The organism is Flavobacterium sp. HJSW_4 (genome assembly GCF_042436695.1).
Lineage (GTDB): Bacteria > Bacteroidota > Bacteroidia > Flavobacteriales > Flavobacteriaceae > Flavobacterium.
In genome coordinates this window covers 1-57,671 of sequence record NZ_JBHNPP010000005.1, presented here as the reverse complement: position 1 = coordinate 57,671, position 57,671 = coordinate 1, and the positions used below count along the sequence as shown (strand labels likewise).

Here is a 57,671-nt window from a genome sequence, read left to right as displayed (position 1 = left end):
GCCATTAATGAAAAACATAATTTAGGAATTTTCGAAGCCGGAATTTCGACGGTTAACGAAATGGTTAAATTGGAGAAAATCATCAAACCAAATATTGGGGTTTTAACGAGCATCGGTTCTGCGCATGACGAAGGTTTTTTAAATTTAGTGCAGAAAATTGATGAAAAACTGCTTTTGTTCAAAGAGTGTCCAATCATTATTTATCAAAAAAATGAAGTGGTAGATTCTTGTTTATCTCAATTTGCTGCAGAGTACATGCTTCATCCGAGAAAACTGTTTTCTTGGAGTTTTCAAGACAAAACTGCTGATGTTTTTATTGAAAAAAGAGAACATAAAAACGATCATACTTTTATTCAATATCATTACAAAAAAGAGGTTTTCAATTTAGAAATTCCGTTTAATGATTCGGCTTCTGTCGAAAATGCGATTTCTTGCTTATTGGTTTTATTAAACTTTAATTACGATCAAGAAACAATTCAGAACAGAATCGAGATGCTTTATCCTGTTCGAATGCGTTTGGAAGTAAAAAACGGAATCAACAATTGCAGTATTATTGATGATAGTTATAGCTCCGATTTTCAGTCGCTTAAAATTGCTTTAGATTTCTTGGAAAGTCAGAAGAAAAAAGGCGCTTCAAAAACAGTCATTTTATCAGATATTTTCCAAAGCGGATTTACGAATGAAGAATTGTATTCTAAAGTTGCACAGTTAATTTCAGACAATAAAATCAACCGTGTAATTGGTATTGGGCCAACAATTTCTTCTTTTCAAGATAAATTCCCAAACAATAAAATGTTTGAAAATACAGCCGATTTCATTGCCGAAATCGACAACTTGAATTTCAATAACGAAACCATTCTAATAAAAGGGGCAAGAACTTTTCAGTTTGAAGAAATTGTTTCGCTTCTGGAGGAAAAAACGCATGAGACAATTCTAGAAATTAATCTTGATGCCATCAGCCATAACTTCAATTATTATAAGTCAAAATTGGCGGCAAACGTCAAAATGATGGTAATGGTAAAAGCATTTGGCTACGGAAACGGCGGATTAGAAATAGCTAAATTATTAGAACATCATAAAGTAGATTATTTGGGTGTGGCTTTCGCCGATGAAGGAATCGCACTGAAAAACGGTGGAATAAAGCTTCCAATTATGGTTTTAAATCCTGAATCGACGAGTTTTCCATCGATCATTCAATATCAGTTAGAACCTGAAATTTATAGTTTGAAAGGATTAAATGCCTTTTTGAAAATTGCTCGCGAAAAGAACTTAAAAGATTATCCAATTCATATTAAAATGGATACAGGAATGCATCGTTTAGGTTTTGAAAATAATACAATAGATGAATTAATTGCAACTTTAAAAGGAAATTCAACCGTTCGTGTTCAAAGTATTTTGTCACATTTGGCAACCAGCGATGATCCGAAACATTTTGATTTTGTGAGACAGCAGATTGCATTGTTTGAAAAACTGTCTTCAAAATTAATGGCAACATTAAATATTAATCCAATCCGACATATTTTAAATACTTCTGGAATAAGCAATTTTCCAGATGCGCAATACAGCATGGTGCGTTTAGGTATTGGTTTATATGGAGTTTCAAATGATCCTGCAGAACAAAAATATTTGGAGAATGTAGGAACGTTAAAATCGATTATTTCGCAAGTTCGAACCATTCCAGCTGGCGACAGCGTAGGTTACGGACGTCGTTTTATGGCTGATAATGAAACTAAAATTGCAACCATTCCAATTGGCTACGCAGACGGAATTGCGAGATTATGGGGAAATGAAGTGGGTTATGTAGTGATCAAAAATCAGAAAGCCAAAATCGTCGGAAGTGTCTGCATGGATATGCTAATGGTCAATGTAAGCCATATCGATTGCAAAGAAGGTGATTCTGTAATTATTTTCGGCGAAAGCCCGACTGTTATTGAGATGGCTGAGGCTTTAAAAACAATTCCGTATGAGATTATGACGAGTATTTCGCAACGAGTAAAGCGTGTATTTTTCCGATAGCATTAAGAACTTTCAATAAAATTACGTATTTTCGATATTCATTTATTCAACTAAACAGATCAAATATGGGATTTTTTTCAGAATTTAAGGAATTTGCAATGAAAGGCAACGTAGTCGATTTGGCTGTCGGTGTAATCATTGGAGCTGCTTTTGGTAAAATTGTAAGCTCGTTAATCGAAGATGTAATTACGCCGCTGTTATTGAAACCTGCTTTAGATGCTGCACATATGTCAACTATTGAGCAATTGACTGCCTTTGGAGGAGTAAAATATGGTGTGTTTATTTCGGCAGTGATCAACTTTGTAATTGTTGCTTTTGTTTTGTTCTTAATCATTAAAGGAATAAACCATGCAAAAAAGAAAGATGTTCCAGCGCCAGCAGCCCCGGCAGGACCAACTCAAGAGGAATTGCTTACACAAATTAGAGATTTATTAAAAAATAAATAAAAATATAATACCGCTACACTAAGTCTAACTTAACCGCCTTCTAAAGAGGCGGTTTTTTTACAATAATTAATTTAATAAAGTATGGGACATAATACAAGTGCTTTAATTGGGCGAATGCCTATTAATATTGAAAAAATAAAATTTTATGGACTTGCGGTTGCATTTGAAGATGATTTTGCAATTATCTTTTTAGATGAAGATCATCTTTTTCAATGGCATTTAAAATTAAATTTAGATTATGTTTCTGATAATGAGAATTTGCGTTTCGGTGATGAATTAGTTCGTTTTTTTGCGAGAGAAATCGAACTGGAAGATTATATAATTGCATATTTGAGTTATGAATTTTACGGAGAATTTTATAAAAGTGCTGTAAAAATTAATGAAGGGGAAATTAATTTAATGCTAAAAGAAATAGGTGTTGATGCTTTTAATAGTAAAAATGAATTTCATAAGTTAAATCTTGACGATTATCGAATGTCAGAATGTTATTATTGGGATGAGAAGCTAAATTGGGTAAAATTTAAAGATAATATTATTGCTGGATTTATAAGTAAGGTAATTGATTTATAAAGATATAGGCTTTAAAGGTAGTTGGGTTAAGGTGGGTTTTTCAAACAATTGAACTTAACAATTTTACAAAATGTTTATTTTATAACATTTTGTTATTTTTTGTGAATCGCCTTGCCAAGACTTTTATTATACTTATTTTTGCGTTACAAAATTGATTAATTGATTATTTAAAAATATAAAAATGAGAATTGCAGTTGTAGGTGCTACCGGAATGGTTGGCGAAGTAATGCTTAAAGTTTTAGCGGAAAGAAATTTTCCTGTTACAGAATTAATTCCTGTTGCATCTGAAAGATCAGTAGGAAAAGAAATCGAGTACAAAGGAACCAAATATAAAGTAGTAGGTTTGCAAACAGCTGTTGATATGAAAGCAGATATCGCTGTTTTTTCTGCTGGAGGAGATACTTCATTAGAATGGGCGCCAAAATTTGCTGCTGCTGGAACAACTGTAATCGATAACTCTTCTGCATGGAGAATGGATCCTACTAAAAAATTAGTAGTTCCAGAAATCAATGCTGATGTTTTAACTAAAGAAGATAAAATTATCGCAAACCCAAACTGTTCTACAATTCAAATGGTTTTGGCTTTGTCTCCTTTGCACAAAAAATACAACATTAAAAGAATTATTGTTTCTACTTACCAATCTATTACAGGAACTGGTGTAAAAGCGGTTAAACAATTAGAAAACGAGTACGCTGGAGTTCAGGGTGATATGGCTTATAAATATCCTATTCACAGAAATGCAATTCCTCATTGTGATAGTTTCGAAGAAAACGGATACACTAAAGAAGAAATGAAATTAGTTCGCGAAACTCAAAAAATCTTAGGTGATAACACAATTAGAGTTACCGCTACTGCAGTTCGTGTGCCAGTTGTAGGTGGACACAGTGAAGCAGTAAACGTTGAGTTTACAAATGATTTTGAAGTAAATGAAGTTCGCGAAATCTTACACAACACTGATGGAGTTGTGGTTCAAGATAATCTAGATACATTTACTTACCCAATGCCATTATATGCAGAAGGTAAAAATGATGTTTTTGTTGGAAGAATTCGTCGTGACGAAAGCCAACCAAATACATTAAACATGTGGATTGTTGCTGATAACTTAAGAAAAGGAGCTGCAACAAACACAATCCAAATCGCTGAATACTTAATTAAAGCAGGTTTGGTATAATCGTAGAGATTAAATAAAATTGTTATAAAGAGAAAAAGCCGTAATTGCATTTTTGTAATTACGGCTTTTTTGTACAAAAAACTTTTCAGCTTGGCTGTTAAATAAGTAAATTAGCAGTTAAAACTTATGCTTTATGAATTTCGATAACTACAAAATAATTCCGAACTATAATACCAATAAAACAGATCTATTTACGGCCGATGAAGAAGATATTCTGGCTTGCGAAAAGACGTTGAACGTAGTATTTGATGAAGATTATAAAGAATATGTTCAAGAATACGGGAGCGGAATTCTAGGAGGAACTTACGTGCGAGTTTATCTTCCTGAAACCATTATTTTAACTTTACAGGAATGGAAAAACCGTATAACCGAATATTGGTTTTGGGATGAAGGAAAAGAAGTTTTGGCCAAAGATGAGGTTTTGAATTCTATCAGAATTGGAGATACTTTTGATGGTGACGAAATTATTCTTTTCAACAGTCAATATTACATTTTGCCAAGATACAGCGAAATGATTTATAAAGCAGGAAATTCACTTGAAGAAACTATTACATGGCTTTGTTCGGCTGGAATTTTGACAGAGGCATTTTCTGAAAGAGAATTTGAGCCTTTTGATCCAAGCGAGCTTCCAGCATAAATTTCAAATAAAAAATTCCAAATTCCAATAGCACAAAATGCATTTCGGAATTTGGAATTTTAATATTTTGGATTATTTAGTATTCTGGTGCCAATTCTAACTCCAATCCTTCTAGATCTTCAGTAATTGGTATCTGACAGCCTAAACGACTATTAGACTTAACATAAAATGCTTCAGAAAGCATGGCTTCTTCATCGTCACCCATTTCTGGTAATGCAACATCATTTAGAACATAACACTGGCAAGATGCGCACATGGCCATTCCTCCGCAGGTTCCTTCAACAGGAAGTTCGTATGCTTTGCATAACTCCATTATATTCATTGCCATATCAGTCGGAGCTTGTAATTCGTGTATAACTCCTTCTCGATCTTTAATTTTAATTAATACATCCATTTTAATTATTGGAATTTTTGGCAGGATTTTATAACGTGAAAAAATCCTAATTTATATTAGCTAGTAGGTTTAGTACTAAATGCGTATTCTTTTCTATTGTTGTCCTTTAAGCGCATTTTTACACCAAGAACGTTGTCATTTTTTTCAAGAATTGTAACCACTGCAATTACAGAATAGTAGTCTCTGTCAGACTGGAAAACTAATGTTCCTTCGTAAGTCGTGTTTAAAACTCCTTGTTTGTCAGTTGAAGCAGAAATTTTTCTCGGATGAGAAAATTCAGCAGAACTGTAAGTTGTTTTTATTGTAAATTTTGCTTTTCCTTCTACAAAGTCGTACAAGAAATCGTAGTTTCCAATTCGTAATGTTCCTGGTTCATCATTCGGATTCATTGAAAAAACAATCTTTCCTGAATATTGAAAGTCAGACCATTCTTCAGCTTCACTTACCCAAGCCTGATCAACCACAACATTCTTACTTTGGGCATAATCTACAGAAACAAAAAACAATAATAAAAAAAGAGCGTAATAGTTTTTCATAGTTTAAGATTTAAGGGTTTTGTGACAAATTTAAGTTAAAAATGTAACAATTCCTTAACTGAAACTCTTAAATCTTTGCGTTGTTTTTTATGAATGTGGCAAAAAACGTCTTTTTTTTAGTGATATTTTATCATTTTGTTAATCAAACGATAAATCACTTATTATTCTTGTTAAACTTTCAGAGGCTAATTTTGAAAAAAAGGCGCTGTATTGTTACATTACGTTTACCACAGTTTCAATTTGTGGTGCATACTTTTTTATGGTTGTTTCTACACCGGCTTTCAACGTCATTTGATTAACGCTACAGCTAATGCAAGCTCCTTCCAAACGAACTTTTACATGTTTATCATCTTCGATAGAAATCAATGAAATATCTCCACCGTCAGATTTTAAGAATGGTCTTATCTCATCTAAGGCCAATAAAACATTACTTGTTAATTCTTCTGTTGTCATAATATTTGAATGTGTCAATGATGAAAATGTGCCAATTAGAAAATTTCAAAATTGTCTAATTGGCAAATTATCTCAATTATCTAATTATTTTTTTACTGCAGAACAACCTGCCATTGTCGTAATTTTAATTGCTTCTGTTGCAGGTAAGCTTTCGTTTCTGTTTACCGTTTCTTGTACCACATTTCTAGTAATTTCTTCAAAAACTTTCTCTATTGGAGAAGCAGTCTGCAATGCAGCTGGACGACCGTAGTCTCCTGCCTCACGAATAGATTGTACAATTGGAACTTCTCCTAAAAACGGTACGTCTAAATCTTTAGCAAGGTTTTTAGCACCTTCTTGTCCAAAGATATAGTATTTATTTTCTGGTAATTCTTCTGGTGTAAAGTAGGCCATGTTTTCAATAATTCCTAAAACAGGAACATTGATGTTGTCTTGCATAAACATTGCTACTCCTTTTTTAGCATCTGCAAGTGCCACCGCTTGTGGAGTACTTACTACCACCGCTCCAGTAATAGGAAGCGATTGCATGATAGAAAGGTGAATATCTCCAGTTCCAGGAGGCAAGTCAAGAAGCATGAAATCTAATTCTCCCCAATCTGCATCAAAGATCATTTGGTTTAATGCTTTTGCTGCCATTGGACCTCTCCAGATTACAGCTTGGCTTGGCGCTGTAAAAAATCCGATTGAAAGCATTTTGATTTCATAGCTTTCAATAGGTTTCATTTTTGATTTTCCGTCAACTGTTACAGAAATTGGTTTTTCGTTTTCAACATCAAACATAATTGGCATAGATGGTCCGTAGATATCAGCATCTAAAACTCCAACTTTGAAGCCCATTTTTGCAAGTGTAACAGCCAAGTTTGCAGTTACAGTAGATTTTCCTACTCCTCCTTTACCAGAAGCAACTGCAATAATATTTTTGATTCCAGGAATAGAACGGCCTTTAATTTCCGGTTTCTCTGGAGCTTCTACTTTAATATTTACTTTTACTTTCGCGTCTGGCGATATTAAATCGTGAATTGTTTTTCTAATATCATCTTCAGCTCTTTTTTTGATGTGCATAGCAGGCGTATGCAATACAAGGTCTACAACAGCTTCATCTCCAAATGTAATAACATTGGTTACAGCGCCGCTTTCAACCATATTTTTTCCTTCTCCAGCAATAGTGATTGTCTCTAAGGCTTTTAGAATTTCTTTTCTATCTAGTTTCATTGTAATGGGCTATTTTTTATTCTGCGAAAACAGTCTTATAAGATTATATTTATTTAAACTGATTTCAGGGTGCAAAGATAACGGATTAAGTTCGGAAATTAAGCGTTTTTGGATTGTAATTATTGATATTGAGATTATTCAAAATTATTCAATATAACTTTTCATTAAAAATAGTAATTAAGATTTTAATCCCTTTGCTGAAGTTTTTTTGATTTAAAGGAATGATTTTTATGTAATTTTTCTTTCAATTAAATAAAAATTCTCACAAAACTTCATTATATTTGATAGCCCAAATCGATGATTGCCAGATATAAAAAAAATAGGTGAAAACTAAAGTTTTTTGAAGTAGTTATTGGGTTTTCTGTGTTTTTTTTAAAGTTATTTCTACAATTTTAAACTTTAAAAATATGCGAAATTTTACTTTTTTATCAATTCTTATTGCGACCAGTTTTTTTGCATTTTCATTTAAGTCTTTTCCAGACAAAAACAGAAGTATAGACAAAGCTATTGTTTCATACGAAGAAGTGACGGTCAATACGACTGCTATAAATGCTTTTTTTAAAAAATATCCTAAGCTTAAAAAGTATCAGAAAGATGTTGAAGATATTTATAAAGCAAAACAATACAAATCTATTTGGTATGATGATAAGAGCATAACCGAATTGGGTGCGTTATTGTACCAAAAGGTCAATGTTCTTAAAGATCAGGGAATCGAAGATAAGATGCCTTATAAAGATGTTATTGATGAAGCATTTAACGAAAGTGATAACATTGATCCGCCTCATATAGATACCGAATTGCTTCTTACAAGCATGTATGTTTTTTATGCCAGCAATGTATACTCTGGAGTAGATCCTGCTACGCTGAAAAAAATTGGCTGGTTTCTTCCTGCAAAATCCATTTCTTACGCTCGAATTTTAGACTCGCTTATTGTTGATTCTGATCGATTGAATGAAGACGATTATCTGTTGTTTAAACAATACTACAAACTTCAAGATGCTTTAAAGAAATACAGAAAAATAGAAAAAGATGGTCTTTGGCAGAAAATCACCATCGATAGTGCTACTTATAAAGACATGAGACCAGATGATACTGCAATTGCGATAAAACAAATTAGAAATCGGTTGTTTGTGGTCGGAGATTTAAATAGAGACACTGGAAGCGATATTTATGATGAAGAGTTGATGCTTGGAATTATGAAGTATAAAAAAAGGTATAATCTTAAATTGAATTATGTCATAACGCGAGATCATATCAATCAGATGAATGAGCCTATTGGTAAAAGAATCAGAACGATTATGCTGAATATGGAGCGCTGCCGATGGATTCCGACTAAATTAGCGCGCGCGCAAGAATTTGTAATGGTTAATATTCCGTCGTTTAGATTGTTTTATGTCAAAAATGATAAAATAGATCTAGTATCGGATATATTTGTTGGAAACAGAATGAATGAAACCGTGATTTTTAGCGGTAATATGGATCGAATTGTTTTTAGTCCGTATTGGAATGTTCCAAATAGTATTGTGCAAAACGAATTGAAATCACAAATTGCAAGCAATAAAAATTATCTCGCAGAGCATAATATGGAATGGAATGGAGGCAAAGTAAGGCAAAAACCAGGTCCAAAAAACTCTTTAGGATTAGTCAAATTCATGTTCCCAAATCCGAATGATATTTACATGCACGATACGCCAGCAAAAACGTTGTTTGATTTTGAAAATCGTACTTTCAGCCATGGTTGTATTAACGTAAAAGAAGCAAGACAATTGGCATTGCATATTTTAAAAGATGATCCCGATTGGCCTGTAGATAAAATTGATAAAGCGATGAGCGGCGAAAAAGAAACGACTTGCATGCTTAAAAATAAAATTCCTGTTTATATAGGTTATTTTACTTGCTGGGTTCAGGAAGACGGAGAAATTCATTTTTATCCAGATGTTTATGGACGTGATGAAAGCTTAGACAAACTCCTTTATTCTTCTGATGCTTTAACTATGAAAGACTAAAATAAAAGCCCGACGGATTTTACTGAAATCTGTTGGGCTTCTTTAAAAAAAATGGTCTACAAGCTTATTCGTATTTTAGATACTTTAATACATCTATTTTAGTTACCTGAAACGCCTTTGTTAAAACAATTATTAATGTTAAAAGCAAAAGAGAAACTAGGGCAATTACAAAAGGAACGGATGATATTCCAATTCTAAAAGCGAAATCTTCAAGCCATTTCTGTAATAATATATATGCAGGAACAATTCCGATTGCAAATCCTATAAAACAGTAAACAATGTATTGTTTCGACAATTCTTTTAAGAGTATATCTGTTTCAGCTCCTAAAGTTTTTCGAATGGCTATTTCTTTCAATCTTCTCTCCATCGAAAATGATGCCAAAGCGAACAATCCGAAGATGGCAATTACGATTACTACCAAATTTAGAATGAAAAATAAGTCTTTTTGTTTGATTTGTTCTTGATAAGTTTTGGCAAATCCTTTATTAACGAATTCATAATCAAAGGGGTAGTCTGGATTTACGTTTTTTGTCCAATAGGTTTTTAATTTTTCTAATGTTTCGGTTAAATTATTTGGAGAAACCTTTACAAAAATGTTGTTGAAATTATTCCATTTTAAGGTTTTGATGTTTACAAAAACCATTGGCGGAACTTTATTTTGAAGTCCTGTAATATGAAAATCTTTCACAACGCCCACAATTTTGAACTTCAAATTATTTCCATCTCCAATACTCCAACCTGAAGTTATAATTGTATTTATCGGTTTTTTCAAATTCAGTGTTTTGGCTAACGTTTCATTGATTAGCATGTTGCTTACAGTGTCTGATGCAAATTGAGGGGATAGATAACGACCTTCAACGATTTTTATTTTCATCATTTCAAGAAAACCAAAATCGATCTCAGCATTTCTTGGCTGCACGAAAATTCCATTATGTGTAAATCCAGAACTTGAGTTCGTACTGCCGCCAAAACTTCCGGCAAATGTGCTAACATCTACAACTCCAGATATTTTTTTGATTTCTAGTTTGTCAACGCCATATTGCTGTACTCTTTTTTGTCTGTCTGGTTTGTTGTACGGAATTGAAATGACTTGATCACCGCTAAATCCAAGGTCTTTGTTCATCATATAATCGACCTGAGAATTAACAATCAAAGCACCAATAATAAAAAACGCTGCGATTCCGAATTGAAAAATAAGCATCGAATTTCGAATCCAAATACCACTTTTGCTTCTAGAGAAATTACCTTTAAGAACTTTTAACGTCTCAAAATTTGAGATATAAATGGCAGGGAAAATACCCGCAAGAACGATTACTAATCCAAATATAAAAATGAGCTGCAGGTAAAATTCACTGCCATTCATAATCAAATTTTTCTTTAAAAAGGTATTGTAATAAGGTAATGAAAGCTCAACAATTGCCAAAGCAAACAAAATAGCCAGCGTAACAATAATAGCCGTTTCAAAAATAAACTGCGTTATAATTTGATTTTTTGAAGCTCCTACAATTTTGCGAACCCCAACTTCTTTTGCACGTTTGATTGCCGATGCAGTCGCTAAATTGATGTAATTGACCAATGATAAAATGAGAATTAAAACAGATAAACCACCCATGATGTAAAGCAATTTCAAATTTCCTACACCCTCTGGAAAATTTTGTCCGGCTGAACTTTTCGTTCCGTGCAAACGAGACATTTGCAATTGGTCTAAAATAACGATGATTTCGCCATTTTCCTTTATATATTGTTCTGGAGTCTGGCCATTTTCTTTAGCATCTTTTAAAGTTCGGTTAACGTAATTGACGTTTTGCATTTTCTTTAAAACCGCCACCGCATCAGCCTTTTTTTTGATTTTAACAAGCAAACCATAATTAAAGTTTCCCCAACTGTTTATGTCGCCTTGACGTTTTACACCGCTAAAAACATAATTTGGTTCAATTGATGAAGGTTTGATAATACGATAAACCGATTTTACAGTATAAGCAACAGTATTGTAGATTATTGATCTTCCAATTGGATCTTCATCTTTAAAGATTAATTTAGCTTGCTCTTCAGAAATGGCAACGCTATTTTTTTCTTTTAGAATGTTTGTTTTTGCTCCTTGTACAATTTCAAAAGGAAAAAAATCGAAGAAATTTTCATCGCTTACAGTAATCTTTTTTGCCATAAGTTTTTGACTTTGATATTTGATAATATCTTCATCGTACCAAGTATTGAAGAAACATACTTTTTCAATTTCCGGAATTGACGCTTTGCAGGTTTCACCAAACGGAATGGAGTTAGAGCCCCAAGTATCACCAGTTGCTCCAATTTTATTCAACACCATATAAGCATTTTCCTTATTTGGATTCCATTGATCGTAAGAATGCTCGTTGTTCCAATATAAAATGGCAAAAATCACGCTAGCAATTCCAATACTTAAACCTAAAACATTTAAAAACGAAAACAATTTGCTTTGTTTTAAATGATAAATAAATATTTTAAACCAGTTAAAAATCATTTTGATGTATATTTTTTATAGTTGATATGGCTGTTTTTGTAATGCTTTTGGTTTTAAAGCATAGTAAATATTCTGCAGACAAATTCTACCAGAACCACGAGTGCAGTAACAATAATTTTAATCATGATTTTATTATTTAGCGTCCATAAAAACATCAACATTACGTTGATTTAACTTCTCAGAAAATATAACTCCGTCTTTCATATGAATGGTTCTTTGCGAAAAAGAAGCATCATAATCAGAGTGGGTAACCATCAAAATAGTAGCGCCTTTAGCGTGTAAATCGGTTAAAAGTTCCATTACTTCATTACCGTTTTTACTATCTAAGTTTCCTGTTGGCTCATCGGCCAAAATAATTTTTGGGTCGTTTACCAAAGCTCTTGCAACGGCAACTCTCTGCTGTTGTCCTCCAGAAAGCTGTTGCGGAAAATGTTTTAAACGATGAGAAATGTTTAATTTTTCAGCAATTGCTTCAATCTTTTGTTTTCTTTCAGAAGCCTTTACGTTGTTGTAAAGCAAAGGCAATTCGATATTATCGTAAACAGAAAGTTCGTCGATCAAGTTGAAGTTTTGGAAAATAAAGCCAATATTTTCTTTTCTCACTTTTGCTCTTCCTTTTTCTTTCAGGCCGATCATTTCTTGGTCTAACAGTTTGTAGCTTCCGTTGCTTGCACTGTCCAAAAGTCCGATAATATTCAATAAAGTCGATTTTCCGCATCCTGAAGGCCCCATGATAGTTAAAAAATCTCCTTTTTTTATTTCTAAATTGATACCGCTCAAAGCAGCAGTTTCTATTTCTTCTGTTCTAAAAACTTTGGTTAAATTCTGAATTGTGATCATAATTTTTAAGGTTTTGAAATGTTGTTAAATTCGTTTTTTGATTGATGATTGAAACGATGATTTTTTATAATTGTAAAACTGTAAACTGTGACTGCGACTGAAAACTATTCTTTCTCAAGCGCAAGCTCTTCAATATCTTTATAGTCGGTATAAGAAGAAGTTACTACAGATTCGCCTTCTTTTAAACCTTCTAAAACTTCATAATAAGAAGGATTTTCGCGTCCTAATTTGATATTTTTTCTTGCGGCTTTGTTTCCATTCACAACAAAAATCCATTTTCCTGCCGCTTCCTGATTAAAAGCGCCTCTCGGAATTACTAGTGTTTTGTTCTTTTCAGATAAAATCAATTTTACGCCAAAGCTAAGTCCGTCTTGAAGAGCAATTTTTTCTTTAGATGCAAAAGCCAATTCTACAGTAAAACGTCCGCCTTTAACTTCCGGAATTACTTTGGTAACGATAACTTCAAGATTTTTTCCTTTAAATTCTACTTGACCTTTTAAGCCTTCTCTAACTTTTTCTAAGTAAAATTCATCCACATCAGCAGTCAGTTTGTAACCTTTATTAGCGTCGATTTTTCCGATGCTTGCTCCAGCCTGAAAAGTTTTTCCTAAAACAGGTTCAAAAGAAGTCAATCGTCCTGTTTCTGGCGCTGTAATTAAAAAGTTCTTTTTGTTATTTCTAAGAATATCCAAACTCTTTTCCATCGTCTGAATTGAACGATTTATTTGCGAAATCTGAACTTGATTCGATTGTTTTTCTTTTTGAATACTCTGCTGGATGGTTCTTTTTCGTTCTTCCTGAAAACGAAGGCTTTCTTTAAAAGTATTCCAGTCATTTTTAGAAATTACATCTTTTTCATAAAGCTTAGCATTCATGTCGTACAATCTTTTGGCATCGTTATAATCGTGTTCAATCAAAACTAAATCTTTGTTGAGGTTTAATTCTTGATTTCTGATATTTAATTTTCCTGTATTTAAGTTGTTGATTTGCTCAATAATAGCAGTTTCTTGAGTCAGATAATTCAATTCTGTATTCGGATTGTACAAACGAGCCAGAGATTGCCCTTTGGTCACCATTGCTCCGTTTTCTACAAAAATCTCTTTTACAGAACCGCCTTCAGTAACGTTTACAAGCATTACATTCAAAGGTTCAACTTTTGCTTGAAAAACCACGAAATCTTCAAAAAAAGCTTTTTCAGCTTTTTGAATGGTCAATTCATCTGCTTTTACGTTTAAAGTTCTTTTGGTATTGAAAGCAAAAACCGAGATCGTAAGCAAAACTAAAAAAACAGCAATTGCTATTGCGAGATATCTAAATTTTTTATTTTTACGAGGAATTACCGTGTCCATTTTTTTAATATTTTACTGATAGTCAATAGGTAAATATTGTGCCATAAAATTTATTATTTGTAAACTATTGATTTTAAAGAGGCTTTGAAAAACACCTCAAAAAAGAAGTGTTCGATAATGAACAGTTGACCGTTCGGAAGCGGACAGAAAAAAGACCACATGAGAAAAAAGCTAGCCCAAATATTAGTTGTTGACGATCAGGAAGAAATTCTCTTTTCTGCCAAAATGATTCTTAAAAAGCATTTTGAGACAATTTTCACGACTAATAGCCCAAAAAAAATCATTTCGATCTTAAACGAAAATGACATAAATGTGGTTTTGCTGGATATGAATTACCGAATTGGTTTTGAAGATGGGCGAGAAGGAATTCATTGGCTAAAAGAAATTAAAGAACTTTCTCCAAACACAATTGTGATTTTAATGACCGCTTTCGGTAAAATTGAAACTGCTGTAGAAGGTATTAAAATCGGAGCTTTTGATTATGTTTTAAAACCGTGGAATAATGAAAAACTGCTAGAAGCCATTGATAAAGCGGTTACTGAAAGCAGAAAAAACACTAAAAAGGCAACTGAAAAAGTAGAAAAATCCGAAAAGAAATACTTCGTCGGAACTTCAGTCAAAATAAAACAAGCTTATTCTATTGCCGAAAAAGTGGCTCGAACAGACGCTAATGTTTTGATTTTAGGTGAAAACGGAACAGGGAAATATGTTTTTGCAGAATATATTCATCAGCATTCTGAAAGAAAAAATCAGCCTTTTGTGCATGTAGATTTAGGTTCTCTGAGCGATAATCTTTTTGAAAGTGAGCTTTTTGGTTATGCCAAAGGCGCTTTTACAGATGCTAAAATTGATACTCCTGGCCGTTTTGAAAATGCTTCAAACGGAACTATTTTTTTAGACGAAATAGGAAATATTCCGTTGCATCTTCAAGCGAAATTGCTTCATGTTTTGCAGACCAAAACCGTAACGCGTTTAGGAGAAAGTAAACCAAGACCGCTCAATGTGCGTGTTATTGCAGCAACAAATAGTGATATTAAAACTGAAGTAAAGAACAAAACTTTCAGAGAAGATTTGCTTTATCGAATCAATACAATGGAAATAAATCTTCCGTCTTTACGAGAAAGGAAAGATGATATTGTGCCAATGGCAAATTTTATTTTAGAACAAATTGCCGAAAAATACAATCATAGTCCCGAAGCTTCGGGATGGCGTTTTGAAGAGAATGCAGCCTCTTATTTAGAAAGATATCCATGGAAAGGAAATGTCCGTGAAATGGAAAACAAGATCGAACGTGCTTTAATCTTGGCGGAAAACAATACAATTTCTGTTATGGATTTGGACATTTTGGATTTTGAAGAAATTCAGGAAAACGACGAAAATCCGTTATCTGAAATGGAAAAAGGTGCAATCGAAAAAGCACTTTTTAAACATAACGGAAATATCAGTAAAACTGCCGAAGAATTGGGTTTGTCTCGCGCTGCTTTATACAGAAGAATTGAAAAATACGATTTGAAAAACCACTGAAAATGAAGAACTGGAAGTTTTATAACGCGTTGTTTATAAGAGTTGTGTTTATAATGGCGCTTTTCCTTTGCAGTGCTTTTTTGTTGTACAACGGATTCAAATTCAATGCAATTCTAGTTGGTGTTTTTGTTTTGATTTTTCTGTTCGAAATGTATTTTTTTGTCAAAACCCAATTGTTGTTTTATGACAAAACGATAAATTCCATTTTGCATGACGATTTTTCTACTCACTTTCCAGAAGAATATAAAAGAAACAATTTCAGTAGTTTGTATCTTTTGTATGATGCTTTAAAAGCTCAAAAACAGGAACAAATATCCAAAGAATTGATCTATCGTTCGATTTTGAACAGCATCGATACAGCAGCTTTAATTTTAGAAAAAGAAAATGAGGATTGGTCTATTTTTATAATGAATGATTGTTTTTCGAAATTATTTAAAGTTCCAAAAGTAAGTCATTGGAAATACCTTAAAAACTATCTTCCTGCGCTTTGCAATGAAATTGAGAATGTAGATTTTGGCGAATTGAAAACGGCAATTTCAATTAAAATTGAGGATCAGGATTTGCAGACTTTTATGTTGCAGACTTCTCGCACTCAAACGTATAACAAAGAATATTTTATTATTCTGTTGGATAGTATTCAGCGTGTTATCGAGAAAAAAGAAAAAGAAGCTTGGATTAATTTAATGAAGATTATTTCACATGAATTAATGAATTCTCTAACGCCAATTCGTGCGCTTTCGCAGAATTTACTCCATATTGTAGATCAGGAAGAATTGGAAGAAGATGATTTTGAAGATATTAAAAGTAGTATTTCGACCATCATTAACAGAAGTGATCATTTGCAGTTTTTTGTAGAGAATTATAGAAAACTGGCTATGCTTCCAACGCCAAACAAACAAATGACACCGATAAATGCTTTGTTTGAAGATTGCTTGCGAATTATGAGTCCGATTTTGAAAGAAGAAGGAATTGAATTAATCAATGAAATTCATAGTTCCCGTTCAATTCTGATTGATAAAAATCAGATGGAACAGGTAATTATCAATTTGATAACCAACAGTATTCATGCTTTAAAAGAAAAAGAAGAAAAGAAACTGATAATCTCCAGTTATACCGAAAACAATCGCTTTTTTATCGTGATTTCAGACAATGGAAAAGGAGTTGACGCAGAAATTAGAGATAAAGTTTTCCTTCCATTTTTCACCACAAGAAAAGACGGAGCGGGAATTGGATTAACGCTTTCTAAAAACATTATCGAAGCGCACGGAGGCTATTTAAGCTATCAAACCGATGAAGATCAAACTAGTTTTGTGATTTGTTTGATTTGATAAAATGAACCATATAAGTGATATAAGTTCTTTTAAACATTGTGTTTGTATCTCTCGCAAAGACGCGAAGTCGCAAAGTTTATTTTAAATTTTCTTTGTGACTTCGCGTTTTTGCGAGATTAAATGAGAAAGTAAAACTTTAAATTAACTTATATCACTTATATGGTGAAAAATCTAAACTTCAACTTCAGGTTTCCAGAAATGCTTTTCAAAATCCACAATCTGATTATTGACTACTTTAATGCCTTCATTTTCTAAAAGCTGTTGCATTAAATTAGTTCCGTCAAAATGATGCTTTCCTGTCAAAAGGCCTTTTTGGTTTACGACTCTGTGCGCTGGAACATCATCCATATTATGGCACGCGTTCATTGCCCAGCCGACCATTCTTGCCGAACGAGCTGTTCCTAAGGCTTTCGCGATAGCGCCATAAGAAGTTACTTTTCCAAACGGAATTTGTCTGGCGATTACATAAACTCTTTCGAAAAAATTCTCTTCAGCCATTTTAAAATATTTTACCATTAAGATATGAAGTTAATAAAGATAAAAACTTAATTTTTCTTAATCTCTTAATGGTTGGTTTTATTTATCCGAAGTAATAATTCAAGATATTAAAAAGTGTCGCAAGAGCAACTAATCCTGTAACAGTTCCGATAATGGTATTCATGTTACGCATGAAGTAATCGGTTTTCTTTTCTATTCTTCCGAAAAAGGCGATATAGCTGTATAAAATTCCAAAAGCGCCAATAACAGAACCTAATACAAAGGTTAAAATAATCGGATTTTCGAATACAAAAAGATGGTAGGAAGCAAGTGTTACACTTACTACAACATAATAAGGAATAGGGAAGAAGTTCAATCCAGAAAGCAACATTCCGAGAAAGAAACGACTTTTTTTACTGCTCTTTTTTATTTTCGTTTTTTTCTTTGCTTTTGGTTCTTTCGCAAAAAACAAAAAATAAATAGTTAAGATCGAAAAAATGATAAAACCAGCCTCACGCAATAATATTACAACATCTGGACGATTGTCTATGACTCGAGCAAATAATACTGCGATATAAGCTTGAAAAAAGATAATTAAAACTGCACCAATTACAAATGACAGCGCATTCTTTCTCCCTTCTTTCATTTTTATTTTGGCAGCTGTCATATTGAGCAATCCAGGCGGAATAGTTCCAATGGCAGCGGCAATAAAACCTGAAATTAGGGGAACGAGATAGGTCATTTAGTTATTAAATCAGTTAGATAAAGGTTTCAAAATTAAAGTTAGTCTTTAATTTTGAAACGAATATACGTAATTGCCTTATTAATTTCTAAATATTGTTTTTCGTAGAAAGTCTGAATAGCAGTTACAACCTCAGGGCTTCCTTCGTTTTTATATACATTGTGATTCGCATACAAAACTTCGTGACCTTCTCCGTGAAGTAATCCAAGAGTATAACCGTGCATAAATTCGCTATCGGTTTTAAGATTTACAACACCGTCTTTTTTCAAGATTTTTTTGTACAATTTCAAGAATTCAGAATTCGTCATTCTGTGTTTCGTTCTCTTATATTTGATCTGCGGATCTGGGAAAGTAATCCAGATTTCGTCTACTTCGCCTTCAGCAAAAATATGGTTGATCAATTCGATTTGTGTACGAACGAAAGCAACATTATGAAGACCGTCTTCTACAGCAGTTTTTGCACCTCTCCAGAAACGCGCTCCTTTAATATCGATTCCGATAAAATTTTTGTTTGGGTATTTTTCTGCTAATCCAACAGAGTATTCTCCCTTTCCGCATCCTAATTCTAAAACTAATGGATTATCATTTTTAAAGAAATCAGAGTTCCATTTTCCTTTTAAAGGCATTAAATCGCCTACAACTTCTTCTCTTGTTGGTTGAAAAACGTTTTGGAATGTTTCGTTTTCTCTGAATCTTTTTAGTTTATTTTTACTTCCCACTTTACAAAAATTTTCCGCAAAATTAAGGAATATAAACGAATGAAAGTAACGGAATTGTGTTTAAAAAGTTTTCCGCCACGAATTCACGAATTTTATTTTAAAAATAATTAGTGAATTCGTGGCGGAAAAAAATATTATTTAACCGTAATGAGGTTCTGTTATTGGTTGTGCTTTTGGATCAAGAGATTCATCGTGTTGTGATAAATCCAATCCGATGTGTTCTGATTCTTCTGAAACTCTCAAAGGAATAATGAAATTCGTTACTTTGAATAAGAAATAGGCTCCGAAGAAAGTAAAGACTGAAACTAAAACCAACGCCATCATGTGATGTCCGAAAACATTCCATCCGCCGTGAAGTAAACTTGCATTTTCGCCGTGAGCGAAAACAGCTGTTAGAATCATTCCCATAATTCCTCCGACACCGTGACAAGCAAAAACGTCAAGCGTATCGTCAAATCTTTTAGAATATTTGCAATTTACAGCAGTGTTAGAAACCAAAGCCGTGATGAATCCGAAGAACATACTTTCTGGGACAGAAACAAATCCGGCAGCAGGCGTAATGGCCACAAGACCAACAACAGCGCCAATACAAGCTCCAAGAGCAGAAACTTTCCTTCCGTTCATTCTATCAAAGAAAATCCAAGTAAGCATTGCTGCAGCAGATGAAGTTGTAGTTGTAGCAAAAGCCATAGCAGCAGTTCCGTTGGCAGCAAGCGCAGATCCAGCGTTGAATCCGAACCAACCAAACCAAAGCATTCCAGTTCCTAATAAAACAAAAGGAATATTGGTTGGAATATGCTGACTGTTTTTTCTTTTCCCTAAAACAATAACTCCTGCCAAAGCTGCAAAACCAGAACTCATGTGAACGACAGTTCCTCCAGCGAAATCTTTAACCCCGAAATAACTTCCTAAAACTCCTGTCGGATACCAAACGGCGTGACATAAAGGAGCATATATAAAAATGGTAAATAAACTAATGAAAACTAAATAAGAAATAAAACGAACACGTTCTGCAAACGAACCTGTAATAATCGCTGGACAGATAATCGCAAATTTCATTTGAAACAAAGCAAAAAGCATAAACGGAATCGTGTTTGCCAATTGTTTATGAGGTAAAACGCCAACATAATCCATAAAAGCAAAAGTTGTCGGATTTCCGAAAAAGCTATAAAAATGGTCTCCAGAACCAAAACCAACTGGTTCTCCAAAAGCCAAACTAAATGCAACAACAACCCATAAAAGCGTTACCACTCCTAAACAGATAAAACTTTGAAGCATGGTAGAAATAACGTTTTTCTTTCCTACCATTCCACCATAAAAGAAAGACAATCCTGGCGTCATGATTAAAACCAGACAGCTCGAAGTAAGCATCCAGGCAACATCGGCAGGAACTATATGGTCTGTAGTTCCAAATTCTGATAAAACATAATTATTTTCTGTAACAGTTGGCCAAAATGCACCTATTGTACATACGACGCTAATGATAATAAAGGAAATAATCCAGCGTTTTTCTATTTTCATTTTTAAAATACTTTGTTTAACCCTATTTTTTTTGGGGTCAAAGTTAGAAAAAAATAAAGATTCTTGTTTTAAAGGCTGATAAAATAGAGGTATGGGTTTTATTTTGATTGATTTTGTAAAATACGGCACGTTTTTTTGACAGTATCTTATTCTAAAGTTACAAAAAAGCACTGTTTTTGACGAATTAATTAAAAATAATTCAGCAGTGCCTTTTGTAAAGTGCTCAAAAAGTTATGTTTATAATAACAAAAGCTGAAAATGTTTTATTTTTTCTGAAGTTTTGAAATCAATGCGTCTTCAATTGGTGTTTTTATCTTGGTTACAGCATCAACTTCGTCATTTGGAACTGTCATTGATAGAACATAATGCTGAATTTTCCATTCGTTACCTACTTTAACTAAAACTCCAGATCCGCGGCAAATTTTCATTTGTGTATCTAATAATTCATCAAACCAAGCAATTTTTCCGCTTTTGTCAAAAAAGATATGACGTTCTAAGGCTTTAAAGTTCCAAGTTGTTCCTTTGTCAAAAAATGGTTTTGCCCAAACTGCGAATTCTTTTTTAGTCCAATTTTCTGTAGCATCAGTTCCGATGTAAATCGCATCAGAATTTAATACACTAAAATAAGCGTCAAATTTTACCTCAGCAGCAGCTTTATGCCAAGCATCTAAGGTTTGATTGATTTTGTTTTTGTCTGCTTGAGCATTCGCAAAAGAAGCAACGAATAAAAGAAGTAAAAGTGTTTTTTTCATGAGTATTATTATTTGACTTTAAAGGTATAATTTTTTTTGAACCATATAAGTTATTTAAGGAAATGGAAGTTTTCAAATAATTAAAGATTTTGCGTTTAATTATCATTAACATTACTCATGTCATTTAATCTCTCAAAAAACCACTATATTTGATTCTCAATAAAAATACCCCAGTCATGAAGGCAAAATTACTTATAAGTTCATTCGCTGTAACTTCTCTAATGTTCGTTTCCTGTAAAAAGGAATTAGAACCGCAAGCAAGTACAGCAACTTCCGAATTAGTAAGGTTAGGACTTGCAAAAGATACAACTACAACTAAAGCCGCTGCGCCAGTGGTGCAAAATTCTACGGCAAACCCAAATACAGTTTTAAGTGATACAAAAGGAATTAATCCTGCGCACGGACAACCGGGTCACCGTTGTGATATTGCGGTTGGTGCGCCTTTAAATTCGGCACCTCAACAGCAAGGTCAAGTTACGGCACAAGCAGGACAAACTGTAAAAATGAGCCAGCCTCAAGTGGTAACTACGACAACAACCCAACAACCAGTTAAAGTGGCTAAAGGAATGAACCCGCCACACGGACAGCCAGGTCATAGATGCGATATTCCAGTTGGAGCACCATTAAATTCGCCTGCTGCAAAAACAACTGCTGCAGCTACAAATACAGCACAAACCGGAACGGTTACACAAAACTTTACGGTAACTCCTCCGCCATCAAATGCGGTTCCAGCATTGTTAAGTACTGAAAGTAACGAAACTACAGTTGCAGATGGAATGAACCCGCCACACGGAAAACCAGGTCACCGTTGCGATATTGCAGTTGGAGCACCTTTACCGAAATAGTTTATTGAACCATATAAGTGATATAAGGAATTTAAGATTTCACTTAATGCTATTCCTAAAAAAAGCGAAGCCGCAAAGTACATACTTTGCGGCTTCTTTTTTTCGTGATACAAGTTTTTCGGTAAACTTAAAATGAACTTATATTACTTATATGGTTTAAAAAATAGATTAATGTTCTTTTATTTTCTCGAAAGTGGTAGTCAACGATTTTTTGACTTTGGCTAATGCTCCGCTGAAAGCTTTTTCAAGAGTTTCGGCGTGTTCTGTTACGGTTATGGGTTGTAATTTTACGGGACGGACTTCAATTACACATTTCTTGTCATGCAAGCTGAATTTTTCGCCGTTTTCATCTCCAAAATGAATTTCTACACGGGTAATTTTATCTTCAAAACGATTTAAAGTTTTTTCTATTTCTCCAGAAAAATAACTTTCTAATCTTGCGCTTCCTTCAATGTTTTTGTCTGTATTGATTTGTACTTTCATAACGGATAAAATTTAATGATTCATTCTCAAACTTATTTATTTTAAAGGTAAAAGACAAGTGAGTTAAGGAAATATTATGAAATTTTAAAAGAATTATTTTTTCAATTTTGTAATTTCGATTTAGAGAAAATATACTTAGAGTATTCAATTTTATAAATAAAGAAAAAACTTACAATTTGTTTTTGTTTTTCATATATTTGGAGTTCCTAAAAATTCAAGATTATGAACACACAAAAATTCTTGCCCATGTGGTATGCTGACGTTATTGGAAACAACCGTAGCGCGTTCTTGAAGGTGCAGGACAGCTAAGCCACATGGGTTTTTTATTCCTAAAATTCAAGATTATGAGTACAAACACTTTTTCCAAAGAAACCGAATTGAGGTTAACTGAATTCTTCAACAATTCAATTGATTCCAAAAGTATGGCGAAAACCATTAGACAAGTAAATTATACGCTTGCGCTAAATGTCCTAAAAAATGAAACCACACAACCAGAAAACATCAATCTTGAAGATAGTTTCTATTGGCTGAATAAATTAGCAGAGATTTTGGATCCTTATTTGGAGGTTGAATAATGTAGAAATGAAAAAGCCACTTTGAGGAGTGGCTTTTTTTAATTTTACACTAGTTTGTCTCCTCCGTCGAAATGACAAAAAATGAGAATCTATTCAAAAAAAGAAATTACGATTTCTCCTTCTTCCCCCACTTAACCTTCATCTTCCCCTCATTATCATAAGCGATCAAATGCAGGACAATACCACGTTCGCGAACGGCTTTTCGTTCTTCTTTTGTGGCGAGTTTGGCGTCGTTTTTAGAATTTCTTAGCGGAACGGTGAGGGCGAGATTGGTGCCTCGGCCGAAAGAATAAATGCCTTCTGCATCCATGTTAAGAACGCTTGAACTTATTGTTAGTTTGTGGACATCGATTTGTTCGCCTCGAAGATTAAGCGAACCCGATAAATCACTGAAAGTAATATTCTCTACATCACGAAGTGGAAAAGCAAATTTACCGACTTTCATAATAGGTTCGAAGTTTAATAACGCGCCTTGGTTGACATTAAAATCTAATTTTCCTTTCATCGAATTCATAATCAAATCGCCTTTGCTGCTCATTAAACCTGTAACATTGGCATTGCTGGTTAATCGGCCTCTGATGTTTTTCGGACTAAAAGATTTGATTCCGAAGTTGTTGAAAGATCTTAAAAAGCTTGCAATATCAACTTTGTTTACCTGTGCATTTGAGGTAAAAACATAATGATTTCCGCTCGGCTGAACAGAACCGCTAAAATTGATGCTTCCGCCAGATGTTTGTACCGTTCCGTTTTTGAGCAGAATTTTAGAATTCAGCATTTCCAGTGTTGCTCTTGTCTGGGTTGCAGTAAGAGAGCCGTATGTAATTTTGTCGGCTTTTAGATTAATGATCGCCGTACATTTTTCGGTTACAGATTTTAGCTGATTCGTAAAATTGACATTCTGCTTTGCTGCTTTTTTTGTTACTGTTTTTTGCTGTGAAGAATTTTTTAAAACGCCTAAAAACTGTTTCACATCAATATTCGGACAATAAATATTCCAGTTTACGACCATTTTTTCAGGGGCGTTGTAATATAGATTTAGGAAATTATCAATTTTTCCGTCAATGCGGATAATGTTGTTTTTGTGTTTGTAAGCAATCTTTTTGATGTAAAGCGCTTCTTGGGTAAATGACAATTGTACGGCTGTATTTTCGGCGTGAATGCTTTTCGGAAGGTAATCAAATGTAGCATTGTCAATATCAACATTACCTGTAAAACGTGGTTTGTTGATGTATAAATCGACAATATCAAACTGAAATTTCAGATTGGCTTTGGCATGGCCGCTTTCAAAATGCAGCATTTTTTCATTCATCATTCCGTTCAATTTCGAAATATCAAAATCAGAATTTACAACTCCCGTTACAATTGGTTTTTCTAGATCATTAATAACAGCTTGTGCGATATTTAAAGGAATGTTTTCATATTCGGCTTTAAAATTGGTCAAAATAATAGCAGAATTCGGATCGCTGAATCCTTTTTCTGGCTTGAAATTATTCGTAAAAATTCCTTTGAAACTGCAATTGGTAAACAAACCATCCGGAATACTTAATTCGTTATTTCTGACATCTGCCTGAACCACAATTTTAGGATCGCCTTCTACATTCAAATCGCCTTTGATATCGCAGTTTACCTTAATTGGTTTTTTGATACCAAATTTATTCAACTTCGAACTGATATTTCCAGACAATAAATTAGACGCATTTTGCCATAAAATATCAGTCCCGATATTGATTCCGAAAAGCGAATTGTTTTTTCCGATATTAAAGAAAGCGACAATATCAAAAGCATCAGAACCAATTTTGAGGCCTTTGGTATTAATGTCAATTTTTTGTTTGGCTTCAGAATATGAAATATCAAATTTACCTTCCAGCATTTTTTCTTTAGCAAAACTTCCGTGAACCGTATTAAAAGCAAGGCTGTTAATTTTCGTTTTCAAAAACAGATTCGTCTGCCAATTGTCATCGTCATAATCGACTTTAGACTCTAAACTTGCCACATCAAAATCAAATAATTTATGTCCTAAATGATTGTCAATAATCACATGAACTTCGCTTAAGCTTACCTGATCGATTGTTGTTTCAGGTTTCTCTTTATCAGTTTTAGGTTTTTTCTTTTTAGGTTTGAAAATGTTGGAATTAGAATAACCATCTGCGGCTTTGTAAATGTAAATATCAGCGTCGTTAATTAAGATTTTATGAATATTGATTTCGTGATGCAATAAACTCCAGATGTTTAAGCGCGCTTCAATCTCTTTGGCTCTCAGTAAAGTATGTTTGTGGCTTTCCCATTTATTGTCTTTTATTTCCACATCATTTAAAGCCAATGTAAAATAGGGGAAGCCCGTTAAGAACTTATAATGAAAGTCGGTAATATGGAATTTACCATTTATATTTTCGTTGATTTTGGTATTGACTTTGGCAATAATTTCTGTTTTATGTCGATTGAAATAAATAGACAAACCTCCACAGGCAAGTAAAAGAATGGCAACTAGGCCAAGAACAAAATATCCGAAACGTTTGGCATATTTTTTAAAAGATTCAGATCGCAGAAAGGATTTTGTTTTATGTAAAGTTTCTTTCATGTTAAACATGTTTTTGGACTTACTAAGATACTAAAAAAATGCTAAAACTTTTATTGGTTTGATTTTCAGATAAATAAATTGTAAATTTAACCCTATACAGTTTATAATTATTGACAATACATTTATAATGAAAACTAATTTAGTAATGGTGTTTGATTTATTTTAAATTTTTAAATTTGTACTGTAGTTTGAAAGTTAAATATTCAGACATAATTTTAATCTTAATATATTATGGCATTAGCAATAACAGATGCTACTTTTGATGAAGTAGTTTTAAAATCAGATAAACCAGTAATGGTAGATTTTTGGGCAGCATGGTGTGGTCCTTGTAGAATGGTTGGTCCAATCATTGACCAATTAAGCGAAGAGTATGCTGGTAAAGTAGTTGTTGGTAAAGTAGATGTAGATGCTAACCAAGAATTTGCTGCAAAATATGGTGTGCGTAACATACCAACCGTTTTGGTGTTTCAAAATGGTGAAGTAGTAGGAAAACAAGTAGGAGTAGCTCCGAAACAAGCCTACGCAGATAGTTTAGACGCTTTATTGTAATCTTAGATTACGATTTATATAAAAAAGGTCCAGCGAAAGTTGGACCTTTTTTATTTTATTTTTTTTTCGCCACGAATTCACGAATTAGTGTTAATTAAGTTACTTAGAAAAGCAGATAAAACTACTCCCTTAATTTCACAAATTTAATTCGTGAATTCGTGGCGAAAAATCTTTTTTATTTTATTCTAATTATGAATTAGTGGCTGTGCGTTTCACTGTTTTCATAACCTAAAATCGTAATCATATAAGGAGTACTAGAAACCTTAGTCTTTTTGATTGCCGATGTAGAAAGGTTTACTTGCAATAATTCTCCAGTTGATGGCGAAGTGATGTAAGCAAAACGATCTGTAACTGCCATTTGAGGTTTTAATGTTGCATCTGTAGCTGTTTCTGAAGTTGCTTTAACTTCTTTTGCCACTTGTAAACTGCTGATATCATAAAGTTTGAAATCTCCTGAATGCAATAAAACAGCCAATTTTTTATGATCATAACTTACTTTACATTGCATAATTGTTGTGTTTGCGATAATTGGTTTTACAGTATTGGCAACAACATCAATTAAATAAGCGCCTTTTGCAGCCGTAAATCCAATGAATTTTCCAGCAGAAGCCGTTTCTAAAATACTTCCAAACCAAGCCGTTCCAAAATCTGATGGATGATCAATTAGTTTTTGATTTCCGTTGCTTTCAACTACTAAAATTCCGCTAGAAGAACCAAAAACTGCGTAAACTCCGTCTGAAGCATTTCCGTGAATTCCTTTGGTTTGAATTTTAGCATCAAAAAGTGTTTTTCCAGTATTGTCAATGATTTTCACTTTTTCAGGAAGCGTTCCTGTAACCGAATTGTCTTTTTCTGTAATAGCGTAAGTTCCATTAGTAAAAGTCGCCATTGCACCGTGATGCGCCAATAAACCTGCGTTAATCGTTTTGAAAGTTGCACCCGCTTTGTGTACATCTGCTTCTTTACCTACAGAAAGCGTTCCGTCTCCATCGTTAAAAGTTAGAATTTCTCCAATTTTACTTTTAAAATGAGTTGGTTTTAATGCGCTTGTCGCTAAAACTCCAAATTTAGGAACATCATCCACATCAATATGGTCGCCGTGTAATTCTAGTCCGCTGTCAAAAGTTTCTACGAAATTATTGTCTCTGTGAACAATTCCTGCATAACGTCCAGATTCTGTTGTGTACAAAGATGATTTAGCAAATTTTGCCGTAAAAGAACTGATTTTATCTTCATGCGGATCAAAAAGCGTTAACTCTGCTGTTTTTTCGTCAGAAAGTAAAACTCTAACAAAAGTATGTTCTTCTGAAGCGTCATGGTCATGATCGTGGTCGTCGTGATTATCGTCGTCGTTGCTGCACGAAACCGCAAAAAGCGATAAAACAGACAAAAAAAGTAGTTTGTAAAACTTGTTTTTCATTGTAATAAAGGATTTAAAATTTGTAAATAATTGATTTTTGAATGGTCGGACTTATCGCGAAATCGAAAATGGAATTTTCATAGAAACAATAATATTTCTTCCCGCTTCCGGAAGTTCGATAAGTCGGTAAAAGCTGGTGTGATTTAAATATTTTGTATTGAATAAGTTTTGTATCTGAACATTAATGCTGATCGTCTCTTTTCCTGTTTTTATTTTTGTACCTAAAGCGATATTAAAAACATGACTTTCGGCTGTTTTTTTCTCTGGCGGAACAATATGGTTTTGCTCTGCTGTAAGGCGATAATCAACAGAGAAGTAAGCATCTTTCAAAAAGCCTGTTTGAGGCTCGTAATTCAATCCAAACAAAATAGAAGGAGGCGGAGAAAACGGAAGCGTATATCCCTTTTTGCTTCCAGATTTTTGTTCTGAATAAAGATATTCTGCCGCGATTTCTGCACTTAAAGATTTTAGGAAATAATAACGCGTTTGCAATTCGGCACCATAACGGAATACTTTACTTTGCTCGTATTCAAAAACCTGATTTCCTGCTCCATAATAAATATCATGGGCTGAGGTTGGATTTAAATAAATGAAATTCGGAAAATAATTCACAAACGGTGTTAGTTGAAAAGACCAGTTTTGCTGTTGCCATTCCATTCCCAAATCCAATTGATACGAACGTTCTGCATCCAGATTTGGATTTCCTTTTTCGAATCTGAAATAATGATAATTGACACCGTTTGAAGCCAATTCTTTCGCAATCGGCATTCTAAAACTAGACCCCAAATTAGCTTTCAAAGTCAGATTTCCTGGATTGTAATTTACCCCAGTCGACCAAGTAAAACTGTTGAATGTTTTGGTCAAATCTTCAGAACGCTGTAAATATTCCAATTGCGTCTGATTGTTTTCTGAAACAGGACTTTCAAACCAATCGTAATACGATTTCATTTTGATCGTACCATAATCGTAACGAACTGCGCCGTGTAGAAACCATTTTTCGTTCAGTTCAATTTTATCATAAACAAACAAACCCGCATTCAATTGCGTAAAAGCTGGAATCAAAAAACTCCATCCGCCAATGGCATTTTCTTGCGCAACGACATTAGTTCCAATTGTAATTTGATGACGATTAATAGAAAATTCATCTTTCGCAGAAAACGACCAAACATCTTTATCATATTGACGTTCCAAATCTTGTGGAGCGTACATGTCATCTGGATAAATTGGGGGCATATAACCGTGATTGACGTAATGACTCCATTCTCTTCTGAAGTTTTTTTGAAAGCCAATCTGTGTTTCAAAAGCATGATTTCCTAAATTAAAAGAAGTCGTATTGCTCAATTTCAAATGATTGACTTGCTGATACGGCATCAAAATATCCCGACTTGATTTGTCGTGCAATTCGATATCGACATTTCTTGGTTCGAGTCCGTGCGCATTCGCGAAAAAACCGCTTTTCGTGTGAACGTTACTGAAATAAAAAACCGACTTCAATTTTTCTCCAGAATAACCCGTACTCAAATGAAAATCGAGTTCGCGTCCAGCTGTATTTCGCAAATGATTTTTATACAACGGAACAGCGTAACTGTATACATGAACCATATCTGTTGGAACACGATAATCGCCGTAATCCATTGTGGTTACACGAGAATCGAAAACCCAGTTTTCATATCGACCATATACATTAAAAGAACTTCCAAATAGCGCATTATTACTTTTTCCTGTAAGGTCAACGCTTCCGCCAAAAGTATTTCTAGACGGAAGAGGAAGCGGTTTAATATTCACCGCACCGCCCACAGCATCAGATCCGTAAATAAATGAAGAAGGACCTTTTATGATTTCTACTCGGTTTACTGCATATTGATCGATTTCCAAACCATGATCCGCGCCCCATTGCTGGCCTTCGTGTTTCAAACCGTTTTCAACGACAATCACTTGATTAAAACTCAAACCTCGAATAAGCGGTTTTGAACCTCCAGAACCAATCGAAATGGTTTTAACACCAGGCAATTTCTGTAAAGACTGCATCAAACTACCGCCAAGATTACGTTGAATAAAACTGCTGTTTACAGTTTCAACATTCAGCGATTCTTCTTTTTTGCGTTTTTCAACAGCATTTCCGTTGACAATAACTTCGTTGAGTTCTTTAATTTCAGGCTTTTTTTCTGAAGGCTTATTTTGAGAAACAGCTTCAGATGAAATCAATAAACTAGCGAGTAAAAAACAATATTTCCAATAAAGGAATTGGGCATTCTTCATTAAATCCTGATTATAAAATTTTAATACTTAAACCTTTCAGCGTTTGCCAGCCTTCTTTGTCCGTTAATCTGATCATAAAATGATAATCGCCAGGATCAACATCGGCAGGAATTGTAATTTGCGCCGTTGCTTCATAACTTTTCACACCATTTGGAATAGTATAATTGTTGATAAAAAGCATTGGGTTTACAGGTTTTTTCACCGCTTCGGTCTCGCAAGTCGTCACTTCTGTACTGTGTGTATGATGATCGAAATTGTGATGAATATCTAAGCTGTAAGAACCCAATTCGACATTGTCATTAAAAGTCGCTTTGAAAGTGAAGATTTGTCCACGTTGGATCGTACTGCATTGAATTGGGAAAGCTTCTTTTGCTGAAATGTCAATTACAGGATATTCCGTATCGATTTCTGTCTTATCGCTAGAACAAGAAGAAATAAAAGTCAAAGCAAAAACGCCTAATAAAAATGGTATCTTTTTCATTTTTTTTGATTTGAATTAAAGTGCAAATGGAAGATCAATAGATTGAGAAAAATTGATATTATAAGTCGTGTTTTTATACAAAACCAAAAAAGTATAATCGCCAGAAGCCCAAGATTTGTTGGCAATTAAATCTTGCTGAACAGGAGAATTGTTGTCTTTTGCAGCACCAATTATAAGATTTGGTTTTTCTCTTGTAAACTTTACGCCATCCCACGGAACATTAGAAAATTGTCCTGCATCGGCCACGTTTTTATGTTCTAAAACATCATAAACGATCACTTTGCTAAAATCAATTTGATCAACGCTTTCCGGATTGTGTTTAGCATTTTTATTAATCAAAAGCAAATACATAATTCCGTCGCCTTTTATGCCTTCAAGCGTTACTTGCGAACTGAAAATATCGTTGTTTTTGTACTTAGCGGCCGGATCAGAAAATTTGCCTTTTCGATACATAAAACCATCATTAATAAAAACCGTGAAAATTGAAGCCACAGGATTTACAGGAATATTTTCTAGTTTGTAAATCGTGATGGTTTTGGTTACTTCCAGTTTTGTTCCGTTTTGATCGTTGATGATAATAATGAAATCATATTTACCTTCAACAGCGTCTTCTGGAATGTCAAAATGCTTGTGAACCGTTGCGTTTTTGGCATCTGCATATTGCGTCCAAGTAATTTCGTGAGACCAAACTTTAGAATAGGTTTCAGTGCTTTTTTGTACAATTTTCACTTGTACATCTTTGATTTTGTCAGCAGCAGTTACCTCCGCGTTAAAATGGAAATCTTCGCCAATAGTTGCAGTTTCGTTGTTTCCAAGACCCAATTCGATTTTGTCAATCGCAGGAATAGCTGGTTCTTTTTCTGAATCGTCGTTACTGCAGCCTGTAAAAGTAATTGCAGCAAAAACCGAAGCCAGAATGAGTTTTGTTGTTTTCATTTTTTCTGATTTGATTTTGATCATTTTATAAAGAGTATTTGGGTTACGAGAATGTTTTTCAGTGTATTAAGTCCCAGAGGGACGAAATATTTATAGAAAATCAATTTGCCATTTAGAAAAGAGCCCCAGCGGGGTGAAACAATCTTCTGAATGATTGAAAAACAGCAGAAACAGAACTAAAAACTCGAATTAAGTTTTAGCACCAATGCTATAATCGATAAAATTTAAAAGGGAATTTTTGTGCAGAAAAGACAGTATTCTAGCAAAGAAATTTTGAAATTTCAATACAAGATATATCGTCAATACAAAATATTAACTACTGAAAATAAATGAGATTGATGTAAAATGTTTTAAGATTTGGAAATCATCAAAAACAAATCAATTGCCGAATTGGCAAGCAATCAGGCGCACAAAAATTAAAGTGTAAAAGCAGGAGGGGCTCGAAGTGAGAATAGAGACCCTTTAAAAAATGCAAAATGCTGTTCGTTGTAAAAATTAAGATGTTTTACAACAGTACTATTTTTATAAAATTGAAAAACCGTAAACTCTAAAGTGCCAACTGCGCTGAATTTAAAATCGCAAATCGAACATTTATGAAACGAATGAAGTTTTGCCTTAAACTGTGGCTTTTCTGAAACCGAAAATTCTAATTTCTCTTTCTGCGAATGCGTATCCAGTATATGCTCATATGAATGGACAGCAGGAAATAGTATTGCGAACAATACGATTAACGGCATCAAGAGATTTATAAATTTAATTTTCTGTTTCATTCGTGAAGATAACTTCTAGATGAGGTTTTTTGCGCTATTTAATGCAATAGTGTTGCAAATATAAAAATCTTATCTTTAAATGCAATGTTGTTGCAGTAATTGTTTGTAAAAAATCAGCTTATTTGCTATTTTAGCGAATCTTATATTCCTCAAAAAATGAAAATTTTCTACCCCTTTATTGCTTTTTTTATGGCAATTACGATTGGATTTTCTCAATCAAAAACAAAAGGAAAACTTGTTTTGGAAGATGGTGTTTCAGAGCAATTGGCTCAATTTAGAAAACATCAAATTTCAGACCTCAAGTATGAACTTCTATTTGAAATTCCGAATAAGAAAAGTGAAGATATTGTTTCTAAGGTTAATCTAGATTTGTCTTTGTCAGATTTGAGCGAGCCGTTATATTTAGATTTTAAAGAGAAAACTCAAAACATAAAAACAATTGAAGCAAATGGGAAAAACATTGCAATCGTTCATGAAAAAGGACATATTGTAATTCCTGTTGAGAATTTGATTTTAGGAAAAAATAAAATCAAAATTTCGTTTATCGCAGGGAATTTATCTTTAAACAGAAATGATGATTTTCTATATACGTTATTGGTTCCAGATCGTGCCAGTACTTTGTTTCCGTGTTTTGATCAGCCAGATTTAAAAGCAACTTACAGACTGACTCTTCAGGTTCCTGTCGAATGGACCGTCCTTACTGCTGCCCGAATTTTTGGAGTATATGAAATTGTGATTGATAATGTTGTTTATATGAGGTATGGCTTTGATGAATCGGATAAAATGAGTACGTATTTGTTTTCTTTCGTAGCCGGGAAATTTAAAACTACTAAACAGGAGTTGGGATTTAGTGAAATGAATTTTTTATATCGCGAGAATGATCAGGGAAAAATACAAAACAGTAACGATACTATTTTTAAGTTGCACAAACAATCTGTAGATTTCTTGAGAGGATATACGAATTATAATTTTCCTTTTCAAAAATTAGATATTGCAGCTATTCCAGCTTTTCAATATGGCGGAATGGAGCATGTCGGTGCAATTCAGTACCGAGAATCGACTTTGTTTTTGGATAATAGCGCAACGGACACCGAAAAATTAAATCGAGCAAAACTCATTGCACATGAAACTTCACACATGTGGTTTGGCGATTTGGTAACGATGAAATGGTTTGATGATGTTTGGATGAAAGAGGTTTTTGCCAACTTCATGGCAGATAAAATCATGAATCCTATCTTTCCAAAAGTCAATCATAATCTGCAGTTTTTTACGGCACATTATCCTAGCGCTTACGCGGAAGATCGTTCTTTGGGTACACATCCTATACGACAACATTTGGCTAATTTGAAAGATGCGGGTTCGCTTTATGGTGCTATGATTTACAACAAAGCGCCAATTATGATGCGTCAGTTGGAAGCTTCAATGGGAAAAGATGCTTTCCAAAAAGGAATTCAAAAATACATTGAAAAATATGCCAATGATAATGCCGATTGGAATAATTTGGTAGAAATCCTAGATGCCGAAACGCCTTTGGATATGAAGAAATGGAGTGAAGTTTGGGTGAATAAATCTGGAAGAGCGATTTTCTCAGATAAAATCGAATACGATGCACAAAACAAAATCAAAAAGTTTGAAATTGCACAGCAAGCGGAAGATAAATCGAATAACGTTTGGCCTCAGATTTTTCAAATTGGTTTAGTTTATGCCAATGAAGTAAAAGTGTTGACGGCAAATATTACAGATAAAAATTTAGTTTTAAAAGAAGCTATCGGACTTGAAAAACCGCTCACGATTATTTACAATTATAATGGTTTTGGATACGGAGTTTTTCCGCTTGACGGGAATAATTTAAATGATATCGGAAGTTTAAAAGATGAGGTGGCGAGAGCTTCGGCTTATAGTAATCTCTATGAAAATACATTAATTGGAAATATTGCACCAGAAAAGGCTTATGAATGCTTTTTAAAAGGAATTCAATCGGAAGAAAATGAATTGGTTTTGAGAATTGTTTCTAATAATCTGAACACGATTTATTGGAGATTTTTCACCGAAAAACAGCAAAATAAAGTACAAAAACAGCTTGTAGGGATTCTGTACGAACGTTTGCAAGCTAATTTGTCTTCGAATATCAAGAAGACATTGTTCGGTTTATTTAGTTCTGTGGCGTATTCAGATTCTGGAAAAGCGAGTTTATATAAGGTTTGGAATAGAGAAATTTCGATTTCTGGTCTAAAACTAAACGAAGACGATTATACCAATATGGCAATGAATCTGGCGATTTTCAAACATCAAAAAGCTGATGAAATTTTAGAGAAAACTAGAAATTCCATTTCAAATCCAGACAAAAAGAAACGTTTTGAGTTCCTTCTTCCGTCTTTATCAAAAGACGAATCAGTTCGAAATGCTTTTATAGAATCTTTAAAAGACGATGCCAATCGTGAGAAAGAATCTTGGGTTTCGACTGGATTGGCCAATGTAAATCATCCGCTTCGTCAGGAAAGTGCTCAAAAATATATTAGATTTTCACTAGATTTGGTAGATGAAATCCAACGTACGGGAGATATTTTCTTTCCTAAAGATTGGCTGGATAATACCGTTGGAAAGTATTCGTCGAAATATGCTTTTGACGAAGTACAGCGATTCTTAAAAGAAAACCCTAATTTTAGTCCGATCTTGAAGCGTAAATTGTTTCAGGCGACAGATTTGCTTTATAAAGCGCAAAATATTAAAAAAGAAACCGAATGAAAATTGAATCGGAAATAGAGAAAGTCTCGAGTTTTCAGCATCTTGAAATGCTGGCAAATCAGGTTGTGGAAGGTTTTATATCTGGAATGCACAAGAGTCCGTTTCATGGATTTTCAGCCGAATTTGCCGAGCATAAAGTCTATAATGCAGGCGAAAGTACCAAACATATCGATTGGAAATTGTTTGCCAAAACGGATCGTTTGTACACGAAACGTTTTGAGGAAGAAACCAATTTACGCTGTCATTTGATTGTAGATAATTCGTCGTCAATGCATTATCCCGAACTGAAATCGAATCAGCCTTTTTATGAAAAGAAGATTGGTTTTGCGGTTTTGGCTTCTGCAGTTTTAATGAATATTCTAAAGAAACAGCGCGATGCCGTTGGTTTAAGCGTTTTCTCGGATAGTTACGAATATTATGCTCCAGAAAAAGGAAGTGATCGCCACCACAGAATGCTTTTGAATAAGTTGGAACAATTATTAGAACAGCCAAAAGCAAAGAAAACGACCGATACAATTACCTATTTGCATCAAATTGCAGAGAAAATGCACCGCCGTTCGATGATTATTTTGTTTACGGATATGTTTCAGACGCAGGATGAGGAGAAATTATTCAACGCTTTACAACATTTAAAACATAATAAACATAAAGTAGTTTTATTTCATGTGGTTGATAATCAAACCGAATTGAAGTTTGATTTTGATAATACCCCAAGAAAGTTTATTGATTTAGAATCGGGAGAAGAGGTTTCGATTTTTGCAGACAATGTAAAAGAGGAATATGAAAAAAGGGTAGAAGCTTACTTTAAAAATCTGGCTTTAACCTGCGCGAAGAACCAAATTAAGTACGTTCCGGTAAATGTTGGCGATAATTTTGAAAAAATATTGACTACATATTTGGTTGAAAAACAAAACTTTGGATAATATTTGAAACTTTTTTTTAATTTTTTTTATAAAAACACTTGCAGAAACGAAATTCTGTTATATCTTTGCAACCGCAATAACGCAGAGGTTTGGTAGTTCAGTTGGTTAGAATACATGCCTGTCACGCATGGGGTCGCGGGTTCGAGTCCCGTCCAGACCGCAATATTGGGAGAAGCCTTTCCTTCATGGAAAGGCTTTTTTGCCCAAAAACGGTATCTAAAATTAGTTGTGTTGTTTTGCTACGACTTTGTAACTCGTAGCTGGTTTAGTAGTTAGACCAATGAAAAGCTTTCCACTTTTGTGGATGGCTTTTTTGATTTAAGACTATTTGGTTTTACAAATTATTTAACCGCTAAGATTTATGTAAAGTCCGCAAAGTTTTTTTTTAAGCTTTGCGGATTTTTTTTTTTTTGATCAATTCCAATTTACATGCAGTTTGTCATTTCGACGAAGGAGACTTGAGTGATAGCGAAGAGGCGAAGCAAATCTCCGCGAGAGGCTCTACAAAGAATGGCGCATTCTGCACTAAAATTGCTTGTGTCTTTTTACTGCAAAGAGCGCAATGAATACGCAAAGTTCACAAAGGTGTTTTTTTGAGAAATGCAAAGTTCGCAAAGCTGATAATTTGATGCAGTGCTGCGGGCTTTTTGCTTTTAAACTTGAGGTTTTTTTGATTGAATAAAAGAAAGTTCCTACTTTTTAGTAAAAACGTGAAATTTTAAAATATTGGATTTTAAGTCATTAAAAATTTTTTGAAATTTTCTTTTCAAAAACGCTTGCAGAAACGAAATTCTGTTGTATTTTTGCACCCACAATAACGCAGGGTTTGGTAGTTCAGTTGGTTAGAATACATGCCTGTCACGCATGGGGTCGCGGGTTCGAGTCCCGTCCAGACCGCCTAAGTTTGTAAAAAGCTTCTCTTTATGAGAAGCTTTTTTTTTGTTTAAACTTTTTGGAGTTTAACCGCAAAGAGCGCTAAGATTTTACGCAAAGTTCATTAAGGTTTTTAAAGTAATCCGTCTAGTTTGTCATTTCGACGAAGGAGAAATCTCCGCAAGAAACTCTACAAAGATTGGCGACATTCTGTACGGAGCTACTCGTGGAGATTTCTCCTTCGTCGAAATGACAAACTGTGTGGATGATTGGAATTTGGAATTTTAAATATTGGAATTTATTTCTTTCCTATCTTTATATTATGGAACAATCAACATTCAAATTAGACAAATATTATCTCACGAAAGTAGATGCTGATAAAAAAAGCATTTACTGCCATCATGATATAATGGGCGAATTGTTGGTTCCAACACACAAACACAACAAAGCGCAAATGCTATACGCGGAGGGCGATGTAGTTTTTGTGACAACTGAAACGAAATCTTATTTTCTTCCTGCAAGACATTTTATTTGGATTCCTGCGGGATTGGAACATAGTATCGAACCAAAATCGGAACATGTGATGATGCGAAATCTATATTTTCCGGTTGAAAAAGATGAAGATGATTTCTATAAAAGCGAAGGCATTTATCCAGTAAACAATTTACTGCTTCAAATGATGATGTTTACCAATCAGTGGAATGGAGATTTGAAAAAAGGTTCTCCGAATTTCGTGATTGCAAAAGCTATCAAAGCTATTCTTCCTCAAATATGCACTAATAATCTGCCTTTAGAGTTGCCTCAACCTAAAGATAAACGACTTGGAAAAATTCTTCGACATATTGAAAATAATTTGGGAGAAACGATTCTATTTGCTGATGTAGCGCATGAATTTGGCTTTAGTGAGCGTTCTTTGTATCGCTTGTTTCAAAAAGATCTTAAAATGTCTTTTATTCAATATTATACTATTCGAAGAATCCTCAAAGCGATCGAACTTTTATTAGAAAGAAAACTGTCTGTAAAAGAGGTAGCTCTAGAAGTTGGTTATAATAGTGTTCCGACTTTCAGCAATACTTTTTTTAAGATTTTAGGCCAAAGACCTTCTGATTACCTAAACGGAGAGGAAATTTTGGAAAGAGGAAAGTAAATTTATTTCACGCAGATTTTACAGATTTAAGCTGATTGAAACAGATTTTCTTTATTCTTTGCTAAAAAAAATCTCTCGCAGATTCAGCAGATTTAGGAGATTTCTTTAAATGCGTAAAATAATTATCTCAAAGATTTTTAAATTTAATAATCTGCTCAATCTGCTGAATCTGCGGGAGCAAAAATAAAAATCTGCGTCCTTTGCTAAAATCCCTTTAAATCTGCGTGAAACAAATTTAATTTCAATTATCTGTTTTTCAGTATTTTAATATAACGTTTTTGGAAAATAGAATTTTAACATTTGTCCGAAATGAATACGTTATTGACTTTTTAGAATCATCCGCCAAGGAAAAAATGAAGGAACTTTGCAGCATAAAATATTCAAATATTCATGTTCCTTACAAAAACAAACTCTAAAGAAGATTGTTTTCCCAGAAGCTTATTGATTTTACTAATGGTGTTAGTATTCAATAGTTTACAAGCTCAGGAAGTTCATACGGTTTCTTTACAAGAAGCGATGAAACTGGCGAAGGAAAACAACAAAAAAGTCCTTAAATCTCAACTGGAGATTACGCTCGCTGAGCAAAACATCAAAGAAAGAAAAGAACTTAGATTGCCAGACGTACAACTTAACGGAATGTACTCTAGAATTACCAACATTACAGAATTTAAAGGAGATGGTTTTTTAAACGGAAAAGAAGTTACGAAAGCAATTCCTGAAATCTACGAGGTAAATTCAACTTTTAAAATGCCAATTTACGTTGGAAACAAGATTAATAACGCGATTAAAATTGCGAATCAGGAAAGCGAAATTGCAAAAATAAAATCGGAAAAAACAGAAAATGATATTGAGTTGCAAGTTGTGGCCAATTATCTGGCGATTTACAAAATGATGGAACTTCAAAAAATATTTGAAGAAAACATCAAAGAAGAAAAAAACCGATTAAAAGAAGTGCAATCGCTTCAAAAACACGGAACGGTGACCAAAAATGAGGTTATACGTGCCGAATTACAGCTCTCAGATCGTGAGTTGAATGCGCTTACAAACTCCAAAAACATTCAAATAGCGCTTCACGATCTGAAGACTTTAATTCAGATTCCGGAAAACGAAGAAATTGCAATTGACACCACTGCAAATTTGGACGAAATGAACGGCGTAGATCCGTACGATTTTTATCTGAGCAAAGCCATGCAGAATGAAGAAATGCGAATGGCGAGTCAGGAATTAGACATCAGTAAAACTGAATTGAAATTGGTAAAAGGGAATTATCTTCCAACTGTAGATTTCTTTGGGAATTATGGTTTTTATTATCCTAACTACAAATTCTTTCCGCCAAATCCGTATTTGTACACTTTAGGTCAAGTGGGAATCGAGGCACGTTTTGATCTTTCGGCTTTGTATAAAAACAAAACGAAAGTGGCAAAAGCGAATACTAAAATTGATGCACAGAAAATGCAGAATGAAATCATAAAAGATGAAATTCAGGATCAGTTGTACAAAGAGCACACGCAATATCAGGAAATCCTTGAGAAGTTTGTTGTGGTCGACAAAGCTTTGGATTTAGCTGAAGAAAACTACCGAATCGTAAAGCTGAAATATTTAAATCAATTGGTTTTGATTACCGAAATGGTTGATGCTGATAATGCTTTGCTTCAAGCGAAATACAACAAAATTGCTACTCATTTGGATGCTGTTTTGAAACATTACGAGATGATGCATACGGCTGGGATTATGCCTCAGAGCTAATTGTTTAGACTTTATAGAAGAAAGAAGCAAGAGAAAAGACTTAAAAAGAACTAAGATAAAGAGATAAAGATGGTTAAGATAAAAAATGAAACTAAAAGAAATAAGACGTTTCATATACTAATAACAATTATTGCGTGTACGCTGGTTATAAGCGGGGTTATTTTGGGAATTTGGTTTTATGTGTTTAACCGAAATCACGAAGAAACCAATGACGCTCAAGTAGAGCAATACGTTACGCCAATTATGTCGAGAATTACGGGTTATGTGCAGGAAGTTCGTTTTGACGAAAATCAGTTTGTGCATAAAGGAGATACTTTGGTAATTATTGATAACAGAGAATATAAATCGAAATTGAATGTGGCTCTTGCCGATGTTCAAAACGCAGAACAAAACAACGTTGTGGCTCAGAAAAATGCCATTAATACAGCAAGTGCAACGGCAATTAACGAAGCGCAATTAGAAGCTGCAAAAGCGAATCTTTGGAAAACAAAATTAGAATATGAAAGATATAAAGCTTTGGTGAGCGAAGAAGCGGCAACTTCTCAACAATTAGAAAAAGTAAAAGCAGATTACGAATCGGCTCAGGCACATTTTTCGGAAATGAAAAACAGAATTCATTCGGCAAGTTTGAGCACTTCGGTTGCTGAAGCGAATGTTCCGACAACACAGACTAATATTGCTTCCAAACAAGCTGTTGCAGATAATGCGGCATTGTTTCTTTCGTACACTGTAATCACAGCGCCTTATGACGGTTGGGTTGGAAAAAGAACTTTACAGCCAGGACAAATGGTAAAAGAAGGACAGTCTTTGCTTTCTATTGTAAGTAAAGAAAAATGGATTACAGCCAACTTTAAAGAAACGCAATTGCAATATTTAACAGTTGGACAAGAAGTTGAAATTAAAGCTGACGCTATAAATGATAAAGTTTTTGTTGGAACAATTGCTTCGTTATCGCCTGCGAGTGGTGCGAGATTCTCGTTGCTTCCGCCAGACAATGCGACAGGAAACTTCGTGAAAATTGAACAAAGAATTCCGGTTAGAATTCAGTTAAAAGAACAAGACAAACAAACCGATTTTTTAAGAGCAGGAATGAACATTACGGTTGTTGCTGCGCACAAATAAAATGGAAGATAAAAGTATATTTAAATCATGGGTTCCAAAATGGGCGATCATTATTATTTTGTTCGTTTGTTTACTGCATTCCATGATTTTATTGGGAGTTTACACGTCAAACGTAACGTATGCGGCGAGTTTTCTGGATATTGAGCCAGAAGATTTGCAGTTCGCAATGTGCGTGACGTACGGAACTCTGCTGGCAACCATTTTAATAGAAAGCCGATTCTCGAGTTTTTTTCCTGCGAAAAATTATCTGATGGCAGTTTATTCCCTTATCGGAATTACGATTGTTACATCGGCTTATATTACTAATTTTTCGGTCTTTTTATTGATGAGAGTTGCCGAAGGAATTCTGATGGCGCTTCCGGTAATTACAATTAGACAATTACTTATCGAACAGTTTAATTCTAAAAATGCCATAATTATTGGATTTTCATTTTACTACGGCTCGCTGTTGTTGTCAACGCCGTTTATTATGAATATCGCCGTGTGGTTCCTCGATCATTACGACTGGAAATACATGTTGTATGTTTCAGGCGGACTGCAGGTTTTAAACGTCTTTTTAATCTTAGTTACTTTCAGAGGGCACCGAATTACGAAGAAGATTCCGTTGTATCAAATCGACTGGATGAGTTATTTTTTGGTTTTAATTTCGATTCTTTGCGGTGCCTACTTTTTTGTTTATGCTGAGAAAAAATATTGGTTACAATCTTCAGAAATGGTTTTAATGTTGATGATTTCGCTTATCACAGGCGGATTGTTCATCTTTAAAGAACGTTTGGTAAAAAGACCAAGTTTCAATTTTGAAGTTATAAAATACGCCAATCTGCGAATAGGATTTTTATTGTTTTTCCTTTTCTATATCAGCAGGGCGACACTGAGTCTTTGCCATTCCGCGATGTTTTCAATCTGGAATTGGGATCCATCGCGTGTGGCGGGCGTGCAGTACATCAACGGTTTAGGAAACGTAATCGGACTTATTTTGGCTGCTTTTTTCTTGATGAAATCGGTTTCGACTAAAATTATTTTCATGATTGGTTTTACGCTTATTGCTATTTTCCACTTCTGGTTTACGTTTCTTTTTGTGCCAGATGTTGCGTTGAGCGATATTATCATTCCCTATATTTTGCAAGGAATCGGTGTGGGGTTTTTATTTGTTCCGCTCATCTTATTTACCACATCATCGGTTCCAGCAAATATGGCGGTTTCTTCTGGAATTGTTGGGGTTTCAGGACGTTTCTGGGGAAGTACAATTGGTTTCTGTGTAATGCAGAATGCAATGGTTTTCTTGAATAAAAAACACTTCTTGAAACTAAGCCAATTCGTAACAGGTGAAAATCCAGAAGCACAAAACGCAATTGCTTCAACTACACAAAGTTTTATTGCTAAAGGATATTCGGCAGATAATGCCAATGTTCTGGCTATGAAAAAGGTTTTCGGTACAATAGCCAAACAATCGACTTTATTGGCCGATATGGAGATTTATACGGTTGTAGGTTATGGTTTAGTGGTTTTGATTATCCTAATTGCATGTAATCAACATTTGAGACAGACGATGACTTTGGTAAAAAGTAAAATTTGGATTGGCTAAAGGTTTTAATCTCGCAAAGTCGCAGAGACGCAAAGATTTTTATTTTTTTGCAACCGATTAATAAGATTAAAAGGATTTTGTTTCACGCAGATTTTAAAAAGATTTAAGCAGATTTATTTTAAGATTTTACAAATAAATAATCTGCGCATATCTGCTTAAATCTTTTTAAAATCTGCGTGAAACAAAACTTTGCGTCTTAGCGACTTTGCGAGATTCTAAACAAAATCCTGCGAGAAATAAGACTTTATTAACTTACTTAAAGACGAGAAACAATATAAATGCTCGTATCTTGCACCAGTTTAAAAACAAATAAAATTATGAGCCAGCAATGTGTAATTTTTGATATGGACGGCGTGATTTGCCACACCAATCCGCATCATGTAGTCGCTTTTGAAAAGTTTTTCGATAAATATAAAATTCCGTATACTAATGAAGAATTTGAAGAACATATGTACGGAAAACACAATAGTTACATCATGACGCATTTCTTCAAGCGTCCGATTCAGGGTGAAGAATTGATCAAATTGGAAGACGAAAAAGAAGGAATGTTTCGTGAGATTTACAAAGACAAAGTCGAAACGATTCCGAATTATATGCAGTTTTTAGAAGAACTAAAATCTCGCGGATTCAAAACAGCTGTTGCAACATCGGCGCCACGTGCGAATTTAGATTTGATTGCCAATGCTTTGAAACTCGACCAAAAAATGGATTCGATGATGTCAAGCGAAGACGTTACATTTCATAAGCCAAATCCAGAAGTATATTTAAAATCGGCAGAGCGCGTTGGTGTTTCTCCGTCTGATTGTGTGGTTTTCGAAGATTCTTTTTCGGGAATTACAGCAGGATTAAATGCCGGAATGAAAGTCGTGGGCGTTTTAAGCACACATACAAAAGAAGAATTGCCACCTTGCGATTTTTATATCAATGATTATAGCGAAGTGAATGTGGATAAGATTATTGAAATAATAAATTCCAATAAATAAATCCCAAATTCCAAAAAATGATATATTGAACCTTTGTCAAAGTTTTAAACTTTGACAAAGGTTTTTTAGTTTCAAGCTTCTTGTGCAGATGTGCATTTTTTCACGCAGATTTTACAGATTACAGCAGATTTTTTTTTGATTTTGAAAATAAATAATCTGCGTGTATCTGCTTAAATCTTTTAAATCTGCGTGAAATAAAAATATTTAATACTTCTCCTCCAAAAAAGCAATCCAGCCTTTCTCAAATTCTTCAGTCGATACGTTTAATGTTTTTTCGATATTCCCGAAAGAAGCGATTAATTTGGGTAGAATATCTTTTCCCCATTTTTGAGTAAGATATTCGATTATCGTGTAGCCAATATTATAGATTTGATTGCTTTTATTTAGCTCTTCCAAAGTCAGGTTTTTGTTTTTAGCATATTTTACGCTTAACCTATTTACTTCTTTCGCTTCAAACATACTGATCGATTCCCAAAGCCAGAGCGGATATTCTGCTCCAAACTTTTTGTCAAATTCCCTTTCAAAAGTAAGTCTGTCTTGCGTGATAATAGAATCTTTGGCTTTGTAGATTAAGATATTTAGCTGAACGCAATGCGTAAATTCATGCAACGCCGTTTTTAGCGGATCGTCTGGAAAAATCGAATTAAACCAATTCGTCCAAACAAAATGAAATTCGTTTGGGCCACGACTTGTGCCTTTTGTATTTTCTTCTAAACCAGTCGCGGCGTTAAATTTGTATTGCGAACCGTAAACAAAAACCTTTATCAAATCGTGCGGTACATCTTTTAGATTTTCTCTAATTTTAGAATAATTCTCTTCTAAATGGTTGCTGACTTTTTCGGCCTCGCTTTTGTAAATTCCGGTATAGGAAACAATAAAATGTTCCGATTTTATAGTTCGCGTTTCTTGTTTAACGGTATAGTTTCGAATCGTTCTTACGAAGTAAAAAACCGCAATAATTCCTAAAAGGAAGACTAATAATCTGTATTTTTTCATGTGTTCTAAATGATTTTAGAGATTTAAAAAATGAATAAAATATGGAGAATTAGGTTTTTGGTATTTTAAAAATAAGAATATTTAAAGATTAAACACAAAATAATTAAAGAAATTTCTGAAAAAAAAGACTTTCAGATGCGAAGATTTGAAGCTCTCAAAGCTTTGGTTGTTTTAATAATTTAAATTAATGTTTGTAATATGTCATTAATTTTTTTAAAATGATGTAAAAATTTAAAGTATTCCTCTTTAAGTTTATTTTTGTCTTCAATAGTTAAATTGATTATTTCATCTTTATTAATTGATTTATTATATTCTCTAGAGTCCTTAAAAGTAATATTTGAAATTGATTCTAATTCAATTTCAACTAAATTGTCAAAAGATTTTAGAGATTGAAATTTACGCACTTGACCTATAAAATTTGCTATATTTTCTCCGATTTCGTGATGCGTTTTGCGGGCATTTGCTGCATACTTTATGTGTTCATTTTCAAAATGTTTTTTCTTTTCTAGATCAGTTGTAATAATTGTACAATACCAACGATACTGAGTGAGAATTTTATAACTAGAAAGTTCTAGATAAAGCGTTTTCATCAATGCTTCAATTCTTCGACAATTTGCATATATGTCTCTTAATTGGTTCTTTTTCTCATTTTTTTGCTTGAAATACCGATCTATTCCTTGTCCAATTAAAACAATTATTCCTCCGGCTAAAGCAGCTAGTAGTGGTATTAAAAAACTATAATCTGGAGAAGATTGTTTGCTTTCTTTTAGTAAAATTATTGATGGTGAATTATGTAAAGTGTCTATAATATTATTGCTTTTTATCATATAAACTATTTCAGGTCAAGATCATTTCAAAGGAAAATCAAGCAATTCTTTAGGTTCAATATCTAAAGCATTGGCGATTTTTACAAGAGTTTTTACACCAGTATTTACTTTGGCAACTTCTAATCTTGCTATTTGAGATTTGGTAATATTACAGTCGTCAGCTAAACCTTGTTGGGATAGGCCTCTCTTTTCACGTAATTGTCTAACGTGAATGCCAAGATTGACGAGAAAAGTTTCTTCTGAAATATTCATATTTCAAAAGTGGAAAGATTTATTTTGTACATGTAGGCTAATTCACCTACAAATTATTGTATTTGCTTGAAATAAAAAATAAGATAATGGCTACAGAATGTTTTTCAAACGAGCTTGAAACTAGACTAAAAGACTTTTTTACTGAAGTAATTGATGTAAAAGATATGGCGAAAGCAATAAGAGAAGTCAATTATGCACTTTCGTTAAGTTCGATGCGCGGGTGCGAAACCTTAGAATCTGAAATAAATAATATCGGTGATGATTTTTATTGGCTAAATAGATTAGCAGAAGTTCTAGATCCTTATTTAAATATTGATTAAAGAAATTCTATTTTATAAAAGTTCATTTCGACGAAAGGAGAAACCAAAAGCAAAACCGACAAAAAATTCTAGAGTGATTTCCGCAATTTTTTTCATAGTTTGACAACTCGTTGGTGATGCTGGGAATCTTCTTTCGTCAAGATGGATTGTTAAGATTTCCATGCAGTTTGTCATTTCGACGTAAGGAGAAATCTTCGCAAGTAACTCCGCAACTAAAGTCTAATCTTTGTGGACATTCTCACGAAGATTTCTCCTTACGTCGAAACGACATTATTATGGTCATCCATTAAGATTTTTTGAGTTTAATCTTTAAAAAATTATTGTTTACAAGCTTTTTGAAGAATTGGTAACAAACATTCTTCAAGTTTCCATACTATTCCTAATTCGGCTTCGGTTAAATCAGGAGAAGTACTCTCTCTACCAGAATAGACTCCAATAAGTTGAGATTTGCCAAAAAGGGCATCTCCTTCTGGCAATCCTGAGAATCCATGTTTTAAAATGACTGGAGATCCTGACATACCACTTTTGGTTTTGCCATCAATAAAAATAATTGGAGGTTGATCGTTATTTTTTATTTCGCTTGCTATTGTAGCTCCTTTATAAATAGGATATTCATTAAGTGAAATTCCAGAGCTCAGAGGGAATCCTATTATAAAAACATTATCCATAACTGAAATGCCCCTTGTATATTGGGTGTATGATATTTCTTCTTCAATGTTATATGTCATCAATTTAAAATTTGGCAATGAGCATACATTTTTAAATTGTGTTAAATCTATAGCGACTACGTCTATTTCATTTTTTCTGTCGTGTTCAATCCATAAAGGTTTACTTTCATCATAAAAATCTTCATCTGAATTGTAATAGAAAAGTGGCTGTTCAAAATGAAGTATGGAAGTGCTGAAATTATCATCTACCCCTTGTTTAATGTAGGTTAATTGTAGATCTAGAAAACCTGGTAATGCGCCATGTTTTTTATCTAAAAGCTCTTTAGTAAAATTATTTTTTCCATTAACTACATGCCAATTAGTGATAAGAAATAATTTTTCTTTGTATTCACATAAAAAACCTGTAGCAGAAGTTATTTCTATTTTAGTTCTTTCAGCAAGGATTTTTAATTTAACAGATTGTATTGATTTTATATCTGGCATGTAAACTTCAAATTTTTAGTTTATACATTGATGGTTGTCAAATATAAAAAATAATTCAAAGAGATTTAAAATTTAGGAATAGGTAAAAACAAAAAAGCTTCTGAAAAAATATTCAGAAGCTTTTTTTTGGTGCGGATAATAGGACTCGAACCTAGAGTCCTATTGTTTCTATTTGGCTTTTTTCTATTTACTATAAAATCAATGCTTAATTCTTATAAAAGCTCTTAAATCAACTATTTTAGGGCTTTTATAAGGTTTTCTACTAGTTGAATTGGATGGAATGAAATCTAATGAATGAGTAAAAATGTCGGACAAATGTCGGGCAATTTTTAAAATGCCTTATCTTTGAAATTGATATATGATATATAATCAAAACATATAATCATAAAAATTATGGCATCAGTTAAATTTAGATTGCGAAGTAAAGTAAATAAAAATGTATCAATTAAAGTGCGAGTTATTTTAGGTCGTGGAAAGCAAGATCTGGAATTAAATACAGGTTTTTCAATTAACCCGAAAGATTGGAGCGAAATTACAGGTCTACCAAAACAAAATACTTCTGAGAACAAAGTTGTGTTTAATAATCTCAAAAAATTAGAATCTTTTCTTTTTGAGAATATTAATATAGCTATGGGTGATAGCATATTCATTGATAGTTTTTGGCTTGATTCAAAAATAAACGAATGTTTTAAACGTGTTGTAAAAAACGAAACAGGATTATTAGTTAGTCATGTCGAGTATATAATTGAAAACGCTAATACACGCAAGGTAAAAACCAGTGGGGGATTTAAAATTGGATTAAGTTCTAGTACAATAAAGAATTATAATCTATTTAAAAAAATAATATCAGAGTATCAAACTGTTATTAAAAGAAAAATTCAGTTTTCTGAGATAACCAAACCATTTGTAGAAAATTACACGAATTGGCTTATCAATACAAAAAAATATTCAACAAACTATGCAGGTAAACAGTTGGAAATTTTGAAAACGGTCTGTATTGATGCAGAGAAACATGAGATACCAATAACTCCATTTTCAAAAACAATTCAACATTTCAGAGAAAGTGACACAGATAGGTACATTCAAACTTTATCCTTTGATGAATTGGACAAAATTAAAAATGTGAATTTGTCAAATGTAGAAAAACTGAGAGAGTTTAAATTATTAAATCCAGAAATTACAAAAGGTATTGCTATAACTCCAGAAGCATTAAACAATGTAAGGAGTTGGATTCTATTGGGCTGTGAAGTGGGTCAGAGAGGTGGAGATTTACTTAAATTGACAGGTGAAAATGTCAGATATAAAGGATCGCAGATTTACATTGATGTGATCCAACAAAAAACAAGCAAACATGTAACGATAGGAATTATTGCTCCCCATGTCATTGATATAATTGAAAACCAATTCCCAAAAGAATTACCTCATCAAAAACTTAATGATTACTTGAAAGTGGTTTGTAAGTTGGCAGGAATTGATCTAATTGTTAAAGGAACAAAATTGAATACAGAAACTAACAGAAAGCAATTAGGAAATTATCCCAAATATGAATTAATCACAAGTCATTGTTTTAGGCGATCTTTTGCAACAAATTATTACAAAAAAATCCCAACAGCAGTATTAATTGGAATAACTGGGCATTCAAAAGAAAGTTTGTTTTTGAGTTATATAAATCAAAGAGAAGACAAAGATGATAACGCTGATTTATTTATGAAATTTTATACGGATATACACAAAAATGATCCACCTCAACTGAAAATAATAAAAAATGGAACGAATGACTAATTTGTTGTTTGTTTAATGTGTTGTCTTATAGGTGTTTGTTTTTTTTTGAAATGTGTTTTTCAACATAAGGTTGAAATAAAAAGAACATAATGATATAAAATTTAAACATTTATAATATGACACAAATTCAATTCGTGGCTACGAGTCCAGAAAAATTAAAAGAAGAAATTATGGCTGATCTAAAGGTGATTTTACATGATTTTTTAAAACATTACAAACCAGTTCAACCTCATGAATATTTGACACGTCATGCTGTCGCAAAAATGTTTGATGTGGATATTTCTACTATAAATAATTGGTGTAAAAACGGAAAACTTAAACCATTTGGTTTAGGATCACGTGTGTATTTTTTACGATCTGATATTGATTCCAGTTTAGTTCCTTTGTACGAATAAACTCTCTGAGTTGTTAAAAAATGTGAGTTATCAAATGAGCATTTAAAAACAGAACCTTAAACTAAACTAAGTATTTTGACCGTTGCTCAAGGCAACGGTCTCCCATATACATCTCTAGAAAATAAAATATGTCCATTTTGAAAATCGGACAAGCTTTTCTATGAATCATATTGAAAACTTTTATCAGGGAGAATGTCAAAGACTATAAAGAATAATAAAATAAGTAAAAAAATACATTCGTCATTCTTGGCGATTTTAAATAAAATAATAATATGGGAAACACAATTATTTTAAACGAAAAAGAATTTAATAATAAAGAGTGCAGAAATGATAATACTTCAAATGAGGTTACTAATTTCTTGGAAATTCCTGCTCCTATAATAACACCAATTGAAAAAAGAAAGAAGAATCCAACTCTAAATGAGTTAATTGATCAACTAGGAGAGTATCCAATATCTTTTTTTGATAATATGTATTCACTTAGACCAATATTTAATAGTAGTCTACGTGGTTATTACATGGGGGTTCGTGGCGAACGTTCAACAATCATTGTTCTGACAGATGATCGACCACAAACGAAAGAAGTAAATGGACATACAATTACTTATTTCGAAAAAGGTTATGCAGAAGAAGAATATCTGCCTGTAGCAGATAATTACTTAAATAATAAGGTTCAGGTTTTACAGGGGCGTAAGCTAAGGGGAGAAAATAACAACAAAGGCTACAAAGATCAAAAAAACTTGTCCTACGTGGTTTCGGGATCTGCCATTTATAAATTGACTACTCCTAATAAAATTGCGGATAATATTGAGTATCGTAATCATATAATAATTTTGGATCTTGATCTTGATTACATAGACGATTTAGATGATGTTTTTGAAAAACTTAAGCAAGACAAATACACTAAAATTGTACATAAATCTTTTAGTGGTGACGGATTTGCAGTCATTGTTGAAATGAGTAAAAAAGATGCATATAAAAACTTCTTACTAATCTTTAAGAAATTGCAGAAGTATTACAAGGATACTTATAATCTAAACATTGATCCAAGTTGTTCAAATATTGGAAGGTTAAGATATTTATCTTATGATCCTGATATTTTTGTTAAACAGAATGAATTAGTTGAAATAACTGATGCTGAACTTGATGAAAATAGATTAAAAGAAAAAATAAGGTTAGATCGTACTGAAACTAGATTGATTGATTTTGAAAGAAAACACAAAACTAGTAATTATGAATTGAGGGCAGTTGTCGATCTAATACTTGAAATAATTTCTAGTGGTAACAGATTAGTTGAAGGTTATATTAATTGGGTGAAAATTGCGAGTTCTTTGCATGGATATCCAGTTGAATGGGAAATGTTAAATAAATGGCGTAATGAGGAAAAATACCATGCTTCTCTTAATAATGCAAATCAAAAAGGAATATATGCAACAATTAGCACTTTTTATTACTTCTGCAAGGAAGCAGGAATATCAATAAGACCTTATGTTAAGAAAAAAAATATAAAACAAGAACAGAAATTTATTGACAGCACTGTTGGGACTTCACTGAAAATTAATAAAATTAAAAATGAGATTGATAAATATAGTAGAATTGAAGGTGATTTTTTAAATGGATTTCTAAGCGATCGACTTTATGATCTAATGAAATTTTGGTCTAATTTAAATTTAAATATCTTAGTTTCTCCTGCTTCAAGTGGTAAAACAAGCATGGTTTCAAAACTTATAGAAAAGAATTATAGATGTTTGCTTGTTGTTCCAACTCAAGCTATAATTAAAAATAAAAATCTAAAAGGCTTTGTGCAGGTTTTTGGTACTATCGAAATCCAAAGGTACATTAATACTGACGAATCAATTATTTGCACATTTGATAAGTGTTCACAAATCAAAATTGAGGATTATCATAAATTTGATTTTATTTTTATTGATGAATCTCATCTTTTATTTACTGAGTCATATAGAATGCCACCAATAGTTCTGCTGTTAAAAAAAATAAATGCTTACATTCTCGATGTTAGAAATAATGCAGATAAAGCAAGTTCACTTAAAATCGTATTAATGAGCGGTACACCTACTGGAGAAGAAATTTATTTTGAGCCAGATAATTTTGGAAAAAAAATAACACAAAAAAAAGTCTTCATTAATAACAAAAATAGATTAGTAACTTTTATTGCATGTGAAGATAAAGATTCTTGTTACACCTCATTCATAAAAAAAATAAAAAAGTTAAATGATGTTGATAATAGAATATTTATTCCAACAAATATGGGGGAGAAATGGATTAATTGTGTTGTTAATTGTGTCGGAAGCCCAAAATTTGCAATATATTCAAATAATCAAAAGAATAGTAAAGTAAGTACAGAAATTAATACTGCTTCAGAAATTAGTGAAGACATTAAAATACTTTTTATTACAAGTTTGGGAAATGTTGGAATAGATATAAATAATACTGATAGACCCATAACTATGCTTGTTTACACGGATAATCAAAACTTAATTTCAGGTCAATTTATTGAACAATATGCAAATAGATTTAGAAAAATGGATGTCGAAGTTTTTGTTTTTTTTATTATGCCTAAAAATCTCAGTTATGAAAAAAACTTTGTTTTTAATTACGTAGAAAATCCTAATTATATAAAATTGCTTGAAAATGATATATCCACAAATCTTTTTACAAATAATGATGTTGCAGAAATGTTAGAGGATTTTGAAGTAGATAAAGAAAAAGTGAGATGGAAAGAGTTAAACAAGGAGTTAGAAAAACACAATACTAACATAATTTCAGTCGGTGGCTTTTTGAAAGAACATGGTTATGATGTAAATGTTGTTGAGGGCAACCCTGCGGAATCTATTATAATTGAAGAGTATAAAGAGTTGTTAAAAATAGAAAAACAAAGGGAAGAAGAAAGTAAAATTAAGGCGTTGGATTTTATGTTAAGTGATATTGTTAATTTAATTCAAAACACTAACAGTTTTACATTAAAAACAGGGACTTACTCTTTAGTTGGTAAAATTTTGACCCTTGAAAATGAACAAATTTTTCGTTCAATAAAGTCGTTAGTAAAAAAGTGTGTTCAACTTAGTGGAATCAATTGTGATTTGAACTGGATTAAAGATTTAATGCTTGATGAATGTAAAATGAATTTTACTGAGATTGAAAACAGGCTTAAGTTTATGGAGTTTGTAAATAGTGATTCAGTTCATGAATTAGATAATCAGTTGATAGTTGAGGTGGATAAAAAAATTAATCTTATTGAAGGGAAGGGGAGTTTGTCAAAAGCACAATATGAAAAAATGTTAGATGAATTAGCGCCAAAGCATATTAACGAGGCTTATGATTTTATGGATGAGGGAGTTAAGAGGGATTTGAGAGCGAAACTAAAAAAGAAATTGGCTATCTGTTATGAAATTAAAAACGAAAAGAGAATTACATTTAAGCAACGATTTACTAATGAATGAAGAGAATCTGTAATTGTATGGTTTGGAAATTTAACAACTGAAATTCCTGTTAATGAAAGAATTATTAGAAATCGAAAGGGAATGGCTAAAGGAAAAGCAAAAGGTTTAACAGTTGGTAAAGCTTATGAACATATCAATGAAAATATGATTTTTACAATTAGAGAAAAAGTTAAGACTGAAGGATTTGTTACAGTCAAAGAAATCAGCAACATAACAGGTTTGCCTATTTCTAGTATTGGGCATTTTGTTAAACTTAAATTCCCTGATTTTAAATCAAAAATTAAGAAGAGCAATGGTATTAGAGAGACCAGATACTATTAAGTACGTTGGCTTTTTTGTAGTTTTTTTACCCTATGTAGATTATTATAATATATTTTAAGGGTAAAAAAGGTAAAAAAAAGCTGATGTCCTTTTATAAAATAAAAACCCTTTTTGAGATTGTGAAAATTAAAAAGATAAAAAAAAAACCACAATTAGCTTGTGGGGTATTTGTCTTACCATTCTATTGCATAATAAGAATAATCAGTATAAGAATGTTCAACTTGTAATTGTTTTTTAATGTCAATATTTTCAAGTAAATCTCTTACAGTTTCTTTATTGCCAATTTTTTTTGCTAACTCTTCATTTAAAATGTTTTTTTGTTTTTCTAATTTTAAGATTAATTGTTTGTATGTAATCTTTTCTTGAGAAGTAAATTCCTCTACCTTATAAACTTTGCCGACTACAGTCCCGAATTTATTAATTTGATTATATGTATGCTTGCTATGGATAGCTTCTAATTTACTTACAGTGACTAAAGCGCTATTTAATTTTAGTCTATAACTATCCAGAGCTATTTTTTTCTGTGCAATAACTTGCGGATTGGTATATTTTGTGATTAATGTTGCTCCATTGCCTTTACCCCAATTTTGATAATACATTACATCTTCATGTATTAAATAAACTTTCTTGTCCTTACTCGACTTAATTAAATATAGTTTGTCGTAATAACTATATGCTAATACATCAAATACTTCTGTCGATAATATTTCATTGAGCTTTATAGAACTAATTTTAGTTGTTGCAGTTGAATCAGAAAAAATATCCAGATTGATTCTTGGCGAATCCTTATTTTCTTCAATAAAATAACCAACTATTGTTTTGTTGAAGATAAATGTATTTGGAGTGATATTGGTATAATCCCATTTAATTTTTTCTAAAATTGTTTGAGAATGAATTAGTTGAGTAAAAGTGGAAAATATTGCAAATAGTAGTAATGTTTTTTTCATGTGATTTATCTTGTTATTGAATTAATTACCGTTGGTTACACATATAATTTACAAATATGAATAAAATATTGCGTTTTAAAGTGTAAAAATAATAATAAATACACACATATGTGTATTTTATGTGAAAATAAATTCTCACTTAACTATTAATCTTTGAATCATGGAACACAGAGGGGAAATAGTTAAAGAAGCAGTTTATAAGAGTGGTTATCCAATTACGGAATTAGCCAAAAGATTATCAAAAAGTAGAAGGTGGGTTTATCTTATGTTCGAAAATGCAAATCTTTCATTAGATATGATATTGCTAATAGGTAAGATTATTCATTATGATTTTAAAGATGAAATAAAAGAAATTAAATCGTATCAAAATGCAATAAATGAATCTGCTTTTGATTATCGAAATGATGAAGCAAATCCAGAATATTGGAAAAATAAATATTTAAAACTTTTAGAAGAGTATAATGAACTTTTAAAAAAAAGAGTTGGATAGCATTTCCTTTAATTTAGTATTGAAAAAATGATTAATATTTGATTTACTTTTGTGTCAAGTATAAAAATATCCTGCATGATTTTCTGTTGAAATCTGAAAATCAATTTTATTTTTGTAGAATAAAATCGTTTTGAATACCAAATTTTGTCGACATAACGGGATGTGTTTGGAAGAGAAAAAACGTTTTCTTAATAATTGTAAAAAAAAGTATTATAGTAATTCTATAACTATCAGTTATTTAAGTTAAGTATTTTTAAATATTTAGAATCACTTAAAAAGTTAGTTGTAAATTTTAAATTATTATACACATTAACTCCATCTACTTTAAAAATACTTTTTAATGTCTCATTGTCATAAGTAAAATAAAAATTGTAAATCGAATTTTTAGGTCTATTTTCATTCGTTAAGATTCTAACTAAACTTTTCTTTTCGGGTAAATTATATTTATTTTCCCCATTACTACTAATAATATAATTATTGCACTTGATTAAATTGTATAATTCATTGCTATTATTTCCATCACTTCCGTGATGAGCAACCTTCACCCAATCACATTCTATCTGATTATTCTTAGAAAACCCCATCCTTTTTAATGTTTTTATAACATCACTGGGATGAGAGTCAGCAAGCCAAATTATTTTATTTTTGTAAAATTCTGTCATTACCGCTATACTACTGCCATTTTCAATAGATTTATCTTCACTAAAATTTTCTAATTCAAATTCAGATGTTTTAACTGTGTAATCATTGTTTTTGAGAGTTTTTGCTTCGCTAATAGATGTTAATTCTGATCGCTCCAAGTAATTTGTTTTATTTAGTGGATATTTCTTTCTAAGGCGATTTAGTTTTTGTATTGAAGGAGACAAAATAGTCAATTTTAATCCAAATAAATTTATAGATTCAAGTTCAGAAGTTATGTCTGTTTCTAATAACTTATTATTTAGCTTTAAATATTCGTAAATAGCATCGCCTTGATTTATGCTTGCTGAAATACTTGTTTTATTATTGATAAAATTTACAGAGTTGTAGCGTGGTACATTATAATACCAATTGTTAACAATATCATCTAGTTCACCAGATTTAATTATTTGTAAATATTTCATTACACCACCTACGTGATCATCATGGATATGTGACAATATCCACAAGTCAATAACTTCCCCTCTTTTCTTTATCTCCTTAATCTCTTCAAACAAGGTAAGCCGAAATGTTCTCTCGTACCCTGAGTCAATAAAAATATTATGATATTTATTATCACTACCGAAATATCTTATACTTGCCGCATCACCACATTCTGCTTGGTAAATTTTTATTTCCATTATTTTATTCTGAGTCAAATGCCTTTGTAATTCCCTTAATTTGATTATTTTCAAGATAATATACGCCACTTAGTTCTTTCCTGTAATTTGTGTCGCTTTTTGAGCTGTAGCACATTTTTTCTCCCATAATTGTCCAGATTATATCTAATTTTTTTTCGTTAAGAAATTCCATTAAATCTTTCTTTCTAATGAGTACCCCACTATGTTTTTTATTTGTTACAATTATTTGGTCATTTAAGCTTTTAAATTCACCATCAACAGGAGCGTATTTTAAATTCATTCCCTCGAAAATTGTTTTGCATGGCATTTCATAACTAAATTGTGCTCCTGATTTATCTCCATCAATGTTGCTTACTGCATTAGTAGTAGCAATTATTACTTTTAAATTTGTATCTCTTATAGTTTCCCATTTTTTTTCATTATCACTATCGAAATAAGCTGGAGACCAAAATTTTTCCCGATTTATTAAGTGATTGTGATCTCTACTTTCAGGCATCCAATTTCCCCAAAAATTTTGTTGACTAAGCCATTTGATAATTTTCACTTTATTTTTTTTATCGACGAGATATCCCTGTATTTTATAAAACATTTCTTTTCTTTGGAAATCATACTTTCCTTTACCCATTGGTTTTGGTTCGTCCCATGTGCTAAATTTCTTTAAGCATAACCAATCATCATTGTCTGGATCCCTTTTCTCTAAAATATCTTTTGGGTTTGGTAAATCTTCCAGATTTGTGATCCATTCAGATGTTATTTGATTCCAATATTTGTAATCTGAATCTTCCCACCATTCTTTTTTTTCATTTAGAATGCCTAAGTCATTTTTTTCTTCTTCTTCCTCTTCCTCTATGTTTTTTTCAACAAATGCGGGATCAATATCTCTAATGTATAATTGCCAAGCTCCTTTATAAAACTCATATTTTTTATCATCATGCCAACTAAATTTATTAAGCATATAATTATCTGAAAGAATTGCTAAAATTTCATGAAGAGAAATTCTCTGATATTTTTTGCCGATTCTCTCAATTTTTTTTTCGCGACCATAACTGTGCCTACTAATTTGATCATCAAACTCTCCATGCAGTTCGTAACTATACCCAAGTTCAAATGTTCTGCCAATTATCCAATATTTAAAAGAATTCATTTCAGATTTACTAAACTTCCACTTTTTATATTCATATTTTGTCTCTAAAAATGGTATAACTTTGTTTGTAATGAATGATTTTTCTTCATTTTGAAAAGCTTTATTTATTAATTCTATGTATTCAATGAAAAGGGTATCTAATTCGGCTAACCGCTTGTTTAAGAATTCAATCCCTAAATTATTTTTTATATGGTGACTTTTATTGTAATTACCTTTGATTTCAAGTAAAAGCGTAAGGTCTTTTAAAAGTTTTTTTTGGTTTGTTTTTAAAGATTTGTAAAATAGTTTGTAATGTTTTTCAAATGTAAAACTTGTAGGAGCAAAATCATCCAGACATGAATCAATATGTTTACTAAAATCCCCAAATCCCGTTACCGAATGATAAATTCTATTATTCATCAATTTGTAATGACGTTTTGCTTCAGGGTTATTGTAAGGGAAATTGTATTTTAAAACCTCCTCATCTGTTGGTAATCTTTCGGGTAATTCGCTTTTATATGGCGGTCTGATAAATGTAAGATTAATTTTGAGTTTTGGATTTTTATAAAAAGCAAATTCAATTGTGTTACGAGCATAATCTCTTAATAAAATATGTTTTGGCGGATTTTGCTTTTTGAAAACAAGATTGTAAACAGTTAGTGCTACTTTGTTAGTAAAAGAGTCATTTGCATTTCTAAGTATGCAACCATATGCAACGGCATACAATCGCTCAGAAATGTATAGATCATTAATATTCTTGAATTTTTTCAAGATCCAAATAAGAACCTCTGGTTGTTGTTCTAAAAGATTGACTAATGCCTTGGTGGTTTCATCCCGTACCTTAACCTTCGTACTTGATAAGATCCACGTTAAACTTTGTGCAGTCAATCTTGTCGTTTCAAAATCTAGTTTATTAGAAATACCAGGTGTCCATGCCCAATCAATTAATCTTCTTGTTGGATAAGCAATTTTATCATCATCATACTCTGTATAGTACCTTAAATATTGTTGCCAGAAACTATCTCTTTCTGGCATGCTATATCGATTTAAAATTCTTGTCAAACGATCACTGTT

At 32.7% G+C, this 57,671-nt stretch carries 48 protein-coding genes, 2 tRNA genes and 1 pseudogene (1 of these 51 running past the window's edge); 26 read left to right on the top strand and 25 right to left on the bottom strand.

The window, feature by feature from the left end; all coding sequences use genetic code 11:
- The 5 genes from ACE01P_RS06345 to ACE01P_RS06325 form a co-directional block, all read left to right on the top strand.
- Window positions 1-2,016 carry the 3' portion of a bifunctional UDP-N-acetylmuramoyl-tripeptide:D-alanyl-D-alanine ligase/alanine racemase gene (locus ACE01P_RS06345; protein ID WP_379695421.1) on the top strand. It extends 456 nt beyond the left edge of the window, so the window shows 2,016 of its 2,472 coding nt (coding positions 457-2,472); the start codon falls outside the window, past its left edge; the stop codon is at window positions 2,014-2,016.
- Between the two features lie 65 nt (window positions 2,017-2,081).
- Entirely contained in the window at window positions 2,082-2,462 is a 381-nt protein-coding gene (gene mscL, locus ACE01P_RS06340; protein ID WP_379695418.1) for a large conductance mechanosensitive channel protein MscL, read from the top strand.
- An 81-nt stretch (window positions 2,463-2,543) separates the two neighbouring features.
- Window positions 2,544-3,032 carry a hypothetical protein gene (locus ACE01P_RS06335; RefSeq protein WP_379695416.1) on the top strand — a complete coding sequence of 163 codons (489 nt, stop codon included), beginning with the start codon at window positions 2,544-2,546 and terminating at the stop codon, window positions 3,030-3,032.
- 181 nt (window positions 3,033-3,213) lie between these two features.
- Window positions 3,214-4,203: an aspartate-semialdehyde dehydrogenase gene (locus ACE01P_RS06330; protein WP_379695414.1), complete on the top strand. Its 990-nt coding sequence runs from the start codon at window positions 3,214-3,216 to the stop codon at window positions 4,201-4,203.
- Window positions 4,204-4,336: 133 nt separating this feature from the next.
- Window positions 4,337-4,840, top strand: a complete 504-nt coding sequence (locus tag ACE01P_RS06325; RefSeq protein WP_379695412.1) for an SMI1/KNR4 family protein — start codon at window positions 4,337-4,339, stop codon at window positions 4,838-4,840.
- Between the two features lie 76 nt (window positions 4,841-4,916).
- On the opposite strand, the gene ACE01P_RS06320 is transcribed toward ACE01P_RS06325, so the two are convergent.
- From ACE01P_RS06320 to ACE01P_RS06305, 4 genes are all read right to left on the bottom strand, one after another.
- On the bottom strand, window positions 4,917-5,234 hold the full coding sequence (locus tag ACE01P_RS06320) for a 2Fe-2S iron-sulfur cluster-binding protein (protein ID WP_091490641.1): 318 nt from the start codon (window positions 5,232-5,234) through the stop codon (window positions 4,917-4,919).
- Between the two features lie 56 nt (window positions 5,235-5,290).
- The gene (locus ACE01P_RS06315) at window positions 5,291-5,770 is read right to left on the bottom strand and encodes a hypothetical protein (protein WP_379695410.1); all 480 of its coding nucleotides are present in this window, start codon (window positions 5,768-5,770) and stop codon (window positions 5,291-5,293) included.
- Window positions 5,771-5,983: 213 nt separating this feature from the next.
- A complete protein-coding gene (locus ACE01P_RS06310; protein ID WP_095929732.1) occupies window positions 5,984-6,223 on the bottom strand; it encodes a NifU family protein in 240 nt (79 codons plus the stop codon).
- A gap of 84 nt (window positions 6,224-6,307) precedes the next feature.
- Complete coding sequence (locus ACE01P_RS06305; RefSeq protein WP_379695408.1) at window positions 6,308-7,435, bottom strand: P-loop NTPase; 1,128 nt, start codon at window positions 7,433-7,435, stop codon at window positions 6,308-6,310.
- A 407-nt stretch (window positions 7,436-7,842) separates the two neighbouring features.
- Here ACE01P_RS06305 and ACE01P_RS06300 point away from each other — a divergent pair, with 407 nt between their 5' ends.
- Complete coding sequence (locus ACE01P_RS06300; RefSeq protein ID WP_379695406.1) at window positions 7,843-9,441, top strand: murein L,D-transpeptidase; 1,599 nt, start codon at window positions 7,843-7,845, stop codon at window positions 9,439-9,441.
- A 64-nt stretch (window positions 9,442-9,505) separates the two neighbouring features.
- Here ACE01P_RS06300 and ACE01P_RS06295 read toward each other — a convergent pair whose 3' ends face one another.
- From ACE01P_RS06295 to ACE01P_RS06285, 3 genes are all read right to left on the bottom strand, one after another.
- Window positions 9,506-11,938 carry an ABC transporter permease gene (locus ACE01P_RS06295; protein ID WP_379695404.1) on the bottom strand — a complete coding sequence of 811 codons (2,433 nt, stop codon included), beginning with the start codon at window positions 11,936-11,938 and terminating at the stop codon, window positions 9,506-9,508.
- A gap of 132 nt (window positions 11,939-12,070) precedes the next feature.
- Window positions 12,071-12,778, bottom strand: coding sequence for an ABC transporter ATP-binding protein (locus tag ACE01P_RS06290; RefSeq protein WP_379695403.1), 708 nt, complete (start codon window positions 12,776-12,778; stop codon window positions 12,071-12,073).
- A 104-nt stretch (window positions 12,779-12,882) separates the two neighbouring features.
- Window positions 12,883-14,127: an efflux RND transporter periplasmic adaptor subunit gene (locus tag ACE01P_RS06285; RefSeq protein WP_379695401.1), complete on the bottom strand. Its 1,245-nt coding sequence runs from the start codon at window positions 14,125-14,127 to the stop codon at window positions 12,883-12,885.
- Window positions 14,128-14,286: 159 nt separating this feature from the next.
- On the opposite strand from ACE01P_RS06285, the gene ACE01P_RS06280 reads away from it, so the two are divergent.
- Together ACE01P_RS06280 and ACE01P_RS06275 are read left to right on the top strand one after the other, a co-directional pair.
- Window positions 14,287-15,651, top strand: coding sequence for a sigma-54-dependent transcriptional regulator (locus ACE01P_RS06280; RefSeq protein WP_379695399.1), 1,365 nt, complete (start codon window positions 14,287-14,289; stop codon window positions 15,649-15,651).
- A 2-nt stretch (window positions 15,652-15,653) separates the two neighbouring features.
- Window positions 15,654-16,979 carry a sensor histidine kinase gene (locus ACE01P_RS06275; RefSeq protein ID WP_379695397.1) on the top strand — a complete coding sequence of 442 codons (1,326 nt, stop codon included), beginning with the start codon at window positions 15,654-15,656 and terminating at the stop codon, window positions 16,977-16,979.
- A gap of 174 nt (window positions 16,980-17,153) precedes the next feature.
- On the opposite strand, the gene ACE01P_RS06270 is transcribed toward ACE01P_RS06275, so the two are convergent.
- The 5 genes from ACE01P_RS06270 to ACE01P_RS06250 all read right to left on the bottom strand — a co-directional run bounded on the left by ACE01P_RS06270 (window position 17,154) and on the right by ACE01P_RS06250 (window position 21,193).
- Window positions 17,154-17,480, bottom strand: a complete 327-nt coding sequence (locus ACE01P_RS06270) for an MGMT family protein (RefSeq protein ID WP_379695395.1) — start codon at window positions 17,478-17,480, stop codon at window positions 17,154-17,156.
- A gap of 82 nt (window positions 17,481-17,562) precedes the next feature.
- Complete coding sequence (locus ACE01P_RS06265; RefSeq protein ID WP_379695393.1) at window positions 17,563-18,201, bottom strand: LysE family transporter; 639 nt, start codon at window positions 18,199-18,201, stop codon at window positions 17,563-17,565.
- Window positions 18,202-18,242: 41 nt separating this feature from the next.
- Window positions 18,243-18,920: a tRNA (guanosine(46)-N7)-methyltransferase TrmB gene (gene trmB / locus ACE01P_RS06260; RefSeq protein ID WP_379695391.1), complete on the bottom strand. Its 678-nt coding sequence runs from the start codon at window positions 18,918-18,920 to the stop codon at window positions 18,243-18,245.
- A 138-nt stretch (window positions 18,921-19,058) separates the two neighbouring features.
- Window positions 19,059-20,441 (bottom strand): ammonium transporter, encoded by a 1,383-nt coding sequence (locus ACE01P_RS06255; protein ID WP_379695389.1) that lies wholly within the window; start codon window positions 20,439-20,441, stop codon window positions 19,059-19,061.
- Window positions 20,442-20,704: 263 nt separating this feature from the next.
- Complete coding sequence (locus ACE01P_RS06250) at window positions 20,705-21,193, bottom strand: nuclear transport factor 2 family protein (RefSeq protein WP_379695387.1); 489 nt, start codon at window positions 21,191-21,193, stop codon at window positions 20,705-20,707.
- A 176-nt stretch (window positions 21,194-21,369) separates the two neighbouring features.
- On the opposite strand from ACE01P_RS06250, the gene ACE01P_RS06245 reads away from it, so the two are divergent.
- Entirely contained in the window at window positions 21,370-22,038 is a 669-nt protein-coding gene (locus tag ACE01P_RS06245; RefSeq protein WP_379695385.1) for a hypothetical protein, read from the top strand.
- Window positions 22,039-22,206: 168 nt separating this feature from the next.
- Here ACE01P_RS06245 and ACE01P_RS06240 read toward each other — a convergent pair whose 3' ends face one another.
- Window positions 22,207-22,521 carry an HPF/RaiA family ribosome-associated protein gene (locus ACE01P_RS06240; protein ID WP_379695383.1) on the bottom strand — a complete coding sequence of 105 codons (315 nt, stop codon included), beginning with the start codon at window positions 22,519-22,521 and terminating at the stop codon, window positions 22,207-22,209.
- Between the two features lie 344 nt (window positions 22,522-22,865).
- Here ACE01P_RS06240 and ACE01P_RS06235 point away from each other — a divergent pair, with 344 nt between their 5' ends.
- Entirely contained in the window at window positions 22,866-23,096 is a 231-nt protein-coding gene (locus ACE01P_RS06235) for a hypothetical protein (protein WP_379695381.1), read from the top strand.
- A gap of 106 nt (window positions 23,097-23,202) precedes the next feature.
- On the opposite strand, the gene ACE01P_RS06230 is transcribed toward ACE01P_RS06235, so the two are convergent.
- On the bottom strand, window positions 23,203-25,674 hold the full coding sequence (locus ACE01P_RS06230; protein WP_379695379.1) for an AsmA-like C-terminal region-containing protein: 2,472 nt from the start codon (window positions 25,672-25,674) through the stop codon (window positions 23,203-23,205).
- Window positions 25,675-25,905: 231 nt separating this feature from the next.
- On the opposite strand from ACE01P_RS06230, the gene trxA reads away from it, so the two are divergent.
- Entirely contained in the window at window positions 25,906-26,223 is a 318-nt protein-coding gene (gene trxA, locus ACE01P_RS06225) for a thioredoxin (RefSeq protein WP_008466289.1), read from the top strand.
- 196 nt (window positions 26,224-26,419) lie between these two features.
- Here the strand turns inward: trxA and ACE01P_RS06220 are convergent, their stop codons facing one another.
- The 4 genes from ACE01P_RS06220 to ACE01P_RS06205 are packed head-to-tail and all read right to left on the bottom strand — an operon-like array spanning window position 26,420 to window position 31,319.
- Window positions 26,420-27,643 (bottom strand): hypothetical protein, encoded by a 1,224-nt coding sequence (locus tag ACE01P_RS06220; RefSeq protein WP_379695377.1) that lies wholly within the window; start codon window positions 27,641-27,643, stop codon window positions 26,420-26,422.
- Between the two features lie 51 nt (window positions 27,644-27,694).
- Window positions 27,695-29,902: a TonB-dependent receptor gene (locus ACE01P_RS06215; protein ID WP_379695375.1), complete on the bottom strand. Its 2,208-nt coding sequence runs from the start codon at window positions 29,900-29,902 to the stop codon at window positions 27,695-27,697.
- Window positions 29,903-29,912: 10 nt separating this feature from the next.
- Complete coding sequence (locus ACE01P_RS06210) at window positions 29,913-30,383, bottom strand: DUF4625 domain-containing protein (protein WP_379695373.1); 471 nt, start codon at window positions 30,381-30,383, stop codon at window positions 29,913-29,915.
- 15 nt (window positions 30,384-30,398) lie between these two features.
- Window positions 30,399-31,319 carry a DUF4625 domain-containing protein gene (locus ACE01P_RS06205; RefSeq protein ID WP_379695371.1) on the bottom strand — a complete coding sequence of 307 codons (921 nt, stop codon included), beginning with the start codon at window positions 31,317-31,319 and terminating at the stop codon, window positions 30,399-30,401.
- Window positions 31,320-32,245: 926 nt separating this feature from the next.
- Here ACE01P_RS06205 and ACE01P_RS06200 point away from each other — a divergent pair.
- From ACE01P_RS06200 to ACE01P_RS06160, 9 genes are all read left to right on the top strand, one after another.
- Window positions 32,246-34,834, top strand: coding sequence for a M1 family metallopeptidase (locus tag ACE01P_RS06200; RefSeq protein ID WP_379695369.1), 2,589 nt, complete (start codon window positions 32,246-32,248; stop codon window positions 34,832-34,834).
- Window positions 34,831-35,757 carry a DUF58 domain-containing protein gene (locus ACE01P_RS06195; protein WP_379695368.1) on the top strand — a complete coding sequence of 309 codons (927 nt, stop codon included), beginning with the start codon at window positions 34,831-34,833 and terminating at the stop codon, window positions 35,755-35,757. Before ACE01P_RS06200 ends, ACE01P_RS06195 begins: the two co-directional genes overlap by 4 nt.
- A gap of 86 nt (window positions 35,758-35,843) precedes the next feature.
- Window positions 35,844-35,917, top strand: a tRNA-Asp gene (locus ACE01P_RS06190).
- 663 nt (window positions 35,918-36,580) lie between these two features.
- Window positions 36,581-36,654: transfer RNA gene (locus ACE01P_RS06185), tRNA-Asp, on the top strand.
- A gap of 298 nt (window positions 36,655-36,952) precedes the next feature.
- A complete protein-coding gene (locus tag ACE01P_RS06180; RefSeq protein WP_379695366.1) occupies window positions 36,953-37,777 on the top strand; it encodes an AraC family transcriptional regulator in 825 nt (274 codons plus the stop codon).
- A gap of 453 nt (window positions 37,778-38,230) precedes the next feature.
- A complete protein-coding gene (locus tag ACE01P_RS06175; RefSeq protein WP_379695364.1) occupies window positions 38,231-39,523 on the top strand; it encodes a TolC family protein in 1,293 nt (430 codons plus the stop codon).
- Window positions 39,524-39,592: 69 nt separating this feature from the next.
- Entirely contained in the window at window positions 39,593-40,645 is a 1,053-nt protein-coding gene (locus tag ACE01P_RS06170; protein ID WP_379695362.1) for an HlyD family secretion protein, read from the top strand.
- 1 nt (window position 40,646) lies between these two features.
- Window positions 40,647-42,230, top strand: a complete 1,584-nt coding sequence (locus ACE01P_RS06165) for an MFS transporter (RefSeq protein ID WP_379695360.1) — start codon at window positions 40,647-40,649, stop codon at window positions 42,228-42,230.
- Between the two features lie 317 nt (window positions 42,231-42,547).
- The gene (locus ACE01P_RS06160) at window positions 42,548-43,213 is read left to right on the top strand and encodes an HAD family hydrolase (RefSeq protein WP_379695358.1); all 666 of its coding nucleotides are present in this window, start codon (window positions 42,548-42,550) and stop codon (window positions 43,211-43,213) included.
- Between the two features lie 204 nt (window positions 43,214-43,417).
- On the opposite strand, the gene ACE01P_RS06155 is transcribed toward ACE01P_RS06160, so the two are convergent.
- The 3 genes from ACE01P_RS06155 to ACE01P_RS06145 form a co-directional block, all read right to left on the bottom strand.
- The gene (locus ACE01P_RS06155) at window positions 43,418-44,209 is read right to left on the bottom strand and encodes a hypothetical protein (RefSeq protein ID WP_379695356.1); all 792 of its coding nucleotides are present in this window, start codon (window positions 44,207-44,209) and stop codon (window positions 43,418-43,420) included.
- Window positions 44,210-44,388: 179 nt separating this feature from the next.
- A complete protein-coding gene (locus ACE01P_RS06150) occupies window positions 44,389-45,036 on the bottom strand; it encodes a hypothetical protein (protein WP_379695354.1) in 648 nt (215 codons plus the stop codon).
- Between the two features lie 21 nt (window positions 45,037-45,057).
- On the bottom strand, window positions 45,058-45,288 hold the full coding sequence (locus tag ACE01P_RS06145) for a helix-turn-helix domain-containing protein (RefSeq protein ID WP_379695352.1): 231 nt from the start codon (window positions 45,286-45,288) through the stop codon (window positions 45,058-45,060).
- A gap of 86 nt (window positions 45,289-45,374) precedes the next feature.
- Between ACE01P_RS06145 and ACE01P_RS06140 the strand changes: the two genes are divergently transcribed.
- Window positions 45,375-45,608 (top strand): hypothetical protein, encoded by a 234-nt coding sequence (locus ACE01P_RS06140; protein ID WP_379695350.1) that lies wholly within the window; start codon window positions 45,375-45,377, stop codon window positions 45,606-45,608.
- A 317-nt stretch (window positions 45,609-45,925) separates the two neighbouring features.
- Here the strand turns inward: ACE01P_RS06140 and ACE01P_RS06135 are convergent, their stop codons facing one another.
- Entirely contained in the window at window positions 45,926-46,759 is an 834-nt protein-coding gene (locus tag ACE01P_RS06135) for a trypsin-like peptidase domain-containing protein (RefSeq protein ID WP_379695348.1), read from the bottom strand.
- A 393-nt stretch (window positions 46,760-47,152) separates the two neighbouring features.
- On the opposite strand from ACE01P_RS06135, the gene ACE01P_RS06130 reads away from it, so the two are divergent.
- The 4 genes from ACE01P_RS06130 (at window position 47,153) to ACE01P_RS06115 (ending at window position 52,718) form a co-directional block, all read left to right on the top strand.
- The gene (locus tag ACE01P_RS06130; RefSeq protein ID WP_379695346.1) at window positions 47,153-48,541 is read left to right on the top strand and encodes a phage integrase SAM-like domain-containing protein; all 1,389 of its coding nucleotides are present in this window, start codon (window positions 47,153-47,155) and stop codon (window positions 48,539-48,541) included.
- Between the two features lie 116 nt (window positions 48,542-48,657).
- Window positions 48,658-48,936, top strand: coding sequence for a helix-turn-helix domain-containing protein (locus tag ACE01P_RS06125; RefSeq protein ID WP_379695344.1), 279 nt, complete (start codon window positions 48,658-48,660; stop codon window positions 48,934-48,936).
- Window positions 48,937-49,208: 272 nt separating this feature from the next.
- Window positions 49,209-52,397 carry a BT4734/BF3469 family protein gene (locus tag ACE01P_RS06120; RefSeq protein WP_379695342.1) on the top strand — a complete coding sequence of 1,063 codons (3,189 nt, stop codon included), beginning with the start codon at window positions 49,209-49,211 and terminating at the stop codon, window positions 52,395-52,397.
- A gap of 81 nt (window positions 52,398-52,478) precedes the next feature.
- Entirely contained in the window at window positions 52,479-52,718 is a 240-nt protein-coding gene (locus ACE01P_RS06115) for a hypothetical protein (protein WP_379695340.1), read from the top strand.
- Between the two features lie 173 nt (window positions 52,719-52,891).
- Here ACE01P_RS06115 and ACE01P_RS06110 read toward each other — a convergent pair whose 3' ends face one another.
- Entirely contained in the window at window positions 52,892-53,665 is a 774-nt protein-coding gene (locus ACE01P_RS06110; protein WP_379695338.1) for a hypothetical protein, read from the bottom strand.
- A gap of 160 nt (window positions 53,666-53,825) precedes the next feature.
- Here ACE01P_RS06110 and ACE01P_RS06105 point away from each other — a divergent pair, with 160 nt between their 5' ends.
- Complete coding sequence (locus ACE01P_RS06105; RefSeq protein ID WP_379695336.1) at window positions 53,826-54,155, top strand: hypothetical protein; 330 nt, start codon at window positions 53,826-53,828, stop codon at window positions 54,153-54,155.
- Window positions 54,156-54,385: 230 nt separating this feature from the next.
- On the opposite strand, the gene ACE01P_RS06100 is transcribed toward ACE01P_RS06105, so the two are convergent.
- Both ACE01P_RS06100 and ACE01P_RS06095 read right to left on the bottom strand, forming a co-directional pair.
- The gene (locus tag ACE01P_RS06100) at window positions 54,386-55,474 is read right to left on the bottom strand and encodes an MBL fold metallo-hydrolase (RefSeq protein ID WP_379695334.1); all 1,089 of its coding nucleotides are present in this window, start codon (window positions 55,472-55,474) and stop codon (window positions 54,386-54,388) included.
- A gap of 4 nt (window positions 55,475-55,478) precedes the next feature.
- Window positions 55,479-57,671: pseudogene (locus tag ACE01P_RS06095) on the bottom strand (hypothetical protein); the annotation flags it as partial.

Bases quoted from the DNA above. Each gene is read 5' to 3' on its own strand.
- ACE01P_RS06175 (WP_379695364.1), top strand. From the start codon at position 38,231: ATGGTGTTAGTATTCAATAGTTTACAAGCTCAGGAAGTTCATACGGTT.
- trxA (WP_008466289.1), top strand. From the start codon at position 25,906: ATGGCATTAGCAATAACAGATGCTACTTTTGATGAAGTAGTTTTAAAA.
- ACE01P_RS06150 (WP_379695354.1), bottom strand. From the start codon at position 45,036: ATGATAAAAAGCAATAATATTATAGACACTTTACATAATTCACCATCA.
- ACE01P_RS06235 (WP_379695381.1), top strand. From the start codon at position 22,866: ATGAGTACAAACACTTTTTCCAAAGAAACCGAATTGAGGTTAACTGAA.
- ACE01P_RS06200 (WP_379695369.1), top strand. From the start codon at position 32,246: ATGAAAATTTTCTACCCCTTTATTGCTTTTTTTATGGCAATTACGATT.
- ACE01P_RS06290 (WP_379695403.1), bottom strand. From the start codon at position 12,778: ATGATCACAATTCAGAATTTAACCAAAGTTTTTAGAACAGAAGAAATA.
- ACE01P_RS06270 (WP_379695395.1), bottom strand. From the start codon at position 17,480: ATGGCTGAAGAGAATTTTTTCGAAAGAGTTTATGTAATCGCCAGACAA.
- ACE01P_RS06125 (WP_379695344.1), top strand. From the start codon at position 48,658: ATGACACAAATTCAATTCGTGGCTACGAGTCCAGAAAAATTAAAAGAA.
- ACE01P_RS06210 (WP_379695373.1), bottom strand. From the start codon at position 30,383: ATGAAAAAGATACCATTTTTATTAGGCGTTTTTGCTTTGACTTTTATT.
- mscL (WP_379695418.1), top strand. From the start codon at position 2,082: ATGGGATTTTTTTCAGAATTTAAGGAATTTGCAATGAAAGGCAACGTA.
- ACE01P_RS06195 (WP_379695368.1), top strand. From the start codon at position 34,831: ATGAAAATTGAATCGGAAATAGAGAAAGTCTCGAGTTTTCAGCATCTT.
- ACE01P_RS06305 (WP_379695408.1), bottom strand. From the start codon at position 7,435: ATGAAACTAGATAGAAAAGAAATTCTAAAAGCCTTAGAGACAATCACT.
- ACE01P_RS06330 (WP_379695414.1), top strand. From the start codon at position 3,214: ATGAGAATTGCAGTTGTAGGTGCTACCGGAATGGTTGGCGAAGTAATG.
- ACE01P_RS06165 (WP_379695360.1), top strand. From the start codon at position 40,647: ATGGAAGATAAAAGTATATTTAAATCATGGGTTCCAAAATGGGCGATC.
- ACE01P_RS06155 (WP_379695356.1), bottom strand. From the start codon at position 44,209: ATGAAAAAATACAGATTATTAGTCTTCCTTTTAGGAATTATTGCGGTT.
- ACE01P_RS06115 (WP_379695340.1), top strand. From the start codon at position 52,479: ATGGCTAAAGGAAAAGCAAAAGGTTTAACAGTTGGTAAAGCTTATGAA.
- ACE01P_RS06310 (WP_095929732.1), bottom strand. From the start codon at position 6,223: ATGACAACAGAAGAATTAACAAGTAATGTTTTATTGGCCTTAGATGAG.
- ACE01P_RS06325 (WP_379695412.1), top strand. From the start codon at position 4,337: ATGAATTTCGATAACTACAAAATAATTCCGAACTATAATACCAATAAA.
- ACE01P_RS06265 (WP_379695393.1), bottom strand. From the start codon at position 18,201: ATGACCTATCTCGTTCCCCTAATTTCAGGTTTTATTGCCGCTGCCATT.
- ACE01P_RS06205 (WP_379695371.1), bottom strand. From the start codon at position 31,319: ATGAAAACAACAAAACTCATTCTGGCTTCGGTTTTTGCTGCAATTACT.
- ACE01P_RS06220 (WP_379695377.1), bottom strand. From the start codon at position 27,643: ATGAAAAACAAGTTTTACAAACTACTTTTTTTGTCTGTTTTATCGCTT.
- ACE01P_RS06110 (WP_379695338.1), bottom strand. From the start codon at position 53,665: ATGAAAAAAACATTACTACTATTTGCAATATTTTCCACTTTTACTCAA.
- ACE01P_RS06120 (WP_379695342.1), top strand. From the start codon at position 49,209: ATGGGAAACACAATTATTTTAAACGAAAAAGAATTTAATAATAAAGAG.
- ACE01P_RS06145 (WP_379695352.1), bottom strand. From the start codon at position 45,288: ATGAATATTTCAGAAGAAACTTTTCTCGTCAATCTTGGCATTCACGTT.
- ACE01P_RS06275 (WP_379695397.1), top strand. From the start codon at position 15,654: ATGAAGAACTGGAAGTTTTATAACGCGTTGTTTATAAGAGTTGTGTTT.
- ACE01P_RS06255 (WP_379695389.1), bottom strand. From the start codon at position 20,441: ATGAAAATAGAAAAACGCTGGATTATTTCCTTTATTATCATTAGCGTC.
- ACE01P_RS06215 (WP_379695375.1), bottom strand. From the start codon at position 29,902: ATGAAGAATGCCCAATTCCTTTATTGGAAATATTGTTTTTTACTCGCT.
- ACE01P_RS06295 (WP_379695404.1), bottom strand. From the start codon at position 11,938: ATGATTTTTAACTGGTTTAAAATATTTATTTATCATTTAAAACAAAGC.
- ACE01P_RS06135 (WP_379695348.1), bottom strand. From the start codon at position 46,759: ATGCCAGATATAAAATCAATACAATCTGTTAAATTAAAAATCCTTGCT.
- ACE01P_RS06100 (WP_379695334.1), bottom strand. From the start codon at position 55,474: ATGGAAATAAAAATTTACCAAGCAGAATGTGGTGATGCGGCAAGTATA.
- ACE01P_RS06230 (WP_379695379.1), bottom strand. From the start codon at position 25,674: ATGAAAGAAACTTTACATAAAACAAAATCCTTTCTGCGATCTGAATCT.
- ACE01P_RS06160 (WP_379695358.1), top strand. From the start codon at position 42,548: ATGAGCCAGCAATGTGTAATTTTTGATATGGACGGCGTGATTTGCCAC.
- ACE01P_RS06140 (WP_379695350.1), top strand. From the start codon at position 45,375: ATGGCTACAGAATGTTTTTCAAACGAGCTTGAAACTAGACTAAAAGAC.
- ACE01P_RS06280 (WP_379695399.1), top strand. From the start codon at position 14,287: ATGAGAAAAAAGCTAGCCCAAATATTAGTTGTTGACGATCAGGAAGAA.
- ACE01P_RS06240 (WP_379695383.1), bottom strand. From the start codon at position 22,521: ATGAAAGTACAAATCAATACAGACAAAAACATTGAAGGAAGCGCAAGA.
- ACE01P_RS06245 (WP_379695385.1), top strand. From the start codon at position 21,370: ATGAAGGCAAAATTACTTATAAGTTCATTCGCTGTAACTTCTCTAATG.
- ACE01P_RS06180 (WP_379695366.1), top strand. From the start codon at position 36,953: ATGGAACAATCAACATTCAAATTAGACAAATATTATCTCACGAAAGTA.
- ACE01P_RS06105 (WP_379695336.1), top strand. From the start codon at position 53,826: ATGGAACACAGAGGGGAAATAGTTAAAGAAGCAGTTTATAAGAGTGGT.
- ACE01P_RS06250 (WP_379695387.1), bottom strand. From the start codon at position 21,193: ATGAAAAAAACACTTTTACTTCTTTTATTCGTTGCTTCTTTTGCGAAT.
- ACE01P_RS06320 (WP_091490641.1), bottom strand. From the start codon at position 5,234: ATGGATGTATTAATTAAAATTAAAGATCGAGAAGGAGTTATACACGAA.
- ACE01P_RS06335 (WP_379695416.1), top strand. From the start codon at position 2,544: ATGGGACATAATACAAGTGCTTTAATTGGGCGAATGCCTATTAATATT.
- ACE01P_RS06300 (WP_379695406.1), top strand. From the start codon at position 7,843: ATGCGAAATTTTACTTTTTTATCAATTCTTATTGCGACCAGTTTTTTT.
- ACE01P_RS06170 (WP_379695362.1), top strand. From the start codon at position 39,593: ATGGTTAAGATAAAAAATGAAACTAAAAGAAATAAGACGTTTCATATA.
- ACE01P_RS06315 (WP_379695410.1), bottom strand. From the start codon at position 5,770: ATGAAAAACTATTACGCTCTTTTTTTATTATTGTTTTTTGTTTCTGTA.
- ACE01P_RS06130 (WP_379695346.1), top strand. From the start codon at position 47,153: ATGGCATCAGTTAAATTTAGATTGCGAAGTAAAGTAAATAAAAATGTA.
- ACE01P_RS06285 (WP_379695401.1), bottom strand. From the start codon at position 14,127: ATGGACACGGTAATTCCTCGTAAAAATAAAAAATTTAGATATCTCGCA.